At 41.7% G+C, this 57,671-nt stretch carries 45 protein-coding genes and 1 tRNA gene (1 of these 46 cut by a window edge); 20 read left to right on the top strand and 26 right to left on the bottom strand.

Annotation, left to right across the window (positions count from 1 at the left end; genetic code table 11):
- Positions 1-292: 292 nt before the first annotated feature.
- Both V7L31_RS31415 and V7L31_RS31410 read right to left on the bottom strand, forming a co-directional pair.
- On the bottom strand, positions 293-841 hold the full coding sequence (locus V7L31_RS31415; protein ID WP_334699857.1) for a phosphate-starvation-inducible PsiE family protein: 549 nt from the start codon (positions 839-841) through the stop codon (positions 293-295).
- 89 nt (positions 842-930) lie between these two features.
- On the bottom strand, positions 931-1,851 hold the full coding sequence (locus V7L31_RS31410; RefSeq protein WP_334699856.1) for a tetratricopeptide repeat protein: 921 nt from the start codon (positions 1,849-1,851) through the stop codon (positions 931-933).
- A gap of 265 nt (positions 1,852-2,116) precedes the next feature.
- Here V7L31_RS31410 and V7L31_RS31405 point away from each other — a divergent pair, with 265 nt between their 5' ends.
- Positions 2,117-4,165, top strand: coding sequence for an elongation factor G (locus V7L31_RS31405; RefSeq protein ID WP_334699855.1), 2,049 nt, complete (start codon positions 2,117-2,119; stop codon positions 4,163-4,165).
- Positions 4,166-4,270: 105 nt separating this feature from the next.
- Here the strand turns inward: V7L31_RS31405 and V7L31_RS31400 are convergent, their stop codons facing one another.
- The 5 genes from V7L31_RS31400 to V7L31_RS31380 all read right to left on the bottom strand — a co-directional run bounded on the left by V7L31_RS31400 (position 4,271) and on the right by V7L31_RS31380 (position 7,331).
- Positions 4,271-4,696 carry a PIN domain-containing protein gene (locus V7L31_RS31400; RefSeq protein ID WP_334699854.1) on the bottom strand — a complete coding sequence of 142 codons (426 nt, stop codon included), beginning with the start codon at positions 4,694-4,696 and terminating at the stop codon, positions 4,271-4,273.
- Positions 4,686-4,943: a ribbon-helix-helix domain-containing protein gene (locus tag V7L31_RS31395; RefSeq protein ID WP_334699853.1), complete on the bottom strand. Its 258-nt coding sequence runs from the start codon at positions 4,941-4,943 to the stop codon at positions 4,686-4,688. The genes V7L31_RS31400 and V7L31_RS31395 overlap by 11 nt, the downstream gene beginning before the upstream one ends.
- A 93-nt stretch (positions 4,944-5,036) precedes the next feature.
- Entirely contained in the window at positions 5,037-5,600 is a 564-nt protein-coding gene (locus tag V7L31_RS31390; RefSeq protein WP_334699852.1) for a Uma2 family endonuclease, read from the bottom strand.
- A gap of 27 nt (positions 5,601-5,627) precedes the next feature.
- Complete coding sequence (locus V7L31_RS31385) at positions 5,628-6,329, bottom strand: hypothetical protein (protein ID WP_334699851.1); 702 nt, start codon at positions 6,327-6,329, stop codon at positions 5,628-5,630.
- Between the two features lie 330 nt (positions 6,330-6,659).
- A complete protein-coding gene (locus V7L31_RS31380; protein WP_334699850.1) occupies positions 6,660-7,331 on the bottom strand; it encodes a LuxR C-terminal-related transcriptional regulator in 672 nt (223 codons plus the stop codon).
- Positions 7,332-7,431: 100 nt separating this feature from the next.
- Here V7L31_RS31380 and V7L31_RS31375 point away from each other — a divergent pair, with 100 nt between their 5' ends.
- From V7L31_RS31375 to V7L31_RS31360, 4 genes are all read left to right on the top strand, one after another.
- Positions 7,432-8,088, top strand: coding sequence for a DUF3386 domain-containing protein (locus V7L31_RS31375; RefSeq protein ID WP_334699849.1), 657 nt, complete (start codon positions 7,432-7,434; stop codon positions 8,086-8,088).
- Positions 8,089-8,232: 144 nt separating this feature from the next.
- The gene (locus tag V7L31_RS31370) at positions 8,233-8,742 is read left to right on the top strand and encodes a HugZ family pyridoxamine 5'-phosphate oxidase (RefSeq protein ID WP_334699848.1); all 510 of its coding nucleotides are present in this window, start codon (positions 8,233-8,235) and stop codon (positions 8,740-8,742) included.
- A gap of 55 nt (positions 8,743-8,797) precedes the next feature.
- Positions 8,798-9,682 (top strand): alpha/beta fold hydrolase, encoded by an 885-nt coding sequence (locus V7L31_RS31365; RefSeq protein WP_334699847.1) that lies wholly within the window; start codon positions 8,798-8,800, stop codon positions 9,680-9,682.
- Positions 9,683-9,944: 262 nt separating this feature from the next.
- Positions 9,945-12,251: an FAD/NAD(P)-binding protein gene (locus V7L31_RS31360; RefSeq protein ID WP_334699846.1), complete on the top strand. Its 2,307-nt coding sequence runs from the start codon at positions 9,945-9,947 to the stop codon at positions 12,249-12,251.
- Between the two features lie 106 nt (positions 12,252-12,357).
- Here V7L31_RS31360 and V7L31_RS31355 read toward each other — a convergent pair whose 3' ends face one another.
- Positions 12,358-15,108: a zinc-dependent metalloprotease gene (locus V7L31_RS31355; protein ID WP_334699845.1), complete on the bottom strand. Its 2,751-nt coding sequence runs from the start codon at positions 15,106-15,108 to the stop codon at positions 12,358-12,360.
- Positions 15,109-16,038: 930 nt separating this feature from the next.
- Here V7L31_RS31355 and V7L31_RS31350 point away from each other — a divergent pair.
- From V7L31_RS31350 to V7L31_RS31340, 3 genes are all read left to right on the top strand, one after another.
- On the top strand, positions 16,039-16,434 hold the full coding sequence (locus V7L31_RS31350) for a hypothetical protein (RefSeq protein WP_334699844.1): 396 nt from the start codon (positions 16,039-16,041) through the stop codon (positions 16,432-16,434).
- 554 nt (positions 16,435-16,988) lie between these two features.
- Positions 16,989-17,429, top strand: a complete 441-nt coding sequence (locus tag V7L31_RS31345; RefSeq protein WP_334699843.1) for a DUF2127 domain-containing protein — start codon at positions 16,989-16,991, stop codon at positions 17,427-17,429.
- 204 nt (positions 17,430-17,633) lie between these two features.
- On the top strand, positions 17,634-19,037 hold the full coding sequence (locus V7L31_RS31340) for a lysophospholipid acyltransferase family protein (RefSeq protein WP_334699842.1): 1,404 nt from the start codon (positions 17,634-17,636) through the stop codon (positions 19,035-19,037).
- Positions 19,038-19,340: 303 nt separating this feature from the next.
- On the opposite strand, the gene V7L31_RS31335 is transcribed toward V7L31_RS31340, so the two are convergent.
- A complete protein-coding gene (locus V7L31_RS31335) occupies positions 19,341-20,519 on the bottom strand; it encodes a sulfate ABC transporter substrate-binding protein (RefSeq protein WP_334699841.1) in 1,179 nt (392 codons plus the stop codon).
- 463 nt (positions 20,520-20,982) lie between these two features.
- On the opposite strand from V7L31_RS31335, the gene recQ reads away from it, so the two are divergent.
- The gene (gene recQ / locus V7L31_RS31330) at positions 20,983-23,142 is read left to right on the top strand and encodes a DNA helicase RecQ (protein WP_334699840.1); all 2,160 of its coding nucleotides are present in this window, start codon (positions 20,983-20,985) and stop codon (positions 23,140-23,142) included.
- A 318-nt stretch (positions 23,143-23,460) separates the two neighbouring features.
- Here recQ and V7L31_RS31325 read toward each other — a convergent pair whose 3' ends face one another.
- Entirely contained in the window at positions 23,461-23,595 is a 135-nt protein-coding gene (locus tag V7L31_RS31325; protein ID WP_334699839.1) for a hypothetical protein, read from the bottom strand.
- A 707-nt stretch (positions 23,596-24,302) separates the two neighbouring features.
- On the opposite strand from V7L31_RS31325, the gene V7L31_RS31320 reads away from it, so the two are divergent.
- Together V7L31_RS31320 and V7L31_RS31315 are read left to right on the top strand one after the other, a co-directional pair.
- Positions 24,303-25,394 (top strand): serine/threonine-protein kinase, encoded by a 1,092-nt coding sequence (locus V7L31_RS31320; RefSeq protein ID WP_334699838.1) that lies wholly within the window; start codon positions 24,303-24,305, stop codon positions 25,392-25,394.
- Positions 25,395-25,828: 434 nt separating this feature from the next.
- Positions 25,829-27,865 (top strand): serine/threonine-protein kinase, encoded by a 2,037-nt coding sequence (locus tag V7L31_RS31315; protein WP_334699837.1) that lies wholly within the window; start codon positions 25,829-25,831, stop codon positions 27,863-27,865.
- A gap of 209 nt (positions 27,866-28,074) precedes the next feature.
- Here V7L31_RS31315 and V7L31_RS31310 read toward each other — a convergent pair whose 3' ends face one another.
- Complete coding sequence (locus V7L31_RS31310; protein WP_334699836.1) at positions 28,075-29,304, bottom strand: peptidase; 1,230 nt, start codon at positions 29,302-29,304, stop codon at positions 28,075-28,077.
- A 553-nt stretch (positions 29,305-29,857) separates the two neighbouring features.
- On the opposite strand from V7L31_RS31310, the gene V7L31_RS31305 reads away from it, so the two are divergent.
- Together V7L31_RS31305 and V7L31_RS31300 are read left to right on the top strand one after the other, a co-directional pair.
- Positions 29,858-31,915, top strand: a complete 2,058-nt coding sequence (locus V7L31_RS31305) for a serine/threonine-protein kinase (RefSeq protein ID WP_334699835.1) — start codon at positions 29,858-29,860, stop codon at positions 31,913-31,915.
- Between the two features lie 252 nt (positions 31,916-32,167).
- The gene (locus V7L31_RS31300; protein WP_334699834.1) at positions 32,168-32,359 is read left to right on the top strand and encodes a hypothetical protein; all 192 of its coding nucleotides are present in this window, start codon (positions 32,168-32,170) and stop codon (positions 32,357-32,359) included.
- Between the two features lie 233 nt (positions 32,360-32,592).
- Here the strand turns inward: V7L31_RS31300 and V7L31_RS31295 are convergent, their stop codons facing one another.
- The gene (locus V7L31_RS31295; protein ID WP_334699833.1) at positions 32,593-35,292 is read right to left on the bottom strand and encodes a chloride channel protein; all 2,700 of its coding nucleotides are present in this window, start codon (positions 35,290-35,292) and stop codon (positions 32,593-32,595) included.
- A gap of 394 nt (positions 35,293-35,686) precedes the next feature.
- Positions 35,687-36,565, bottom strand: a complete 879-nt coding sequence (locus V7L31_RS31290) for a DUF4231 domain-containing protein (RefSeq protein WP_334699832.1) — start codon at positions 36,563-36,565, stop codon at positions 35,687-35,689.
- A 610-nt stretch (positions 36,566-37,175) separates the two neighbouring features.
- Between V7L31_RS31290 and V7L31_RS31285 the strand changes: the two genes are divergently transcribed.
- Entirely contained in the window at positions 37,176-38,345 is a 1,170-nt protein-coding gene (locus tag V7L31_RS31285; protein WP_179069227.1) for a homocysteine biosynthesis protein, read from the top strand.
- A gap of 103 nt (positions 38,346-38,448) precedes the next feature.
- Here V7L31_RS31285 and V7L31_RS31280 read toward each other — a convergent pair whose 3' ends face one another.
- Complete coding sequence (locus V7L31_RS31280; RefSeq protein WP_334699831.1) at positions 38,449-39,471, bottom strand: hypothetical protein; 1,023 nt, start codon at positions 39,469-39,471, stop codon at positions 38,449-38,451.
- Between the two features lie 379 nt (positions 39,472-39,850).
- Here V7L31_RS31280 and V7L31_RS31275 point away from each other — a divergent pair, with 379 nt between their 5' ends.
- The gene (locus V7L31_RS31275) at positions 39,851-40,744 is read left to right on the top strand and encodes a tetratricopeptide repeat protein (protein ID WP_334699830.1); all 894 of its coding nucleotides are present in this window, start codon (positions 39,851-39,853) and stop codon (positions 40,742-40,744) included.
- A gap of 125 nt (positions 40,745-40,869) precedes the next feature.
- Here the strand turns inward: V7L31_RS31275 and V7L31_RS31270 are convergent, their stop codons facing one another.
- The 3 genes from V7L31_RS31270 to V7L31_RS31260 form a co-directional block, all read right to left on the bottom strand.
- Positions 40,870-41,490: a TMEM165/GDT1 family protein gene (locus tag V7L31_RS31270; RefSeq protein ID WP_334699829.1), complete on the bottom strand. Its 621-nt coding sequence runs from the start codon at positions 41,488-41,490 to the stop codon at positions 40,870-40,872.
- A gap of 299 nt (positions 41,491-41,789) precedes the next feature.
- Positions 41,790-42,242 (bottom strand): DUF29 domain-containing protein, encoded by a 453-nt coding sequence (locus V7L31_RS31265; RefSeq protein ID WP_334699828.1) that lies wholly within the window; start codon positions 42,240-42,242, stop codon positions 41,790-41,792.
- 118 nt (positions 42,243-42,360) lie between these two features.
- Positions 42,361-43,317: a protochlorophyllide reductase gene (locus V7L31_RS31260; protein ID WP_334699827.1), complete on the bottom strand. Its 957-nt coding sequence runs from the start codon at positions 43,315-43,317 to the stop codon at positions 42,361-42,363.
- A 528-nt stretch (positions 43,318-43,845) separates the two neighbouring features.
- Here V7L31_RS31260 and V7L31_RS31255 point away from each other — a divergent pair.
- Positions 43,846-45,252, top strand: a complete 1,407-nt coding sequence (locus V7L31_RS31255) for an AAA-like domain-containing protein (RefSeq protein ID WP_334699826.1) — start codon at positions 43,846-43,848, stop codon at positions 45,250-45,252.
- A 96-nt stretch (positions 45,253-45,348) separates the two neighbouring features.
- Complete coding sequence (locus V7L31_RS31250; RefSeq protein WP_334699825.1) at positions 45,349-46,911, top strand: AAA-like domain-containing protein; 1,563 nt, start codon at positions 45,349-45,351, stop codon at positions 46,909-46,911.
- A gap of 149 nt (positions 46,912-47,060) precedes the next feature.
- Here V7L31_RS31250 and V7L31_RS31245 read toward each other — a convergent pair.
- The 3 genes from V7L31_RS31245 to V7L31_RS31235 all read right to left on the bottom strand — a co-directional run bounded on the left by V7L31_RS31245 (position 47,061) and on the right by V7L31_RS31235 (position 48,811).
- Positions 47,061-47,133, bottom strand: a tRNA-Ala gene (locus tag V7L31_RS31245).
- 65 nt (positions 47,134-47,198) lie between these two features.
- On the bottom strand, positions 47,199-47,927 hold the full coding sequence (locus V7L31_RS31240) for an HAD family hydrolase (protein WP_334699824.1): 729 nt from the start codon (positions 47,925-47,927) through the stop codon (positions 47,199-47,201).
- Positions 47,924-48,811: a class I SAM-dependent methyltransferase gene (locus tag V7L31_RS31235; protein WP_334699823.1), complete on the bottom strand. Its 888-nt coding sequence runs from the start codon at positions 48,809-48,811 to the stop codon at positions 47,924-47,926. The genes V7L31_RS31240 and V7L31_RS31235 overlap by 4 nt, the downstream gene beginning before the upstream one ends.
- Before the next feature lie 314 nt (positions 48,812-49,125).
- Between V7L31_RS31235 and V7L31_RS31230 the strand changes: the two genes are divergently transcribed.
- Both V7L31_RS31230 and V7L31_RS31225 read left to right on the top strand, forming a co-directional pair.
- A complete protein-coding gene (locus V7L31_RS31230; protein WP_334699822.1) occupies positions 49,126-50,307 on the top strand; it encodes an RtcB family protein in 1,182 nt (393 codons plus the stop codon).
- Positions 50,308-50,394: 87 nt separating this feature from the next.
- Positions 50,395-51,279: an ATP-grasp domain-containing protein gene (locus tag V7L31_RS31225; RefSeq protein WP_334699821.1), complete on the top strand. Its 885-nt coding sequence runs from the start codon at positions 50,395-50,397 to the stop codon at positions 51,277-51,279.
- Positions 51,280-51,458: 179 nt separating this feature from the next.
- Here V7L31_RS31225 and V7L31_RS31220 read toward each other — a convergent pair whose 3' ends face one another.
- The 6 genes from V7L31_RS31220 to V7L31_RS31195 form a co-directional block, all read right to left on the bottom strand.
- Positions 51,459-52,124, bottom strand: a complete 666-nt coding sequence (locus V7L31_RS31220; RefSeq protein ID WP_334699820.1) for a heterocyst differentiation related protein — start codon at positions 52,122-52,124, stop codon at positions 51,459-51,461.
- 237 nt (positions 52,125-52,361) lie between these two features.
- Positions 52,362-53,189, bottom strand: a complete 828-nt coding sequence (gene trpA / locus V7L31_RS31215; RefSeq protein ID WP_334699819.1) for a tryptophan synthase subunit alpha — start codon at positions 53,187-53,189, stop codon at positions 52,362-52,364.
- Between the two features lie 92 nt (positions 53,190-53,281).
- Positions 53,282-53,593 carry a DUF3007 family protein gene (locus tag V7L31_RS31210; protein WP_334699818.1) on the bottom strand — a complete coding sequence of 104 codons (312 nt, stop codon included), beginning with the start codon at positions 53,591-53,593 and terminating at the stop codon, positions 53,282-53,284.
- A 24-nt stretch (positions 53,594-53,617) separates the two neighbouring features.
- A complete protein-coding gene (ndhL, locus tag V7L31_RS31205) occupies positions 53,618-53,839 on the bottom strand; it encodes an NAD(P)H-quinone oxidoreductase subunit L (RefSeq protein ID WP_442944521.1) in 222 nt (73 codons plus the stop codon).
- Between the two features lie 1,142 nt (positions 53,840-54,981).
- Positions 54,982-55,377: an agenet domain-containing protein gene (locus V7L31_RS31200; RefSeq protein ID WP_334699817.1), complete on the bottom strand. Its 396-nt coding sequence runs from the start codon at positions 55,375-55,377 to the stop codon at positions 54,982-54,984.
- A gap of 298 nt (positions 55,378-55,675) precedes the next feature.
- Entirely contained in the window at positions 55,676-56,629 is a 954-nt protein-coding gene (locus tag V7L31_RS31195) for a lysylphosphatidylglycerol synthase domain-containing protein (protein WP_334699816.1), read from the bottom strand.
- 156 nt (positions 56,630-56,785) lie between these two features.
- Here V7L31_RS31195 and V7L31_RS31190 point away from each other — a divergent pair, with 156 nt between their 5' ends.
- Positions 56,786-57,671: the 5' portion of an alpha/beta hydrolase gene (locus V7L31_RS31190; protein WP_334699815.1), read on the top strand. It continues 74 nt past the right edge of the window; 886 of the gene's 960 nt are visible here — the first part of the coding sequence; it begins with the start codon at positions 56,786-56,788; its stop codon lies off the right edge, out of view.

Below are 57,671 nucleotides of genomic sequence, written 5' to 3'. Positions count from 1 at the left end.
CTGGGTTACATCTTACCATGTTACATTTGCAGCCATTGCTTGAACCTCTGTTAAAATTTCCAATTAACTTTATACTTACCCTTAAAGAGCGATTCATCTTCCAAAAAGAGTATATTTCAATACGTCGGAAGTACCTTGCAAAAGTAAGTTATACCATTTTAGATTTTCGATCCATCCAAGTTGCTGATATAGCCTTTAGCAAAGGAGTGGAGAGCAGGAAAATACTTTTTCATCATTCCCCAGTAGAAACGCGATTAATCGTGTCTCCCACACTCCCCATTCTCATAGAAGTTTATCCAAGTGGTTGCTTCTCATCACATTGACGTGAATACTGTAATTCCAACTCATTTTGCCGTTCTCTACCTCCTCTATACACAACCGGACAAAACTTAGTGTCATGGCTCATACAATCCATGTGTGGCGTTTTTGCACACACCACGAGTAGTCCACCCAGAACAAACAACAAACCACAAATTGCAAGCGTATTAACCCAATAAATTTCTAGCGCTCCGTGAACTACTACCTCTCGCAATAGAGATACAATTGTTACCTCAACTGCCACTCCTACAGAGATACTATGTTCTTGCAAATAGACCATTAATAGTCGGAATAACTCGACTAAAATCAACACAAATAGTATTTTTGCAGTCACATGTTTATAGTCTAGTGGCTGCGTGAGGGCGATAGCTATCCCCCACAATTGGATTAGCATGACGGCGAACAAACCCAAACACAAAACAATCACAATTAAGTCTTGAAAAGCTTCCATATTGCGAACAATTGATTGCCGATCAAGCCAGCGATCACTAAATAAAAATCGACTTTTCTGGCGCTTTTGCATGTACGTTTCTTTCCAATCTGGACTAGTTCAGACAACACCAGCGAGTCAACCCAATAGTTTTATGTTATGCAATATTAAATTTTTCCGCCTCAGCGAGGTTGGTAATTTAAATTTTGTACTTGTTGCAACAATTGCTCGGCATTTTTCGCCCACTGAGGATTCTTCTGAGCATTGTATAAATCTCTAGCAAATTTCAAGACTTGTACTGCATCGCTATATTGCTTTAACTGCATAAAAACTAACCCTGCACCATAATAAGCATTAGGATAATTAGAGTTAGCTTCTGCTGATTTTCTAAAAGCCTCTAATGCCTCTTGTAATTTATTTTGTTGAAACAAAATTGAGCCGAGATTGTAGTAAGCTTCTGGATACTTTGGATTAATTTTTACTGCCTGATTAAAGGCACTTCTGGCTTGTTCTAGGTTACCTTTTTGGAGATAACACATCCCTATATGGTAAGGAGGTTCTGGTGCATTTTTGCTATATTCTATGGCTTTTTTAAAAGATGCGATCGCTCGCTCACAATCTCGCTGCTGTTCTCGTACCAATCCCAAGTTATAGTGGGCAAATCCGAGTTTGGGATCGAGTTCCAACGCTCGTTGCAAATAATCGCTAGCTAACTTTAAATTATTGCCTTCTAACAACGCACCGCCTAAATTAGCAAAAGCTGGAGCAAATTTTGGATCGGCTTGCGTCGCTCGATAAAAGGCATCGGCAGCGGGTTGCAATTGTCCCGTTTGTCGGTATGCTAGCCCTAAGTTATAGTATGCTGGTGCTAATGTCGGATCTAATTTAGCTGCTTGTTTAAAGGCGGCGATCGCATCTTGTACCTTTCCCGCCTGAATTGCTTGTAAGCCTTGGTTTAACCAGTCTACAGCAGTTTTAGCATTAGATTGTGCCAACTTTGAGGCGACAGGAGGAGATAGAGCAAGAGAGGGGAAGGAAATACTCATAATCAGCATCAAACTTACTAACCCTGCTATGCGATATTTAAAGAATAATAATCTCATTGATTTTCTGACTCGCAACACTTTCAGTTAAATTTACTTCATAAAAAGTTTTTTACAAAAGTTTTTGATTCAGCATAAAAATTTTTGATGCTTAACTTTTCTTAAGCTAAATCTTACGACAGGCTACAATTTTTTTAACTTTCGATTAAAAGGAGCATAATAACAAATTAAAGAAGGGGTAATTTTGACTCCAGAGAACCATTTTTTATCCCTTGATATCTACGGAATAATGCGGTTATAAAAGACTTACCGCAAGGGAGGTTTTATGAACGAAAAAGTAAAATCGGGTTCGCGGAATGTTGCAATTGTCGGGCCTTATTTAAGTGGAAAAACCACTTTACTAGAAAGCTTGTTATTTGTCACAGGGGCAATTTCTCGCAAAGGCAATATTAAGGACAGCAATACAGTAGGAGATAGTGCAGCCGAGTCGCGCGATCGCCAGATGAGTGTAGAAGTCAGCGCCGCTAGCACCGAGTATAACGGCATTCGCTTCACTTTTATTGACTGTCCAGGAAGCGTAGAATTTGCCCAAGAAACATACAATGCTTTAATCGGAGTCGATGCAGCAATTGTAGTTTGCGAACCCATCCGCGAACGAGTCCTCACCCTCGCCCCTCTATTTAAATTCCTGGACGATTGGGAAATTCCCCACCTCGTTTTCGTCAACAAAATGGATCGGGCAAATATTCACGTTTTGGAAACGTTACACGCCCTGAAAGCAGTATCTAGCCGTCCCCTAGTAGCGCATCAATATCCCATCATGAATGGTGAACAACTCACCGGTTTTATTGATATGGTGAGCGAACAGGCATATCAATATCATCCAGGCGCACCTGCTGACCCTATTCCCTTCCCCGCAAGTTTAAAAGAAGAAGAACATACAGCACGGGCAGAAATGCTCGAAGCCTTAGCAAATTTTGACGACCATTTACTCGAAGAACTTTTAGAAGACATCGAACCATCCCAAGAAGAAATCATCAAAGATTTAAAAATGGAATTAGGGGCAGATTTAGTAGTGCCCGTTTTCTTTGGTGTGGCGGAACAAGATTATGGTGTTAGACCTTTATTAGAAGCCTTGTTACGGGAAGCCCCCGAACCAGAAACTACAGCAGAACGCCGCTTAAAAAACTTAAAAGGCGATACAGCTTTAGCGCAGGTATTAAAAACTTTCTACACTCCCCAAGGTGGCAAACTCTCTCTAGTGCGTGTTTGGCGGGGCAAATTAACTGATGGCATTGTTCTCAATGGCATCCGCACTGGTGGAATTTACCGTCTCATGGGGCAACAACAGCAGTTCGTTAATGAAGTTTCTGCTGGTGAAATTGTCGCATTGAGTCGTTTAGAAGGAATTAAGACAGGGGATACAATCTCCACAGAACAGCAATCGGCGATAGAATTACCCAAAGCTGTACAGTTGGAACCTGTCTATGCCCTCGCCATTACCCCAGAAAAGCGCAACGATGAAGTTAAACTCAGCAGTGCTATTACCAAGTTATTAGAAGAAGACTCTTCACTTGCTTGGGAACAACACGGCGACACGCACGAAGTTATCTTGTGGGGTCAAGGCGAGATTCATTTGCAAGTCACCCTAGACAGACTGCGCCGCAAATATAACTTGCCGATGACAACCCACTTACCGCAAGTGCCTTACAAAGAAACCATCCGCAAAACAGTGGCTTCAGTTCATGGACGCTACAAACATCAAAGCGGTGGTCACGGACAGTTTGGTGATGTTTTTCTCGAAATCAAGCCTTTACCACGCGGTACAGGTTTTAACTTTAATGAAACCATTGTCGGCGGTGTGGTTCCTAAACAGTACATTCCTGGCGTAGAAATGGGCGTGCGGGAATTTCTCACACATGGGCCTTTGGGTTTCCCAATAGTAGATTTGTCCGTAACTTTAACAAATGGTTCGTATCACAACGTTGACAGTTCCGAACAAGCCTTTAAACAAGCTGCCCGATTGGCAATGCAAACGGGGATACCTCAAGCAGAACCTACGTTATTAGAACCAATTCTGCGGGTGGAAGTGACAACACCGAGCGAATTTACTTCCAAAGTGCTGCAATTGTTGAGTGGTAGACGGGGGCAAATTTTAGGCTACGAGGGGAGAAACGATTGGCAAGGCTGGGATAATGTCTCAGCATACTTGCCACAAGCAGAGATGCAAAATTTTATTGTAGAGCTGCGATCGCTCACCTTGGGCGTTGGTTTCTTCCACTGGGAATATGACCATTTGCAGGAAGTCCCGGAAAAGCTTGCCGAACGCGTCATTCACAGCAATGGCAATGGTGGTAACGGCAACGGCAAGTAATTTTGGACTGATTTAAAATCAACGCCCTGCACCTTTAAATGCAGGTTTTTGTAAATATCGCCAAGGCTGCGATTCCCAACTCATTTAATAAGTTGGGAATCTTTTTCAATCTATAAAAGGATTTGTAAACCGCACGCCTTCAACCGTTGCACCTGATGCGAAGTCTTCAGTATAAATTTCTTCAATTTGGTTGAGTCGCGCCGTTGCCCAAATTTGCGCGTCCCAAAAACTGAAGTGATGGGTTTCCACACCGCGAATTGCTTCTAAGGAAATGAGTCGTGTAATATCAACAATATGGCAAGCAGCTAAATAGTTACGCATTCGTACCAGTGCTTCAGCAGGAGTTAACAGCAAACGCCGAGTCCGGGTTGTGGCCATAAAAAACTCTCCTAACACCTGGGTACTAATTACTGCCTTTCCAGAACGAATCAATTGGTCAGTAATTGCGATTGCTCGTTCCTGTTTTGCAGTATCTAGTGGGTCGTAAATGTGAACGAGAATATTAGTATCTAGTAAAACCCTACCGTTCATAAAGGTCTTCACGCTGCCAATCCCGACCTCCAAGTTGAGCAGGTCGAGTTTTGATTTGGTCAATAAATTCTCTTTCGGTTTCCCACATTGCAAGATTGCTTTGAGGTGGAGTTATTTTACCAAGATGAAGATCAATAGCTTGGCGAATAATCTCTGCTTCACTTACACCCGCTTGTTGAGCGATCGCCTTTAGTAGATACTCTTGACGTGGTTCAATATAAATCTGCTTACGAATTTTGCTCGACACAATTTAGGTTGTATATAATGTATACATTACATTATACATTATTTATGAGTAGAGAGGTTTATTAGGCTACTCTAAAGATATAATGAACTACAATCACTCCATTAACCAGCTAAATAAACCTTCTACTGTCAGGCTGAAATCTTTAGCAAATTCTGGCACTGGTAACTGTGTTCCTAGTTCTTCGTAAAAAGCGGTTGGTTGATCTGGTAAGTAGACAAACACAGATTGTTCTTTAGGATCAATCAGCCATCCCATCTGAGTTCCATACTTCAGGCAATGCAGAATATTTTTGGTAACTTTAGTTTGACTTTGATCGGGAGACAGAATTTCAATTGTCCAATCTGGGGCAATTGAGAAGACGTTAGCAATCCCACCATTTTCTTTACGGGGAATTCTATCCCACGTAAACACAGAAATGTCAGGCACAATTGAACGTTCGCCAAAAGTACAGCGAAGCTCACAGAATGCTCGTGCAATTTGTTTGGGTTTGACAACCAAGTTAATTGCAGGTGCTAACTCGGTCTGAATGGCGCTGTGTTCTCCTTGCGGCATCGGTTTTTGGATGATCTGCCCATGAATGTATTCACTAGCCGGTTCTGTCTCTGGCAGATCCAGGAATTCACTTAGAGTCAGGGCTTTAGCAGGGATCTGTACCATTTCAGGTTGCTGTCAAAAACTCATTATTCATCGGCACATTTGCAACGTGCGGCGATCGCTAGCAGTGATAGAATTTAACCGATAAAAGTCTTGCAGAGCCAGTGAGTAAGCATAAGAATTTGACTCATCATCATTAATTTTGGGCAGTCTACTGCTTGTAGCTACCTGATTCGATTGATTAGAGTTGGCTTCATTTGACGAAGTATTAACCGTCATTGCCAATTCTCCTGATGGGTTGATTGTACCCTGAAAACAATTAAACTCTGATTGGGGCATATATAAAGCACCCGTTACCTTGTCCTGCTGCTTTTGGAATATGATATAACCTTGACCAAGCTGGTTTGGTTTTGGGGATTGCCCATACAGGTAAATTCCATCTTTTGCAGGAAAATTTGCTTTTGGTAAAACTCCTGCACTTTTTGTAGTACCCTGATCGCCCGGAACCAGCGCTGTAATTGTAGGTACTGTTTTTCCGCTCTGATGGAAAAAACCCTCTCTCTCGCCAGAAGCCGCATGAAGTTGACTTCTTTGCTCTCGAACTTTCCTCAACTGCGACAAAAGAGAGTTTTCAGAGGTTTTGTTAATCTGAGCCGATGACAATCGAGAATCTGTAAATGATATTACTTGAGTCTGCTTGGCTATAAAGCCCAAACCGAGAAGTAAGCCTAAGCCCGCGAGGGAAATTGCCCACTTACGGGGAGATAATAACTGATGAAGGTTGTTAAGCACCCTACTTCTCCTGTTAAAAAACTAACTAAGTTCTCTAGAACTTACTTAAATTGTCACTAAGTCTTAATTGTTAAAGACTTTATTCACGACTTATATTACTATTGTCCAAAAAATAAAACTGTCAAAAACAAAAGTTTTTATTTAAATTAGCTCACCAATCTTATAGCAATCCTATTTGATTTGCAAATACCACAAGGCTTAGATGCCGACTTTTTCAATAAGTCGGCGATCTCTCTGAGTACAAGTCACCGTAAAAGGGTTTCGGAAATATCGAGGGTTTTTGTTGGGTTTCACTACGAATGATTAAATTCCATACTCATTGCCATATATTTATGAAACTTGTATATCTTGTAGCTTTGCCACCATTTCTGCACGTGCCGAAACCTTCAATTTCCGAAACATCCTTTTTAAGGCTTGTTTGACGGAATTTTGCGTAATCCAGAGTTTTTCCCCTATTTCTGCATTCGTTAACCCTTGCGCCACCAAATCGGCAATTTCTAACTCACGCGCTGTTAAAGGATTTACTAAAAGAGAATTGAATATTTTGGGTTTTGTGCGTAGGGTTGCCATTTTTGCTGACAAATGAATACATAAAGCGCTCAAGTCAGCTAAATCGTTGCCATTAAATGCCGGATTTCCCTTGTCACGAGCTAAGTTAAGAGTGCCGACAAGACGACCATCGCAAACAATTGGCCCAGTCATGACGTGTTCGTGATCGGAACGCGAACAAAAATGCTTCCAGTCTCCTGGTGATAATAATAGCTGTTCGTGGGCGGGAGCATGACGCTCAACCACGTAGCGCCCTACTGGATTGCTTTCTAAGCATACAGCCGGAATGCCTGAAAGATTAATCTCAGTGGTTGGCTGCTCATCTAGGAGATAAATACCCCAATTTTGCACGCCAAAATGCTCGCTAATTTTATCCGTGAGAGCGAGTCTTAACTCTTGCTCATTCTGGACATTGGCGATCGCATGAAATACAGCGTGTAGAGAATTAGCCATAAGTGTACCCAGTTGGGGACTATCCAAGCCTCAACAATTACTTCTATGCTAATACCAAGGAAACTAAAACGCTAATTACAGTAGCGACTAGGAGAAGCACATGACAGTTACACAACTCTCTGCTCAGGAACTTTTCCGGGCTGCTTATGAAAACCGCTATACTTGGGACAAGAATTTTCCCGGTTATACCGCAAATATTACCTTTAAGCATGACGAGCAAGTGTTTACAGGCAAAGTTATCATCACTGCCAATCTGAAAGCCGAAGTTTTGGATGTAGATGATGAGTCAGCCCAGAAAGCAATTCATGGCCAAGCTTGGGAGATCGCAATTCACCGCGTCCGCCGCAGCTTTGAAGATACCCACAGCGCCAATACTTTTAGCTATGGTAAAACTGACGAAACTGGTGCAGTTGAGCTTTTAATGGGTGGTAAGGCTGAGGGCGATAAATACAAAGTCCGCAATAATGAAGTCTGCCATGTTCACCGTCTAATCCACGGAACTTTTGTGACGATTGACACCTTTAGCAGTCACGACACTGGAGAAGGCTACCTGTCCCACCGCTATGACTCTGTGTACCATGATCCCAAAACTGGCGAACAAAAGGGCGGAAGAAGCGAATTTATTGATGAGTATGAAAAAGTTGGTGACTATTTCATTCTAAATCGTCGGGAGATTCGTACCGAGACAGCAGGAGAATTTTCTACTCAGGAATTTATCTTTTCTGACATCAAATTGTTGGAACCTGTTGCAGCTTAAGCTGGATTCTCGAATCGAAAAATTAGTGATCGCTCTTTAGTTAAAGGGAGCGATCGCTTTTATTTTTTGGACATTCTCTGGATCGTAGACATTGCTCAATCACGTTAGGATACTTAATTAGGTGTTCCTAGCGGTAATTTACTTATGAGTCAACTTGAAAACATTCAAGCTGAGTACGAAAAGTTTTCTGAAGCTTTTGAAAGTGTCATCATTAGCACCGTGAGCGCACAGGCAATACCCAATGCTAGTTATGCTCCCTTTGTAATGGATGATTCCAAAAATATCTACATTTACGTCAGTGGTCTTTCGATTCATACCAAAAATCTCTATGCCAATCCTCATGTTAGTGTCTTGTTTATCGAGGATGAAGCCAAGAGTAATCTAATTTTTGCCCGTCGTCGTTTGAGTTTTGATTCTACGGCAACTTTGATCGAGCGTGAAACTGATAAGTGGAATCAACTTGTTGAGCAATTTCAAGAGCGGTTTGGTGAAATTATCGAGGTTTTGCGAGGCTTGTCTGACTTTCGGATTTTTCGGCTAACCCCAAGTGAAGGTCGTTTTGTAGTTGGTTTTGGGGGAGCTTATCATATTAGTGGTGATAACCTCCATCAACTTGTGCAAATCACAGGAGATGCCGAGAAAAAGCAAGGATGAATTATTAGTTACCTTGGCTGTATGTAAATAAAACTAAACTAAACTTTTTAATTTTATGCTTCAGTTTCAACCTCCTGGCTTTGGACATAAAATCATCCATACATCCTTGGGGGCAATGGTTTACTATACCCAAACAAATGTACCTTGGGCGATTGCTGACACTGAAGATTTACCCCCACTACTGTTTCTCCATAACTTTGGTGGTGGCGCGTCTGCTTATGAATGGTCTAAAGTTTACCCAGCTTTTGCTTCTAATTACCGCATTTTAGCCCCCGATCTCATCGGTTGGGGAGAATCGGCCCATCCAGTCCGGGATTATAAAATTAGGGATTATCTCAGCACGATCGCAGAGTTTATCATCCAAACTTGTCGCCAGCCTGTGACGGTGATAGCCTCGTCTCTCACAGCCGCTTTTGCGATCCGCCTCGCGATTGTTCAACCCAATTTATTTAAAGCACTGTTTTTAGTTTCCCCCTCTGGATTTGATGATTTTGGAGAGGGTGCTGGACGCAGACTTCCGCTTTCGGTAATCAATACGCCTCTGTTGGACAATTTTATTTATATGCTTGGGGCTGAAAATGAAATTGCAGTCCGCAATTTTTTAGAAAGTTTTCTCTTTGCTAAGTCACAACGACTATCCCCAGAGATTGTACAGGCTTATTTAACTTCTGCACAACAGCCTAATGCCAAATTTGCCGCCTTAGCTTTTTTGCGGGGCGATCTTTACTTTGACTTGAGTTTATATCTTCAACAACTGACAATTCCCACTGTCATTTTTTGGGGAGAGAAAGCACAATTTACTAACATCAAATTAGGGCAACGCTTGGCAAATTTAAATCCCAGGGCAATTCGAGATTTTTCTGCGATCGCAGATGCCGGGATATTACCTCATTTGGAAATTCCAGAAGTTTTTATTGGTCTATTGCAGCGATATCTTTAAGAGTTAGGAACGTGGATTAAATAAGATACAAAGTTTCCTTCATCCTGTCTCCAGCTTCCCTCTCCTTTATAAGTAGAGGGATTGAGGGCGAGGTAAACCAGGGAAATAAATTATATGTTATTTAATTCTTATTCCTTAGGACACATTTTCATGGTCAAGTTAAAATAAACAACCATTGGAATAATACACCAAAAAACCGATAGGTATATAGTATTTAAATTAATTGAGAAAATAGTTACCATACACTCTATTTAGCACTGTGATGCATTCTAATGTCCTGATAGCACATCCTTCAACCACCACGATCGCCCTCGTTGGCGCTGGCTTTAGTGGTTCTCTAGTAGCGGCTCACTTATTAAAAAATGCCAACCGCCCCTTGTTGATTAAACTGATTGAGCGCAGTCACGACATTGGCAAGGGAGTCGCCTACAGCACGGACACCATCAGCCATTTGCTGAATGTATCCGCAGGCAAGATGAGTGCCTTTCCTGACGATCCGAGTCATCTGCTGCGCTGGTTAAACTATAACCGCAGTGAGTTGGCGGCATTTCTGCCCAGCGATCTGAACGCCAGCAGCTTTATTCCCCGTCAGATATTCGGGCTTTATATCCAGTCGATTTTGGAAGAAGCTGAAGCCACGGCATCAAGTAACGTCCGATTGGAGCGCGTTATTGATGAAGTGGTGGCAGTGGAGCCACAAGCCAAAGGTGCGATCGTCTCTCTGAGTAGCAGCCGCACTTTCGTGGCAGACAAAATTGTATTGGCTCTGGGAAATGCACCTTCCGCCCCTCCTGGATCGCAATCCTCTGAGGATAATGACACTCCCTACCTGCGTCATGCTTGGTCAGCCGAGGCCTTGGCAGAGATTGAGCCGGATGCAGCTGTATTGCTAATTGGCACTGGACTGACGATGGTGGATATGGTGGTGTCACTCCACAGTCGCAACCATCGGGGCAAAATTTATGCCGTGTCTCGCCGGGGCTTGTTTCCGCTACCGCATCAATCGACTAAACCCTACCCCGCCTTTTTGACCCCAGATACCGCGCCGAAAACAGTTCGGGGCTTGCTGCGGCGCATTCGCCGTGAGGTGCAGACGGCGACAGTGCAAGGCTACAACTGGCGATCGGTAATTGATTCCCTGCGTCCCATCACTCAACAACTCTGGCAACAACTGCCCCGCGTGGAGCAAAAACGGCTTTTGCGCCATGCTACCCCCTATTGGGATGTGCATCGGCATCGAATTGCCCCCGATATTGGTAAGGTTGTCCAGGCAATGCTGGATTCTGGGCAACTAACTATTACCGCCGGACGGATTCAGGATTATCAAACAACACCTAACGCGGTGGCTGTAACCGTTCGCCAACGCCAAACGCAAGCGAATCAGGTCTTGCAAGTTAGCCGCGTAGTAAATTGCACCGGAGTACAGGCAAATTATCAGCGATCGCCCCAATCCCTAATTGCTAATTTACGCACCCAAGGATTGATCCGCCCCAACGATATCGGCTTGGGTTTGGATACTGCCCCTGATGGTGCTGTATTAGATGCTCAGGGCAAACGTTCAAGCCTATTTTATACCTTAGGCACGCCACGCAAAGGCAATTTGTGGGAAACGATCGCTGTCCCCGAACTGCGCGAACAAGCTCAGGTATTGGCAGCAACGGTGTTGCAGTCGCTACCAGTTCGGGTACGTACCGTTTCGCCCATTTCTCGCGCCACTGAACAAGATGCAGGCGACCTTCGAGCCGCTATACCCCAGTCAACGCTATTGTTTCGCCAATTTTTTGACCCAGAATCCAGCACTTACACTTATCTGATTGCGGACAGTAAGACAAAAGATGCGGTGCTGGTAGATACAGTATTGGAGCAGGTTGACCGCGATTTACAAGTACTGGATGACTTGGGGTTGAGTCTTCGCTACTGTTTGGAAACTCACATCCATGCTGACCATATCACTGGTGCTGGTAAACTGAGACAGCAAACAGGTTGTCAGGTAATAGTGCCCCAAAATGCCACTGCTAAGTCTGCGGATAACTCCCTTGGCGATCGCGAAACCTTAATTGTGGGGGCGGTGCAAATTGAGGCGATCGCAACACCAGGGCACACCGACAGCCATCTAGCTTATTTAGTCAACAATACCCATCTGTTAACGGGGGATGCCTTATTGATTCGCGGCTGTGGACGCACAGACTTTCAATCGGGCGATGCGGGTACTCTGTACGATACAGTTACGCAACAGTTATTTACTCTCCCAGAGGAAACCCAAGTTTATCCCGCCCATGACTACAAAGGGCGAACTGTTTCCACTATTGGCGAAGAAAAACGCCTCAATCCCCGATTTGCCAATCGCACCCGCGATCAATTTATTGCCATTATGAGCCATCTAGGTTTGAGCTATCCCAAAAAGATGAACGAAGCCGTACCCGCCAATGAATACTGTGGCGATTTCATACCGGAAGGAAGTCTAAGCAATGGCACAACTTTGGCGATCGATTTAGATCGTGAAAAAGTAGAACAAACGCTATCAACCAATACTGAAATTTATGAGGACTACTTTGCTATGTATATTTAGTGAGTAATGAGTAATGAGTAATGAGTAATGAGTAATGAGTGATGAGTAATGAGTAATGAGTAATGGAGATGAAGGACAAACAACTCCTGCCCCCTGCTCCCTGTTGCTACTTAGAGAGTAACTGCGAGTTTAATGCTTTAGTGATGCGATCGCCAGAAGCTTCTAAGTGGGCTAAGGTGTAAACATCAGGGCTTTCACCAATTTGTTTGAGTCTGACATCAATGGCTTTTTGCAGTTGGCGCAATTCATGCCAAGCCAATGTCCGCCCATCTTCAGGTGTATTGGTAACACCCAACATCATCTGGAGCAAAATATTTAGATATTCTCGTTGCAATGAACGGCGGATGCTAGAAATTGGCTTTAATTCTCCTGGGGTTAAAACTTCTGTCCAGATGCCTGTTTGCAGAGTGTCTAATAGTTCTGGAATGGAAAGAGCTTGCCCAGGCAGAGTTTTTAATTCTATATCTTGTAACCGATTTAGGCGATCGCTGTCTAATAGCGATCGCAATATCGCACTTTGGAAACTCAGAATGCGATCGTGAATTGGATAATCAAGGCGGTTGTTAGGTACAGGACTACCCCAATGTTCCCAGCGCGACGGTGCTAGTTGATTCAGCAATTGGGGTGAAAAGCTGAAAGCATTCTCAGCGAATACATATTCTTGCAACTTTGTCAACGCCTGACGTTGTTTTAAAAGTGAAACTGGTACAAACGTCCAAGCAACATCATCATTAGTATGAAGACGCTGAAACGATTGTCCACCAATGTATTTAGAAAGTAAAGTAGCGTTCCGAAAATAATATTTAAGTACTCGATTGAATTTCAAACGTAGATTACTATAGCTTTCTTCTTTCGATAGATAACGCTTGTCAAGACGCTGCCACATAAAACGAGCATTATCCATTTGCCACTGCGAATAAACCAGCACATCACTACTCATATCCCAGACATTTGCCAAAGGATTGATATCCCAGATATCCCGATCAGTTGCGTAAGATAATTCTGGTTGAGGTGACGCTAGTACAATTTGATCTAAAAAACTTTTTTCTGATTCTGGAATAATCGCCTCAAGCGCTGCTGATGGGTTTCTTTTATAACCATACTCAATAGCCCATTCGTCATAAGGGCCAACAACTCTGGGGAAATAGTCACCTTGCTGTACTCCCTGCGGTGCTATATTCACAGGCAGATAGTCCATCACCGAACCCACTAAACCTTTAGTGTGAGTGATTTCAGTATTATTTAATTCTTCAGGCGTTAACATGGTGCTGCCATGAAAGTTGTGGCGCAAACCCAGAGTATGCCCGACTTCGTGAGCAATTATCGAACGCAAATATTGATGCACATACTCCTTCATTGTTTCACTACTGGGTGTAGCATTTGGCAAAACTAACAACGCCAGCGCCCCCATAGCTGCCTGATTTGAAGACTCTACACCATAGCAGAACTCAGAGGAAAAAAGAGCAGTGGGAGATGACGCAAAGAATCTATCCACGAGTTTCCTCGCGTTTTCATGTTCTCCTGCATTTTCTTGACATGGGTTTGTTCCTAGTGATGAATTAACTTCCATTAGTGCGTGATATTCTTGCTGAACTAAACGCACCATATTGGCATCCACAATGATATCTGCATCCAATATTTCCCCAGTGAATGGGTTGACGCGCATCGGCCCTCTAGCAAAACCTGCATCTAAAGAATTTAACCAGCGAATAGTGTTGTAATGTACATCAGCTGGTTTCCAATCAGCATCATCTGGCATTTGCTGCACTTCAATGGCATTTTGAAATCCGGCTTTTTCAAATGCTTTGTTCCACATCAAAACGCCTTCACGAATCGCATCGCGGTACTCTAGGGGTACAGCATTTTCAATCCAATATACAATTGGCTTTTTGGGTGGAGATAAAGGGGCGTTAGGATCGGATGGTTCTAGATACCAGCGATTGATATAACGTACAAATGATTCGTGAGGATTCTTATTAGAGAAATTTTGGAAAGCAGTAATAAAATATCCCACTCTGTCATCGGCAAGTCTGGGGATATAACCATTGTTTTCTCTCAGTTGAGAAAAACTGTAGTGTACCTTCAGAGTCAGCGCTCTGCTATCGGGTACGCTAACTAAATTCGATCCTTCTAGTGATGAAAAACCATAAATAGAATCAATCTCTACGTTTTCCGGGAAGCTGTTAACATCACCAAAATATGATTTGCGTGCATCTAAGTGATAATCAGCCTGCAAAGAATATTTCAATAGGGGAGTTAATCCCGGAAAATCCTGCATTAGCAGTTCATTCAGTTCGATCAGAATATTTTCATTCTTTGGATCGATAGTAGCTATTTGGAGTGAATAAAGAACGGAATCGCTAAATGAACGAGCAAGCGATCGCTGTTCTGCTCTACTTTCTGTACGGAATTTAACATTTCGCACAACAAAATGCAATCTATTGTTTACGCGTTGGAAGTAGAAGATAAAATCTGAAAGAGGTAATCCACTATAAATCCCACTTTCTCCAATGCCAGATTCCAATGTTACTATCGCTAGATAGTCTTTATTTAGCTGCTCTGGTTTAAGTTCTAAATAGATTTTGCCTGAATCCTCACTACAATAAAGTGTGAAGAGTCCCTCTAGTTTATCAATCCTATTCACAATGCCATTAAATCGGCAATAATCTTCCTTTTTAATCTCAGTCAGATTATTGTCAGGACTCGCTAAGTTTTCAACTTCTGGGCGTGCATTTATTTGCTCTATATCAGGATGAGAAATATTTGGAAGTTCGTTTGCTTCTGCGTAATCAGTTGATAGCAACAAGCCATACAGTAATACTATACAGATTGCTAATTTCGTTATCCAGTATTTCATCCTTTGGCTTTCCACCTGAAGCAGTTCTCATATTAAGGAAAAATGTCGAGTAGTTTTTCGTCTGTAAGCCCTTCTAATATCTAGGGATTACGATATAAACCTACTCAGTCAGATAAACAACGCCTCTAGTACAGCAGAAATACAGCTACCATCTCAATTAACAGACAAGTCGATCGAGCAACTTGTTAAAGGTAGGCAAAATTCCATCACAGCGTACTAGCTAAAAGTCATGTGACTATTGATTTTTATTAGTAACTCTTTAGAAATTGTCCATAAAGCATCTATGTCTTAAAATAGATAACTTCTACAACTAAAGATATATGTTTTTTTACTTCTACCTGTATTTAAAACCAAATGTAGCATTAAAAATGTATTTGGTGCTACATTTAGCAGTTGAAGGAATCTCAAGCCTGATTTATAAACCAAGAGTAAGACTTCTGAGAAAGCTATTATTAAGCAGATAAATGCTTTTTTCGGATGAATTTTGGAGATTTATGCTAATCTCAACCGTTTTCTTGCATCCTCAATTATTCTCAATGGTCTTTAAAGCCTTATTCCAACAGAAAATCAGCATTTTTGCCTAGTTATCGCCCTTTCACCAGGTTGATGAAAATCGCTTTGATTTGTTAGCCAGGATGGGATAGAGCAATCGAGTCAACCACAAACCGATTTTGAGTTATTGGCTGTAGTTTTGTATAGTAGCAAAAGTAATTACACCAATTTCTCTCCCTTGGGAGATGTCAAAATCAAACAATATATGGAAATGGTTAACATACAGAAACTATATGGTTTGGTTTAGTTAATTTGTTCTCAGATGTTGGCATAGTCTCATCTAATACTTTTCATAACTGAGATATGCCTTTTGTTAGAAGGATAATCACTTTTTTATAGTTAATGTTTATTTGTACTTCAAAAAACAAGATAATTGGCATGACAAATTTGATTTCTCGGATGATTAGTCACATCAGTTCCCTGGTTAAAGGACTTCAGATAAAAAGTTTGTTGGCTGTTGTCCTAGCTGGTTTTGTAATGCTGACAACGAATGTTGGTTATGAGCATAACGACAAAGCCTTAGGTGAAAGAGTTCGCGAACAGGTACAGCAAGATGATTCTCAAAGACCAAAAACAATAGGTGAGTGGAATAAAGAAGCTCGTGAAACGGAAGGTTCTCCTGGAAAACGACTTCAAAAAATTGGTGAAGAATCAGCAGAAGCCTTTAAACAATTCGGATCTGGGTATGTAGAAGGCGCTCAAAAAACTGCTAGTGATGTAGGGGAAAGTGCAGCACAGACAGGCAAAAATATCTCTAACCAAGTTGGACGCTAAATAGCGTTACTACACTCTATTGGTAGCTAGTAGGCTAGGTGTCAACTGAAGGTAAAAGACAGTCTAGAACAAGCTTTTAGACATATATCTCGTTTTCAGCCTCTAGCTGGAAACGAGGTTTGTCATTGCGAGTAAAGTGCAGCAATCCCAAGGGTTGCGATCGCAACTCTTGGAGACGCTATGCGTAGTAAAATCCCCGTAGGGGTACATTCCACTTTATTGCATACCCTACTGGAAGGCTTACGCCAACGCAATGACATATCGTCAGCTATCTAACGAATATGCAAAGATGAGATGCTTCCATCAACTCCTGCTACAATAAGCGTCTAAGTTGGCATCATCCAAAGCTAGCTAATTTATTTTTGACAATACTCAGTCCTGAGTGCTGAGTAAGTAAAAAACTACTCAGCACTTATGTACTTGGTACAAGCCCCGCCCCTTGTAGGCGGAATTGAGAGAAGGTTGATACCTCACCCGCAAGTGGCGTGGTCTTTTAACTCAGCACTCAGCACTTGGAACTCAGCACTCTTCATTTAATATACTTAGGGGGTTGTTTGGAAAAGCGTCCATTGGGGTTAGTGGCAATTGTTCTTTACAAATCATTTGCCGCCTTGCTGCTTATGGTTACTTCGATCGCTTTATTATTGACATTAAAAAATTATCAAACTCTAGAGGCATTTTCAGACGACTATGTTTTAGAAAGTAAATCGATAATTATTGATTGGCTTTTAAGGAAAGTTATTAACTTAGATCCTAGAACTCTGGCATTTAGTGGTATTGGAACAGGAATCTATGCTATTGTTACGGCTATTGAAGCCGTTGGTTTATGGTACGAAAAGCGTTGGGCACACGTCTTGGTATTGGTGCTTGTCGGTATCAGTATTCCACCAGAGATTTATGAATTGATTCGGGGAATATCTCTGATAAAAGTAGTCGTTTTTGTGTTGAATTTAGCTGTATTTGGCTATTTACTCCGAAATTTTCCTAAACATTAAAACTAATTTTTTATGTTAACAAAAATGAACGAGGCTGAAACCCTCTTGAGTTGAGTAATGAGTAATGGAGAAATAACTCCTGCCCCCTGCCTTATCCTAACGACCTTATGGGGATTGCAATGTTTAACGACAAGAGGCTACGGGTTTACGCAAAACCTAGACCCCACGTTGTACAATCGCTAAAAATACAATCGGGAGAGCGACTTGCCTAGATCGATTCAGTCTACTCAACCACCACTAAAATTTATTCCCCAACGGTTGAACCCGCTGGTACTCCAGATTGTTAGGTGGTTATTGCCGATCGCACTACGGTTTCGTACTCGCCCTTGGCTACCGGCTGGGATTGTCAAAATTGAAGCTAAGAATGTTGAGGTATTAGCTGAACTTTATCAACAATTCCAGGCTGGAAAAATTCGCCTTTTGTTAGCATTTCGCCACCCAGAGGTAGAAGATCCCCTCTGTATGCTGTATTTGCTTTCTCGGATTGTGCCAAAAGTTGCTCGTCAAAAAGGGATTACACTACCATCCTTAGTTCACAGCTATTTTCTTTACGATCGCGGTATGACAGTTTGGGCGGGAAAATGGCTAGGTTGGCTGTTTTCTCGGCTGGGAGGTGTGCCGGTTCGTCGCGGTAGGCGACTAGATCGGCAAGCGATCCAAAATGCACGGGAATTGTTTGCTAATGGCGAACTACCGATCGCAGTAGCACCAGAAGGCGGTACTAATGGTCATAGTGGTATTGTTAGCCCCTTGGAACCTGGTGTTGCTCAAATGGGGTTCTGGTGTGTAGAAGATTTACAAAAAGCTAATCGGACTGAGACTGCGATCGTTGTGCCGATCGCTATCCAATATAGTTACGTTGAGCCACCCTGGTCTAAAATAGATTGGCTATTGAATAAGTTGGAAGCTGATAGCGGCTTGAAAGTTTTGGAAATTGATTCGGGTAATCGCGAAGATATTTACTATCAACGCCTCTGTAGGTTGGCTGAATATCTGATTACCGAGATGGAAGAATTTTATCGTCGCTTCTATCATCAAGACATCCCCAAAACTATCTCAATTGATGATGCTAATACTAATCAGGTATTAATTGCCCGACTCCATCATTTACTAGATAAGGCTTTACAAGTTACCGAGCAATATTTTGAAGTTCAAGGACAGGGTAATTTTATTGACCGTTGTCGCCGCTTAGAAGAGGCTGGCTGGAGTTACATTTACCGAGAAGATTTGCCAGATATTAATGCTTTAGCACCCTTCAAACGCGGTTTAGCAGACTGGATTGCCGAGGAAGCAGACTTGCGAATGCGACACATGCGGATAGTGGAAAGTTTTGTTGCAGTCACAGCTACTTATATTCAAGAAAAACCAACGGCGGAACGGTTTGCAGAAACAGCTTTGCTTGTATTCGATATGCTTTCTAGAATTCAAGATACAACACTTCCAGGACGACCTCGGTTAGGTCTGCGACAGGCACAAATCACTGTGGGGGAGCCAATTTCAGTTACAGAACGCTCTCGAAATTGTCAGGGCGATCGCCTAGCAGTTAAAGAAGCTGTGAGCGATTTGACAAAAGATTTGCAAATAGCTTTAGAGAAGATGATAAGTTGAAGAATTCAGAACTCAGAATTCAGAATCAAGATGCTCGTGAATGAACAAGGCAAAAGTAAAAAGTAAAAAGGTAAAAGAAAGAAAAAGTTATAGGTTGTGTGGAGGCTTTGCGTAACCCAACATCCTGATAATATATGTTGGGTTGCACTCCGCTCCACCCAACCAACGTCTAATGCACTTTTTACAAATTATCCAATATTGTGGGGTGGGCGTCTCGCCCGCCCTATAGACTGGGCGGGCAAGATGCCCACCCCACAAGAGTTAATTGGATATTTTTTTATTTGGAAGTCCCTAACGGAAATTCTAAGACTTTTTCGCTCGAATTTTGTCAAAGATTGCACCTTCATCAAAGAATTTCTTTTGAATCTCGTCCCATCCTCCTAAATCTTGAGCTTTGAAAACAGTTTTAATTTTGGGAAATTTGCTTTCCACTTCTTTGCTAACAGTCAAGTCAACGGGACGAAATCCTAATTTGGTAAACTCTCGTTGCGACTCTGGGGTATAAAGAAATTTGATAAATGCTTCTGCAATTGCTCTAGTACCATGTTTATCGACATTTTTATCTACAACAGCAACAGGATTGTCGATGGAGATATTAACATCAGGCACAACATACGAGATTTTTTGGCCATTTTTTGCTAACAAAATCATCTCGTTTTCGTAATTGAGCAGCACATCACCTTTATTATCATTGAAGAATAGTTCAGTGGCATTTCTAGCCGTTTTAGGTAATAAAGGTGCATTATTATAGACTTTAGAGGTAAAGTCTATAGCTTGGTTTTCATTTCCGCCGGTTTTTGTCACAGAACCCCAGAGACTAAGGAAATTCCAGCGAGCGCCGCCAGAGGTTCTAGGATCGGGTGTAACTACATTTACGCCATTGCGGGCCAAATCTGTCCAAGTTTTGATATTTTTGGGATTACCTTCACGAATAGCGATCGCATCTAAAGATTTGGTAACAATTGCATCATTAGGCGCTTTTTTTTCCCACCCTGGTTGAATAAAACCTGCTTGAACAAGTTTATTAATATCAAGGGCAAGTGATAGGTGTACCACATCAGCTTCTTTACCATCAATCACGGCAAGAGTTTGAGAACCTGACCCATCATAACTTTGATTGAAAGTGACATTTTGATTATGTTCTTTCTTCCACTGTTCGATAAATTTGGGAATTATCTGCTGATATGCTGCATTAGTAACTGAGTAAGAAACAAAGTTTAAAGTTACATCACTTTGGGAGGTTGCACCAGCATTACCAGCAGGATTATTGGCATTAGGTGGAGAGCAGGCAGCCATCACGATACTCAAGCTAACTCCGACGAAGAATAGGGACGCAACACCCCACGAAGAATACTTATACAACCAATTTCCTATTAGTTGTACGCGCCATTGTCTGACAGCGTGTAAAGCTTTCACAATATAAGTCTGAACTAATTCAGTCAAATATCTCCTTAATTTAGGATTACGTTGCCCCTGGTTCATCAAATTTTTCCCTTGAATCTGCGATAACTTGAGCTAGATGCTGTAGTTAAGGGGCATTATAAAACAATGGTTAAGGATAAATAACTTTTTATTAACCTAAATTTAAACAAGTTATCAAACAGAATTCAGGAGTCAGAATTCAGAATGAATTATGACCGAAAAAGCGGATAGCGCAGCGTAAAGCCTGCGGCATGGCAACTCTTAGAGACGCTGCGCGTAGCTTGCTTCCCTGTAGAGGTACGCTTAGAACGAGTATTTTCGAGTCGCGTCTTGATTCTGAATTCTGCATTCTTCTTCAATTAATAAGGGAAGTGGGACGCTGTGAAAAGTCTGAAAAGTCTGCTTGATGCCAAAAAGTATAGTAGAGAAAGGCAAGTCTGACTAAAGCTAACGATGATGTGAGTTAAAATCCTGATATCTTTAATAACTACCCACGCAGAACGCCCCCGAAAAAGCGATCGCTATGCTTCAGTACCCCAATCTCGAACAAGCGCTAAAATATCACTTCGGTTACGACAGATTCCGCCCCGGACAACGGCAAATTATCGAAGATGCGCTGCAAAATCGAGATTTATTGATTGTTATGCCTACGGGCGGGGGAAAATCTCTGTGCTTTCAGTTACCTGCATTGATCAAAAAAGGTTTAACGGTGGTGGTGTCGCCATTAATCGCTTTGATGCAAGACCAAGTGGAAGGATTACGGAATAATAACATTGCTGCCACATTTTTAAATAGTAGTCTGAATCCTTATAAAGTGCGATCGCGGGAAGAAGCCATCCTCAGCGGCAAAGTGAGATTACTTTACGTCGCCCCAGAACGTCTGTTGAGTGAAAGATTTCTCCCATTTCTCGATTTAGTCAAGGAAAAAATTGGCATTGCGGCCTTTGCCATTGACGAAGCCCACTGCGTCTCTGAGTGGGGACACGACTTCCGCCCAGAATACCGGCAGATGAAATCTCTGCGGAAACGTTATCCTGATGTTCCTACCCTTGCCCTCACCGCCACAGCAACCGATCGCGTCCGTGCTGATATTATCCAACAACTAGGGCTAAAGCAACCCAGTATCCACATTGCTAGCTTTAACCGTCAAAATCTTTACTATGAAGTTCGTTCTAAAAGCAAGTCTGCTTATGCTGAATTATTAGAACTAGTTCGAGAAACTGATGGTTCAGCAATTATTTATTGTCTAACGCGAAAAAAAGTTGATGAACTTACCTTTAAATTACAAAATGATAAGATTGCCGCCTTGTCTTATCATGCCGGATTAACTGATGAAGAACGCAGCAGCAATCAAACTCGATTTATTCGAGATGATGTGCGTGTCATGGTGGCAACAATTGCCTTTGGGATGGGCATTAATAAACCAGATGTCAGGCTAGTAATTCACTTTGATTTACCCCGTAATTTGGAAAGTTATTATCAAGAATCAGGGCGGGCGGGAAGAGATAGCGAACCATCACGTTGTACACTTTTTTTCAGTTTTAGTGATATTAAAACTATTGAATGGAGTATTGACCAAAAAACCGATCCTCAAGAGCAGTTGATTGCTAAACAACAGTTGCGTCAAGTAATTGACTATGCTCAAGGTACTGTCTGCCGCCGAACAATTCAGCTAGGTTATTTTGGAGAACGTTTTCCAGGAAATTGCGGTAACTGCGATAATTGCCGTTATCCCAAACCAATGCAAGATTGGACAATTGAAGCCATGAAGTTTTTATCTTGTGTGGCGCGTTGTAAAGAAAGATTTGGGATGCTGTACATTATTGATGTGTTGCGAGGGGCAAAAAGCCAGAAAATCGTCCAAAATGAACACGATCAGCTTTCTACCTACGGTATTGGCAAAGATAAAAGTGTGGATGAATGGCGAATGCTGGGGCGATCGCTTTTACATCAAGGATTGCTAGAACAGACTAGCGATGGTTACTCAGTTTTGAAGCTTAACCCTCTGAGTTGGGAAGTAATGCGGCGACAGCGTACAGTTTCCCTTGCTGTTCCGGTAGCACAGAAGATTAATTGGGAAGAAGGCAGTGAAAAAGCTGTTGAAGCGGAGATATTAATGCAGAGGTTGCGATCGCTCCGTAAACAACTTGCCGATGAACAAGCCGTTCCACCCTACGTTGTCTTTCAGGATTCTACCCTGAAATTAATGGCACAGCAACAGCCTACAACAATAACCGAATTTGGTAAACTTTCGGGAGTTGGCAGTCACAAACTTTCGCAATATGGCGATAAATTTCTCACAGAAATTCGCGCCTACCGCCAAGAAAAAGGTTTGCTAGATCCACCACAGGTTAATTTTACACCCTCTATTAGCTTACCTTCCGACACAGAAATATTCACATTCCAATTGCATAAACAAGGTTTGAGTGTTGATGAAATTGCCACAAAACGCAACATTCGCCCTACAACAATTATTCGTCATTTGGCAGATTTAATTGAAAAAAATCAGCCGGTAGATTTAAATCAGTTAGTATCTCTGGAACATCAACAAAAAATTTGGCAAGTTTTAGAAGTGCTTGGCGATATCTCTTTAACGCCAATTCGAGAACAACTAGGTGAAAGCTATAGTTTTGATGAAATTCGCTTAGTACGCAGTAAGTGGCGGCGTGAAAATCGCAAGTGATTGTATTTTTCTCTATTACCTAATTTTATCCAACAGAATTCAGGAGCAAATATACCAGGCGATTAGAAATCGTGGCTACATAAACTAAGTCCGCCTACGCGGACTCAAAGAATTTGAAATCCACGAAGGTGGGTTTTGTTTGTATAGACGCGGTTTCTAACCACCCGTTTACCGTTCGCAAGAGAAAAAAAATTCTTGTATCCCAAGGGTTGTTGAAACCCCGACGCCACTTGCTTTATGCAGGGTTTCCCGTCCACCGCAGTGGCTCCCCGATGTTAAGCGGCTTAGTTTCCCCACTCCCTACTCCCCTTCACAGTTTTAATCTTGTGAAGCAGATGGCAATGGTTCAGTGTATTGATTTTTGCCATGTAGAATTACAGATAGCAGCTTAGGCAGTGCTAGGCAGGCAACAGTATTTAACAGCGTCAGGAATATACCATCTATCAAACTCATATATTAACCTTCTCCGTTTGAAAATTTGTGTTGACTATATTCTTAGTTTGAAGCAAAATCAGTAAAATTGCTTAAAAACGGCATTTTAGATTTCTTTTAGAAAATATAAGCTAAATGAATATACAGCAGAATTCAGAATTTAGAAGCGGAGCCGGAGACGTTTCCGTTAGCTCCAGTCATAATGAGCTATGCCCTGCTACGCTAACAGAAGCAAAACAGTCTTTATACCTGGTTTTAAGACTTAGTTCATGTCCCCCACTAACTTGAAATCTGCTGTATTTTTATAAGTATGAAATATTAGTAAATATACTTTACCCAAGAATAGATTTAAAGACAGCCACACAAAAATACCTCGAAGTACCCTGAATTAAAGGTTTGTATTACACTTTACGGTATCCTACAAGTATGTTCTAAGATTTTTATATTACTTATACCAATTCTGTATGAAGATGCACAATGCACATAATAACCCCCTGTAGTCTCCCCAAGGCATCGGGGGTGAATTATATGCAGCTTCACAAAGAAATGGTGTTAACATAGTTTGATTTATCATTGCCGACTTACTTAGTTCTACAAAAATTTATTTTTACTTTTTAAATTTTTAATAGAAGACTAATGAGGATTTGGCAAAGACCCAGTAATTTTACTGTTGCCAATAAAAAATTGTCGTAGAATTAGAGACATTTCAGAGCAGATATTTTATACTAATGAATCGCTTTTCTCAGAAAATAACGAATTCTCAACAGATTATTTCACAGCAAACTCAGCTTGGTCAGATGTGTGGTTCTAAACGGTTATTTCGCGATCGCTATGAAATACTACAAATTTTGGGTAGAGGTGGTTTTGGCGTCACTTTTTTAGCCAAAAATGCCGTATTACCTGGGAATCCCCTGTGTGTCATTAAACAACTTTGTCCGAAAGTGACTAGCCCCCAGAGTTGGCAAAGGGCATGTATGCGCTTTGAAAAAGAAGCAAGAACTTTGGGTCAACTCGGTAGTCATTCGCAAATTCCCATGCTATTAGACTACTTTCAGGCGAATGGGGAGTTTTTTTTAATTCAAGAATACGTGCCGGGTTTGACTTTAGCGCGAGAAGTGCGGCAAACTGGGCCCAAAAGTGAAGCCTCAGTTAAGCAATTTCTACAGGAATTATTACCTGTATTACAGTATCTTCATAAACATCATGTGATTCATCGGGATATTAAGCCCCAGAATTTATTGCGGTGTGAGTATGATAGGCGGGTGGTGCTGATTGATTTTGGGGCGGTGAAAGAGCAATTAGCTGATGCTTGTGAAAACTCAATTAATCACGCAAATACCAACTTTATCGGGACTAGGGGATTTGCACCACCTGAACAGTTTTCTCTGCGTCCAGTTTATGCCAGTGATATTTATGCACTGGGTATAACTTGTATTTATATGTTGACTGCAAAAAGCCCTTTAGAACTGGATTACGACCATAACACTGGTGAAATATCTTGGCAAAAACACGTAAATATCAGTAACAGTTTCGCCCAGATTTTAGGAAAGATGGTGAAAATTACCTTAGAGGATCGATTTAAGACTGCTGATGAAGTGATTAAAGCTTTAGGTAATGATAGCTATTCACTTACTTTGGCGAACTGTTTAACTACCCAAAAATTGAATAATAGAAGTATTACACAACACGAAATTACCAAATACGAAATTACAAAACACGAAATTACACAATACGAAAATTATGATGTATATATGCCACCTGTAGCCAGAACTGCTAATGCTATTAGGAAATTGAGAGCTAGGCTTAAGGAAACAAGGTAGCACAACTAGAAGCATTTTTGATCTAAAGTATCAAATGAATAACTAATCATCTGCGATTTAAAGTAGCCAAAACAAATTTAGTAATTATTTTAACTATACTTGATGTTCAGTGATGATTAATTAATCAGGGTTTATCCTCAATACTTAGTTTGTTATTGCTTATCAATATACAAGCAAATTTACTAGGTTTAATATTTCAGAAAATTATTTATATTCAAATTATTATATAATCGATAGAATAATTAATCTTATGGCTCTCGTAGTTTTCCACAGAAGAGGAAGACTGACTACTATTTACAAACGCTAACTATATAAGTAATTCCCCAATCCCCAGAACAGGGGTTTCTACCACCAGTAACCGAGAGTCAATTTTATTAAGGGAAAGTTCGGGGCAAACTTAGCCTAAGTTGTCATGCAGTCGCGCCTGTCAGATCATGATCTGCTGCTTAAATCCCGATTGCTCAAATCCCCTGAATTCCAATGGAAAGAAGTTTTGCCAAAGTTGTAGCACCCCGCTGGTGTCACTTTTAAGAAATCGTTTCCGTGTGATCCGAGTCCTTTCAGATGAGGGGGGATTTGGCAGAACCTATCTATCAGAAGATGTAGATAAACTCAATGAACGTTGTGTTATCAAGCAGTTAGCTCCAAAATTCCAAGGAACTTGGTCGCAAAAAAAGGCGATGGAGTTGTTTGCGGAAGAAGCCCAGCGTCTACAAGACCTTGGGGAACATCCCCAAATTCCAACTTTAATAGCTTACTTTGAGCAAGATGGCTGCCTATACTTGGTGCAGCAGTTTATCAATGGGGAGAATTTGTTAAAGGAGTTGCAACAGCGCAAGTCCTATAACGCTAGGGAAATTCAATCTATTTTGCTAGATTTATTGCCCATTCTAAAATTTATCCACGATCGCAAAGTCATTCATCGAGACATCAAGCCAGAAAATATTATCCGCCATAAAAGCGATGGGCGATTAAGCCTGATTGATTTTGGTTCCTCAAAGCAATTCACCGCCAAAGTTCAGCAGAAATCTGGTACATCCATTGGTTCACATGGTTATTCTCCCCTAGAACAGATTCGAGATGGTAAAGCTTTCCCCGCCAGCGATTTGTTTGGTGTGGGGGCTACCTGCTTTCATCTGTTAACGGGAAATTCGCCCTTTCAGTTGTGGATGGAATCTGGGTACGCCTGGGTGAGTAATTGGCGGGCATATTTACGGAGTCCATTAAATCCTGAGTTGGATTTTGTCATCGACAAGCTTTTGAAAAAAGATATTCATGAACGTTACCAGTCAGCCGATGAAGTCCTTAGAGACTTGACGCCAAAACAACTCCTCGCCTTACCACCAGCAGGTAAATCATCTGGGAAAATACCACCAACTAGGGCACCATCTTTACCAAAAAGTTATCCCTTACTGAGAATTTTAATCTTGGTAAGTGCTTTGATTATGTTGTTTGGCTTTGGAGAATCTTGGTATAAACATTTTCGCCAGATTCAGACCACTTTGGTTTCTAGGTTGATTCACCATAATAATTCTGGCAAAGATGAAGCGCTTTTAGGTCAACCACTAAAGATTACTTTCGATAAAGTTTCCCTAATTAACACCCTCCAAGCACACGAAAACTCAGTTTTATCTGTCGCCATCAGTCCAGATGGTAAAACCATTGCCAGCAGTGGCGACAATAGCACAATCAAACTTTGGAATCTCACAACTGGAAAACAAATCTCTTCACTCAACGGGCATTTTCAGCGGGTGAATGTCGTGGTAATTAGCCCAGATGGCAAACTTCTGGTTAGTGCCAGTGATGACAACACCATTAAAATCTGGAATCTGACAACACAAAAACAAATTCGCACTCTTATGGGGCATTCTGATTCAGTTCATGCCCTAGCCATCAGTGCTGATAGCGAGACTTTAGTTACTGGTAGTGATGACAACACGATCAAAATCTGGGATTTGGCAACAGGAGAGGAAATTCGGACACTAGCAGGGCATACATTCTGGGTGCGTTCAGTAGCTATCAGTCCCAACAGCGTGATTTTGGCTAGTGGCAGTTTTGACAAGACGATCAAAATCTGGAATTTAACAAAGGGATACCCAATCCGCACGCTAGAAGGAAATTCTCAAACAGTAACAACTGTAGCTATTAGCCCAGATGGTAAAACTTTAGCTAGTGGTGGACGCGATCGCACCATCAAACTTTGGGATCTACATACTGGTAGAGAAATTCGCACACTGGCGGGACATACCAACACAGTCACATCCGTAGCCTTCAGCGCCGATGGTAAAATTTTAGCTAGTGGTAGCCGCGATCGCACCATCAAACTGTGGAATCCAGCCACAGGAGAAGAAATTCTCACATTGACAGGGCACACCAATACCGTGACATCTGTTACCTTCAGTCCTGATGAAAAAACCCTTGTCAGTGGTAGTGAAGACAACACTATTAAGATTTGGCGGTTGTCTCAGTAAGTGCTGACTGGTGGATGACAGAGAATTATTGAACAAGTTTACTTTTTGTCTCTTTTTGTTCAAATTCAAAAGGATAACTTTGTGGCATCAGCTATAAAAATCAGTTTTAACTGATTACGTCTAAAGGAGTTGGTAAAACACGCCGATTTTTGTATTCATTGGGTTCGCCATCTATAGCGATCGCGTTGCGAGAACAATGGATATCGAGCTTAAAATATAGTCAATCTGTATCTACCGCGTTCCTGTGGATTCTTGGAAGTAACAACTATATAATAAGTGTCATCTTCAGGCAGCCTCGCTCGGTCGATTAAAGCACTGTACACACCACCTTTGTCTTTGTCTCTATCGATCGCGATCGCCTGTCCTTGAGAATTTAGCAAAGCTATATAAGGCGAAAACTCTTCATCAACACTATCTACACGAATACTTACAAGCTGATTTTTTTTGCCTTGAAAATTAGAAACATTGTAAGCGCCGCCATTTTGTTTCAGGGTTGAGCTTTTGGCAGTTAATTGATCTGATTCATCTAAAGTATAGCTAGCTCTGTCATTCCTCAAAGCCAAACTATAGCGACCTATCTCTCCGGGAGCTTGGCTAGTAACTGCAATCTTGTAAATACCATTTTTCGGCAGCCGTGCAAAAATAAATGCATCATCGCCACCACTGCTTTTATCCAAAGCACCTTTTTTGACGACGATATTGTTATCAGGATCGTGCAGAAACAACAAGGGTTTTAAACTCAAGTTATTTGATCTGCGTGTATCATTACTGCCAACAAGCCTAATTTGGATTAATTGATTTTCTCTGCCTTCAAACTCGTAGAAATGAAAATATCTACCTTCCGATTTAAAGTCACCCTTACTCAGAATGCCCAATGCAACATCTACAAAGTTAATCTCTTTATAAGTAGGTGTTGCAGAAGAAAGTGCTGAATTATCGAGATTTTGGTTCCCTGTAGCTACATTAGAACTTGGCTTGCGAACTCTTCCAGAGCTACCATTAGAACGATTGGCATTTGAGTTAGCAGTTCTACCTCCAGACGCTCTAGATGCACCACTATTGGAACGATTAGAGTTTGAGTTAGAAGCCCTGCGTCCAGACGATCTAGAATTAGAGCTATCATTTGAAACGCTAGAAGTTGGCTGAGAATCTTCTGTGTTAGATGATGCACGACCAGTCTGCTGTATTGGTGAATCAATAGATATCTTCCGTCTTGGAGATACTGAGGCTTGAGAAGCAGGAATTTGCTCAATTCCTTTTTTTACTGCTTCTGGTTGTCTCTCATCAGGTGACTTGGCAATTATAAAGCCTTGAAAATTTTGAGGTTTTCCCAAAGCATTTATAGGCAGTACATTACTTGTAATTAACAAACTACTACTTACGCAACAAATTAAAAGCTGACTTAATTTACGGTGATAGTTTTTGGTTTCTGATAGCATAGTTACACTCCTAGTTTTGTATGGATAGGATAAATTTGATTTATTATTGGTTGATTTTTATGTAGTAGATAATTAGTTCTTATTTAGTTATTTAGACATAAGTGATAAATTAGCGTATACATTTAACATTTGGCCAAAGCAATTGCCTGTAATCTCATTGAAATCATATATAGTGTATACCTCAAATATTTGCAATCATTAGCTCAGAGAAATTATATTCTCAATTTATATTACTAGAGTAAAATCCAATCTCGTAAGTATATACTGAACTACAAACTTAAAATACTGCTTTTTGGATTATTGCCCAGATATTTTTGTAAGATTCACTGAATGGCAAACTGTAGATGTAATGCTCAGGCAGAGCTTACGCCAATTAATTCGTCAACAAACATCCCTCAAGTAAAAATTCTTCCAAATTATCTAAATTGTTCAATACCTGATGAGGTAAGGAAATTGGGGATTTGTATGGTATCTCAGTGATATTTACTAACAAGAGAGATTATACTGCATGACTTAAGATGAATATATACCCCAATTGAAATGGATTCCCAGTATGCTCTGTTGTGTGAATCCCGATTGCCAAAACCCCCGAAATTCTGATAAAAACAACTACTGCCACAGTTGTAGAGCGGAATTGATACCCCTACTGGGAGGTCGCTATCGTCCCATTCAGGTATTGTCAGATGAGGGTGGATTTGGTAGAACCTATCTGGCAGAAGATGTACACAAACTTAATGAATGCTGTGTTGTGAAGCAATTCGCACCAAAACTTCAGGGAACTGGGCCACTAACAAAGGCTACTCAGCTATTTAAACAAGAAGCAAGCCGACTACAAGAACTCGCAGAACATCCGCAAATTCCAACTTTATTGGCTTATTTTGAGCAAAATCATTATCTGTTTTTGGTACAGCAGTTTATCGATGGGCAAAATTTGCTTAAGGAATATGAGACGCGGGGAAGCTATAGCGAAATAGAGACTCACGAATTTTTGCTAGATTTATTACCTGTGCTGAAGTTTATCCATGTGCGGGGAGTGATTCACCGAGATATCAAACCACAGAATATTATTCGCCGTCGAAGTGATGGGCGATTAGTGCTAATTGATTTTGGAGCCTCTAAGCAGCTGACGGCAACAGTGCAGACTAAAATGGGTACTGTTATTGGCTCACACGGTTACACTGCACTGGAACAGATGCAAGATGGAAAAGCTTACCCAGCCAGTGATTTATTCAGTTTGGGGGCGACTTGTTTTCATTTACTCACTGGGGTTCGCCCATCTCAATTGTGGATAAAACAAGGTTATGGTTGGGTTTCATCTTGGCGACAATATTTGAACAGTCCAGGTAAGGATGGGATTTCTGTGTCTATAGAGTTGGGTGAAGTTTTGGATAAGCTGTTGCAACAAGACATCCAAAAGCGTTACCAATCGGCTGATGAAGTCATCACTGACTTGACAACTCGGCTACCACTATCGTCATCAGTACCCCCAACTATAATTACACCAACATTTACACCTACCCCAGTCAACAAGGAGCCAGTTTCATCAAAATCAAATAACAATCTGAAAAGTCAACTGCTGTTAGGTTATGGCATTTTGGTGTTGGGATTAGGGGGAATTTGGTATTTTCAGACTCGCCCCCATACAATGAGCGAATTTTCTCCGTCGATTTCTTCGCCGATTCCGTCTCCAAAAAGCGTCTCGGAAACTTCTTTTCTACCCAAATCTCTCAAGGGGCATTCCAGCGATGTGAATTCCGTAGCTTTCAGTCCTGATGGCACAACCCTTGGCAGTGCTAGTGATGATAAGACAATCAAGCTATGGAATATAGCAAGTGGAGAAGCAATCCGCACTCTAGAAGGACATACCAACTGGATTTGGGCTGTCGCCTTTAGTCCTGATAGCAAGACTCTTGCCAGTGGTAGTGCGGACAAAACCATCAAGCTGTGGAATGTGAAGACAGGAAAGTTAATCCGTACCTTACAGGGACATAGCGATGGAGTTACTTCGGTAGCTTTCAGCCCTGATGGCAAAACTCTTGCCAGTGGTAGTGCTAGTAAGGATATGAAAATCAAACTGTGGAATCTGGAAACAGGAAAGTTAATCCGCACTTTGGAGGGACATACTAATGGTGTTCAATCTGTCGCCTTCAGTCCTGATGGTAAAACCCTTGCTAGCGGTAGTTGGGACAAGACAATTAAATTGTGGAATCTGAAAACAGGAAAGTTAATCCGCACTTTGGATGGAAATGCAGAGTCGATTCTTTCTGTGGCTTTTGCTCCTGATGGTATTACCCTTGCCAGTGGCAGTAGTGACAAGACAATCAAACTTTGGAATCTGAAAACAGGAAAGTTAATTCATACCTTAAAGGGACATAAGGATAAGGTTAATTCTGTCGCCTTTTTGCCAAGTACAAATCCAAATGGTGTTACCCTTGTCAGCGGGAGTAGTGACAAGACAATCAAACTTTGGAATCCAGTTATAGGAAAAGAAATCCGCACTTTAGAGACGGGTTCTGGATATATTTATGCTGTTGCCATCAGCCCAGATGGACAAACTATTGCTGGTGGTGGCAGTGGTGAGAATATTCTCAAGATTTGGGAGATGAATTAAATGTAGCCATAACTAGGTCGGCGTAAATAATTATCGTTGGGATAACGCAGGGGGCAGGGAGCAGGGAGCAGGGGAAAAAGGAGTTTGAGCCTTGTTTACTTTTCTTTACATAGTTTAGTTTTATCGTGCCGACTTACATAGAAACTGTGAATTAATAGCAGTTCAATCTGAGGTCTTAGTAAAATGGCGGATGAATCAAAATTCATTTTCCAGGTTTTCTATATAAATTAAATTAAATTTAATTTTTTTAAAATGGAAGATTCAGTATTTATTATATTTCTTGCCTTTGGGTTTATTTGGATATTAATGGGCATTGTCGGTTGGATTGCATTTTTAAAATCTGAGGGTGAGGAAATTAAGTTTGGGAAGTGGGGACTGATTGTTGCTATCCCAATCCTAATACCAATAATTGTTTCCCTAATTATTGGAATATTTTATTATTAAAAATAACCGGACTTGAACTATTAACCCAAAAACATTGGTTTGGCGTTGCTTTCCCGCCCTGAAATAAATTTCGGGCTAATAGTTCAAGTCCGTTGAAACGGACTGAAATCAGAGTAATTAGGAATGATGATTAGACCCCCTATTAATTCACCAACAGTCTCATTCTATTCACCGAAAACTTTTCAAATATCCTCTTAAAACTCCTAGTAGATGTTCAATTAGGTTTAGATTTTTTAAGTATTAATTGCACCCCTAACTAAAATCACTGTACTTTCTACACCAGAGGCGATCGCTTCGGGAATATTACCTTGAATCGCCTGCTGCAACAATCCCTCGCGTGAAGCTCCCAACACTACAACGTCGTAACCTTCGGTTTGCACTAGGTTAATCACACCTTCTGCAACTGAATTAGCTTGGACTGGGAGAGCAACTACACTGCTGGACAATTTGCGGCGACGCATCAAATGGCGAATGGCTTGTTCTGAAATTGACATATCTGGCTTGAGTTCAGATGGTTTAAACACCTGTGTCAGGCGAATTTGTGGTTGATTTCCCAATGTAATTAAAGCCGGTAGCAATTTAATCGCCAGTTGGGAATTGGGGCCTCCAGCCATTGGAACTAGCCAGCTGTTGAAGAGGGGATTGGGGACTGGGGATTGGGGACTGGGGACTGGGGACTGGGGATTGGGGACTGGGGATTGGGGACTGGGGATTGGGGATTTGGGGGTTTCGCCTAATTTTACTAACACGACTTCGCAGGTGGCTTGGCGAATGATGGTGTCAACAACGTTGCCAAAAATCCGACCAGGGGTAGATGTGTTACCTTTCCATCCCATTAGAATTAGGTCGATGTGTTGTTCGTTGATTGTCTCTAAAATTGCTTGGGCAACATCGTGGGTAACTCGAATCTGCGTATGTAGGGGAATTTGCCATTTTTTTGCTAAGACTTCTGCTTGTCGTAGCAAGCGGCGACTTTTTGCGGTTCTTACCTGTGTTTCTGACGGAGAACTGTGGCGGGGTATCAGCATCACTTGCACGCAATCTATTTCATAATGGCGATCGCGGGCAATAGCTGCTGCCATTTGTAATAAAATACCCGCAGTTTCGGGATTAGCTACGGGCACTAATAATCTACCTCTGCCAGTGCTGGGCGATCGCGTTTGGTAAACTATGTATGAAGGAACTGGTCGCAGTCTGGGAGTCGCATCTGCACCATTAAGATGGTCTGCTTCCGCTCTAATAATATCTCCACGGGTAATAATACCAACAAGCTTCCGTCCGTTTACCACTGGCAAGCGACTGATTTGATAGCGATCGAGTAAATACAGTACATTGCTTAGGGTGTGAATCGGTGTGACTGTCACCGGAGTGGTGGTCATAATTTCTCCTAAGGGAGTATCGCTGGCTAAGTTGCGATCGCGAATATTGAGTAAATCTGATTGCGTCACAATCCCTACAAGCTTGCTCTCCTCTACCACTGGAAAGCCACGATGATGAGAACGGGCGAATGCTTGGATTACTTCATCTAAAGGCATCTCTGTATCCAGAGTTTCTACCTGTTGCTGCATGACATCTTTGGCTGTCAAATTTGTCATTATCCCCCCCGCCGGTGCTGCTTTTTGGATAATGATGCCATTCCACGCCAAAAGTTTGTCGTATAGCGAGCCTGGTGCTAACTTTTCAGCAACTAGATACGACGTTACAGAGCCAATCATTAAGGGCAGTACTAAGTTGAAATCTGTAGTCATTTCAAACACAATGACTATTCCCGTCATTGGTACTCTGGCCACCGCAGTAAAAAAAGCGCCCATTCCCGCCAATGCGTATGTAATTGGTAATCCAGTCGCTATCCCGAAAGGAAGCAGCAGAGCGTGTTCTCCCATACCTACCAAGTAGCCAAGAGCAGCCCCAAGGGTCAAAGCTGGAGCAAATAATCCTCCTGGGACACCAGAGCCATAAGCTACGAGAGTTAAGATAAACTGGGAGACAAAGGCGATCGCAGCTATTGACCAGCTAGCCTCACCTGTAATTAAAATTTCCCGCAGTCCTGTATTATCTCGAAACGCTACTGGTAGTAATGCCACAATTACCCCAGACACTAATCCAGCTAAAGCCACACGAGCAGGTAATCCAAAACGTAGAGAACGGCGGTAAACAGTTAAGCTGGCAATAATCCCGCGATTGAATAACGCTCCCATCAACCCAGCCACAATCCCCAACACCAAATAGAAGGGAATATCTTGAACAAAAAAATCTGTCTTGGAAGCAGTTAATGCTAGATTGAGATCCAGACTGCGACCACCCAATACCCGCGAGACGACGGCACCGATAAAAGAAGCCAGAATCGCAGTACCCAAGGTAAATTCAGAAAAATCCTGTAACAATTCTTCTACTACAAATAATACACCTGCGATCGGTGCATTGAAGGCAGCCGCTAACCCGGCTCCTGCACCAGCAGCAATCAACTGGCGGCGGTGGTCTGGTGAAGTCGGAAACCACCGACTCAGTTGAGCTGCTAAAGCTGCGCTAAGTTGAACTGTTGGCCCTTCCCGCCCTAAAGCTAGCCCAGAACCTAACGCCAGAATACCACCCACTAGCTTGACCACGGCAACCCGCAAATCTAGAGCAATTGGTATACGCGCTAACACTGCTTTCACTTGAGGAATGCCGCTCCCAGAAGTTTCTGGTGCTACGCGCTCAACCAGCCATCCAGCGAGAAATCCACAAGCAAGTCCGATACCTGGTAGCACCAACCAAGCTGGTAGCAATAGCGATGTCTGCACTCGCCAAGCACCTAGCAATCCTACCCCCGATTTGAGTAATACTGCTCCAAGAGCAGAAACCAAACCAATCAGACAAGCTTCAAAAATTGCTAAACGACGCCGTGGTTGTAGCAGTTGCCGAAAGCGCTGGAAGATAGGTAAATACCACATGATATCAATTTTTTCAAGAAGAAGTCAGAATTCAGTTAGGTATTCTGTACGAGTGGCGGTGCTTCGCAGTCTCTTCTCTAGGAGAGTCTCTGCCAGCGAGTCCACAGGCTTCTAAAGTATAGGTTAAAACCGTACAACTCTTAGAAACGCGATCGCGTAGCTTTTTTCCCCGTAGGGGTACATCCCGCTATGCTAATCGCCGTCTCTACCAATACTGATTATTGTAGAGACGGCGATTTATCGCGTCTGATTATAGAGTATTCTAATTATTTATGAACAACAAAATCCCCAACCTTTTCAGAATTGGGGAATTTTGCGACGCTGCTAAATCTAAAATCCAAAATTAATTGACTAATTAATAACCACAATTAGCTAATAGCTAATCAGTTATTCTCTATTTCGTTGCCTCTGCTCCTACTTTATTTGATTCATTAGATGAAGCTGATTCTGTCTTCTCTGATTGCGTCTCGCTCGTTTGTTGCAATTGGTTGAGATGGATATTGTTAACTTGAACAATAAAGTATTCTAATGCTTGACTTGCCTTTTGTTGCTGTTGGCTTTCATCAGATACATCATAGCAACGATAAGGCTGAGTCACGCCCAATATAAATTTCTCTTGTTCAGCTTCTAGCAATTCAACGGCTGTATTCGCAGCAAGTGAGTTTTTCTGAAAAGGAAAAGACGTAACTATACTAGCGACTATAGAAGCAACTGCTGGGCAAAGTACAGGGAGCCACTTGAGCCAAGCTTGTCCTGCTTCTAATTTGTCTACCAGAACTAAAATTGGTGTGACTCCTGATAAAATCACTGTCGCAATTTGTAAACTATAATAAAGGTTCCTTGATAGACTCCTAATTTTTTTATAATCGTCAATCAAGTCTTGGCTGTATTGTAAAGCCTTCCCTCTTGTCAGAGTCAGCGTATCCTTATCCCAAGAATTAGGATTGGTCAACAGATAACTATAAAGTTCAGCTTTTTTGGTGAGTTCAGACTTATAAGCAGCCTGTTTATAGTTCTGAAACACTTGTTTGTTGATGAGCAATAAGAAAAACAAAAAAGTTAGAGATACCGCTCCAGAGATTACAACTGTTTTATCGTCGGAAAGAAAAATAATCACGAGTCCAGCAGAGAAAAAAGCTGCAAGTAATAAATATTCTATTACTTTCAAGTTAAACAACTTTTTTTCATCTGATGGTGAAGGTAAGTTTTCAATCCTATTGGAAATCTTACTTTGGTTTCTTTGTTCAAAATTAGTTAATTCAGAAGTAGTCATTGCCTCTTACTCAATTCGTTATGGGGTAAAATGTAGCAATAAAATGAATAGCAACAAGTAGAATCGCTTTGAGGAGCTAGAAGTCAGGATAATTTGACAGAGCAGCTTCACTATAAATAGTTAGCCTTCTAACTTTGGCAACATCCCTTTTATTCCCGCTCTTAAGTAGTTTCTCCCTTCTCAAAATCTTCTATAATGTGCTATCTTTCAAGATTTTGCGATTGATTAGATGGTTTAGAATGCTTTACCAAAGCCAGAAATATTTCTTTTGGTTTACGTAAATCATTTAAGTCCAATAAGTCTAATCAATCTTAACCATACATACATTTGATTGATAATGCAAGGCTTTTTAGGTAGTAATTTTACTTAGGCAAAAGATATTTTTAACACAAGTATTGTGCTTGCCCCAAAAAAATATATGATTTGGACTTTGCAATAGTTGAATTATTTTTTAGGGATTTTAACCTCATCTAGAGTGTTAATCTTTCGCGCAGAGATTGGCGACAACTATTTCAAGATGAAACAATACAAGAGTCTCCATAATCTGCGCTCACAATGAGCAATGAAAATTTCTTTTCCCCATTCACCAGGAAGCACTAGCACTGATAAGATGCGAACAATTGCAGAAATTAACGAGAAAATCAGCCGCCAACGTGCAGTAGTGTTGACAACTGAAGAGTTAAAAGCACGAGTTGTAGAAATCGGTGTTACTAAAGCTGCTAAAGAAGTTGATGTAATTACCACTGGCACTTTTGAGCCGATGGAATCAAGTGGTGCAATTATTAATCTGGGACACACTGATCCCCCAATCAAAATTCGCCGCTGCTGGTTGGATGGCGTGCCAGCATACTCTGGTTTTGGGGCAGTAGATTTATATTTGGGTGCGAGTTGTGCGATGGAAGCGATGGACGGTGAAGAAGTCCGAGAACGTGGCGGCGGTCATGTAATCGAAGATTTGATCGCTGGTAAACCTATACACGTAAAAGCCCAAGGACAAGTCACAGATTGTTACCCCAGAGCAAATTTTGAAACTACAATTACCAGTGAAACGATTAATCAGTTTTATTTATTCAATCCGCGCAATCTTTATCAAAATTTTATTGTTGGTGTAAATGGTGGCGATCGCCCTCTCTTCACCTATCTCGGCCCATTACAACCACGTCTTGGGAATGCTGTTTATTCTAACCCTGGTGCTATTTCTCCTTTACTCAACGACCCCGATTTGCAACTCGTTGGTATAGGTACTCGAATTTTTTTAGGCGGTGGTATTGGCTATGTCGCTTGGGAAGGCACTCAGCATTTCCCCTTACAAAAGCGTTTACCTAATCGTACACCGATTGGGCCTTCTGCCACTTTAGCTTTAATTGGTGATGCCAAGCAAATGGATGCTCATTGGGTGCGGGGGTGTTACTTCAAAAGTTACGGCCCCTCATTGATGTTAGGTGTTGGTGTACCACTGCCTGTATTAAATGAACAAGTAGTTGAACACTGTGCTGTGCAAGATCAAGATTTAGTCGCGCCAATAGTGGATTTTTCTATTCCCCGGCGTGTCCGTCCCACTTTTGGTTTGGTGAGTTACGCCCAACTCAAATCTGGGCGAATCACCATAGAGGGCAAAGCTATACGCTCTGCCCCCTTAGCGAGTTTATTTTTTTCTAGGCAAGTTGCCCTAGAGTTGAAAAAGTGGATCGAAGCAGGTACGTTTACCCTTACAGAACCAGTTTCTCCAATTCCAATGGAGCGATCTTTTCTACCCCAAGACCGGCGGACGGATTTTTGAGGCTGGGGAGTGGGGAAGAAGCAAGGGAGCAGGGAGCAAGGGAGAAAAGTTTCCCTCTGCCCCCTGCACCCCGCCCCTCTACCTCTTTCCAATGCCCCATTCCCTACTCTTGAGTCGGTTTCGGTCGCTTGATCGGTTTAGGAGTGGGTGTTTTTGGTATAGGCTTTGACACCACAGAGGGGTCGCTGCTTACGCCTGTTTTCTTGATGGGACGAGGGGTTTCGCCACTGCGTCTAGGGGGGAATGGTTTTCTTCCACCAAAACCACCACCACTACCAGCACGAGGACCACCTTTGAATGGTGGTTTGCGTTTTTTGGGCAAATCAGCGATCGCCTCAGCTTTTTCTACGATCAAAACGTCAGCTTCTCGCTTGGCTTGGAAGTCCCAGAATTTTCCTACTGCTTTAGTGGTCAGCACACCCCTCAATTTCAACTTAAAATATTTGGGTTTATCAGTTGATTTGCGTGGAGCCTGCCTAATTTTGACTACCAAACTTTTAGCATCAAAAGACTGGTATACTACTTCACCACGAACAGAAAAACCACCATCTGCAACTTCTGATGAGGGTATTACGGCTGTGTTTAGTTCAGAATTTTCGGATAAGCCATCATCGGGTGTCTGTAACTCTTGCAATTCCAAATCTAACTCGTCCTCATCTGTTGAGTTTTTAGCCAGATTTTCTGGCTCCCAAACTCCGACGATTTGGATATGCAAGGTATCATTTTCTTGCCTTGTACGTGGATATACTACCCACAGGTGTTCTTTTTCTAAGTCTAGGTGATTCTTGACTAAGCTCATAATCCGGCCTAGGAGGACGGCATTGAGTTCTACACCATCTGCGGTCAGCAGAGTACCTTGAGTAAATTGTTCGCTGCTAGCATGATAGCGACCTCGGACTAATCCGATCGCTCGATACTGCATCGGTTCACTGGGAGGCGGAATCGGTTGCTGTCGATTGATCGAGTTCCCGTTTGAGTCAGTCTCGCTGGGTTTGACAGGCAAATTTTCAGGTTTAGAAGAGTGGGCTGCTATGTGAACATTAGCGGCTGCCTCTATTTTAGTTGGGCCCTGGTTAGAGGCAGAAGAATTGGAAGATTCAGGCAACGGCATCAGGTCGGAATTCATAAAAACTCCTTGCGGCGGAGACACATCCCATTGTGGGATTTTACAAAGGCAGCTGGAAAGAGCATTTGTGCGACTGATTGAAAGTATATTGGCTTTTCACAAAGTCACACCAGGGTACTCTAGACAATCCTAAAGGCGCTAAATTTAGTGTATAAACACTAAATGTCTAATTTAGCGGCTTTACACTAGTTTCGGAAGCATATCATAGGTACAATTCTGACGGCTCCTCCTAAAGTCATCACTTACTTTAGCAGTGTAGATAGTTAATTGTTATAAAATTCACAGGCAATTGGCAGTATTCCGCAAAGTTTTGGAAATTTTTAACTTTACGATTTGTGTAAATGCTCATGTCATCAAAATTTAGGAGAAAGACAAAACTGTGTCTCAAACACGCAATCGCTGGATAGTTCAAGTCATCTTGGCGCTGGCAATTCTTGCTTTTGTGGGTGTTTCGGTGATTCCCATAATTGGAGCATTTAATAATACGCCACCCTCAAGTCAAAATACTGCTAGCACCAAAGGCAGTTTGTCCTCCGCTGACCAAAAATCAAAACTGGAAGACGAAGCACGGGGTTATGAACAGGTTTTGCAAAGGGAACCAGAAAATCAGACTGCGCTTAAGGGCCTATTACAGGCGCGGCTGCAACTATTAAGTCAAAAAGAAAAAAGTGAGGTAAAACCTGCTGATATCCAAGTAGTCATTGAACCACTAGAAAAGCTGGCCAAGCTAAATCCCGAACAGTCTGAGTATTCAGTGCTACTAGCTCAAGCCAAACAGCAAATTGGCGATCGCGAAGGAGCCGCTCAAGCTTATCGCTCGATTTTGTCTACAAAGCCAGGTGATTTGAAGGCTTTGCAAGGAATGGTGGCTCTGTTAATGAGCCAACAACGCCCCGAAGCGGCCATTGGTTTGTTACAAGAAACTCTTTCTAATGCAGCCCAGGCAAATACAATCCAGCCTGGAAGTGTAGATACGGTAGCCGTGCAGGTGCTATTAGGTTCTGTTCATGCTTCTCAAAAACGGTACACTCAAGCTAGCTCTGTTTATGACCAAGCAATTAAGAAAGATCCCAAGGATTTTCGCCCCGTTGTGGCAAAAGCCATGCTTTTGAAACAACAGGGCAAAGACGCAGAGGCAAAACCTTTGTTTGATAGTGCCGCAGCTTTAGCACCTGCTCAGTACAGAGACGAAATTAAAAAGGCAGCAACGCTTCCTTCTATTCCTAAATCTGCTCCATCTTCCGCGCCTTCATTGGAAAGTAAGCCTAAATGATGGGGATTAGGGGCTGGGGACTGGGGACTGGGGAAGGTGGGGTCCCCTCTGGGGATAAGGGGTAATGGGGATTGGGCATTGATTATTAATTCTCCCCCTGCCTCCCCTGCCTCCCTTGCCTCCCCTCACGCTCCCTCAATGGCGGCAACAACACCAAAGACTAAAAACAGGAATCCGCCAATAAAGGTGAGTTGACGCTCAGAAATGCGTCCGGCAATCATTTTGCCACCGATAATAGCGATCGCAGCACAAATGGCATGTCCTAAAATTGCACCTATTGTCACTCCAACAGGATTATTGCCTGCGGCTAGGGCAATGGTGGCAATTTGGGTGCGATCGCCCCACTCTGCCATAAATGTCAACACAAAGGCTTCTATGATAATTGCCAAAGATGTCTTATGCTTTGGTAGCTGCAAATCTGCTTGTTTCACTGCTGCTTCGGCTTCTTCTACAACCTCTGTATCAGAAGCAACTGAGGACATCTTACTAGCGTCGTATAGCAGCTTGATCCCAAAGGCAATAAATAAAGCTATTTCGGCGTAATGAATATAAGCTTTTGGCAACAAAGATACCACTTGTCCAAATATCACTGAAAGGATTGTCATCGCGGCTAAAGCAGATGTCACACCTATAAATACCAGCCGCCGTGGGTGGTGCATTGCCAAAATTACAGCAATAAAAAATGTTTTATCGCCTAATTCTGAAACTGTAATTAGTAATAAAGCTTCGGTAAAAGCTGTTAACACTCTCTCAAGCTCCTGAAGAATCGTTTACCGATGTGAAGCTTGATGAGAGCCGAAAGACCTCACCAAGTTTACACTTTTCGGTGTGAACTTAGTGAAGGTCTCGCTATCAAATATTTATTATTTGCCACCTGAACCAGGCTCATCGCCAGTATGTTGATTCAGATGTACTGGCTTTTTTAGCCAGCAGCTACTCCCCTTCTATGCGCTCAACATTATACATACTTTTCCATGTATAAGTCAAGAAAGTAGAGAATATAGAGGTAGTAGAGCGAAACGGCACATACAGACCGATTCAGGGCTTACTGAGGTAAAAACTCATCATCTGTGACTTCTGCTAGCTGGTATGGACAGTTCAGGGGAAAGGATTCCATTGACAAGCCCGTTTCAGCTTTTGCTTGCTTAACCGCTTGTGCATAACACTCCGCAAAAACTATCTCAAGATAGGATTTGAGACTTGGTGAATCATCTAGAGCTTCTTTGACACGTCTACGATGTTCAATTATGCTTCCTTCCCAGCTACCGCTTCTTTTGTCAGGCTGAAACTGCCATTTGAGTAAATGCACCAGAATTACAATCAGATTACTCTTGAGACTCCGGCGCTCACTCCTTCCCATATCAGCAATTTCTTCAATTAGGTTCTCCCACTCAACGTTTGCGTAATCCTGATTTTGCAATTTTTCTACAGTCGTTTCTAGCCATTGCAAGTAATCAGTCTCATATAGGGTTTGGGAATGCGCCTTTAGGGAAGACATGGCAGTTTCTATAAGAAATGTTTAGATAACTTTTCGCATCTTTTTACAATTAACATCGGTGCGTTAACACAGTGTAACGTGCCCTACGGGCTAAAGTAATTGCCAATTGTCTAATTAATCAAAGTCCGACTAACTTAGCGCTGAGTTGCCATAGGCGATCGCCTTTGTCATCATCACGGGCTTGAGGAGAAACCTTTTGTACAAAAGACTTACCATCTTTCTTCTGGCGATTTCCCCAACTCCAATAAACACCCGATTGATTATACTCAGGATCGGCAACCACGGCAGCAACCCGTTCCCCCGCCAACTCCTGAGACACATATCCCCCAGTGATGTACTTCTGGAATAATGGGAAGATTTTCTGAAACAGGGGATAATGGTTTCTAAATAGCGGTGTTTCGGCAACACATCCCGGATAAAGAGAATTGAAGACGATACCAGTTGACTCGTGATAGCGATCGTGCAGTTCCCGCATAGTCAGTACGTTACAAACCTTGCTGTCTTTGTAAGCTTTGACTGGCTCAAATTTCTTGCCATCAATCATTGCGATCGGCTCTTTAAACCCTTCTGCAAAGCCCTGCAAATCGCCCAAGTCAGGACGTGGTGGAATTTTTCCACCCAGTTCGTCTGGATTATGGGTGACGGTTCCTAAAATTACGAGCCTTGGCTCTAAAGATGACTTCTTCAGATCCTCTAGCATCAAGTTGCACAATAGGAAATGACCCAGATGATTGGTAGTGACAGTTAACTCGTAGCCTTCTGGACTGCGTAACGGCTCCTTGATTAAGGGCATATAAATTGCGGCGTTACACACCAAAGCGTCTAGAGACTTTCCAGTTGCTCGGAAGTTCTTCACAAATTGTCGAACACTTTCCAAGGAGCCAAGGTCAATATGTATGCTGGTATAACTGTTGTAGGGGATATCCACAGCTTGGGCTGCTTTTTGTGCCTTCGCTAAATCCCGACATGCGAGTACTACATACCATCCCTTGTCAGCAAGAGCTTTTGCAGCATATAAACCCACCCCCGAAGAGGCACCCGTAATTACAACCGTTGGCTTCTGATGTTGTTCCATTTTGTTCGCACTCCATTGACTCTTTCTAGGATCTCACACCAGTGAACCATCATTATCACCAGCTTTTCAAAGTTGTATTCGGCTGAACTCACCTCTTACTCCAAGTAGCAAAGACTAGTCTTTAAGATAAAAATATATAATTATACAAAGAATATTCAAAAATATATAAATAGAATCATCATTGTGATGTATTGATACAGTTTTCAACTCTATCAATGCAATCTGGGATTTTTGCGTGTTTAAGTATTTTTTCAGATGTATTCAGATGTATATTATTAAATAGTCTAAGAGGATGTTTGAAAAGTTTAATTTATTATTAATCGGGCGACTGAAAGTCGCAGCTACACAAACCAAACCTACCTCTGTGGGTTAAAAAGTCTTGATTTTCTCTTAGTCCACGTTCGCGTAGCGTTCCGCAGGAAAGGTGGACTAAGCTTTGTGTAGTAGCGAATTCTATTGCCTAATACTTTTCAAACATCCTCTAAAAAGTATAAGTAAATTTCCTAGCTGCTTAACAATTTATACGCTGTGGATAAGCTTCTACAATCTGTAAAAAAAATTCTGCAAGACAAGCCTCTCGATTCAATTCAGTGGTTTGTGCTATATCAATCATGGTTGGGCAAAACTTACGGTGAAATGGCAGAGGTATCAGGCTACGGCAACAATTACATCAAGGAAGTTGGCTCTGAGTTATGGCAAGACCTTTCCATTGCACTTGGAAAAAGAGTAACGAAAAAAAATCTGCATTTAGCCTTGAACAATCACCTGCAAGATGGTATTGGTAATCAAGAAAATCAGATTCAACCAAAGTTCAGCGAAGAATCTAGCTTAGAAATGGTTTCTCCAGACTTTTTTTCAGCAAGCAAGATAGAATTTCCTAGCGGCCCGGTTGCCCTGGGTTCTCCTCTTTACATTAATCGCCCTTCCCTGGAAGAACTTGTCTGTAATGAGATTTTACATCCTGGTTGCTTAATCCGCATCAAAGCACCTAGAAAAATGGGAAAAAGTTCTCTGCTGAATCGGATGATTGCTTACGCTAAAGAGCGAGATTATCAAATTGTTTATTTAGACTTTCAAGAAGCTGACCAAGACGTTTTTGCTTCCCTGGATAAATTTTTGCGTTGGTTTTGTGTAAATGTCAGCAGGCAGTTAAATCTCCTTCCCTCTCTTGATGATTTTTGGGATATAGAAATGGGTAGCAAAGTAAGCTGCAAAATCTATTTTGAAGCATATCTGTTGCAATACATTCACGATAGTCCTGTAGTTTTGGCTTTAAATGAAGTCCATCGAGTTTTTGAACATCCCAATATTGCTCAAGACTTTCTGCCAATGCTGCGATTTTGGCATGAACAAGCAAAGCAAGATGATACTTGGCAAAAACTGCGAATGGTCGTGGTTCACACTACAGAAATTTATATTCCACTGAAGCTCAACCAATCGCCTTTCAATGTAGGACTAACAATTACACTGCCACCATTTACCCTCAAGCAAGTACAGAATTTAGCATTACGTTACGGGCTTGATTATGCAAAAGAGTCAGAAGGGGTAAAAAATCTTGTATCCCTACAAACAATGGTAGGAGGACATCCCTATCTGGTGAGCCTTGCGTTTTATCATCTCTGTCAGAGAAAAATGACGCTGGAGGTGTTATTAGAAAATGCATCTACACAAGTAGGAATTTACGGCCAGCATTTACGAGAACTGTTGACACTACTGCAAAGAGAACCAGAATTAATGTCAGCTATGCAAAAAGTAATTGCAACAGATGAAAAAGTAGAGTTAGACGCGATCGCAGCTTATAAACTAGAAAGTATGGGTTTGGTTCAATTAAACGGCAATCAAGCTAGCGCTATGTGTGAGTTATATCGGCTTTATTTTAGCCAACAGTTGGAAAAGCAAAATGAAGTTAATGCTTCTAGGAGATTTTTAAGCTAGTTTTCAGGGTTGTTAGTAAAGACTTGCTTACTATCAATAATTATATAAATTTTCTCAGATGTCCCAATAGATATAAAACGAATTTAAAATCAATAAATGAATAATTATCGATATCAAGTTGGTGGTACGCTTACCAGTGATGCTCCTAGCTATGTCGAGCGCAGAGCAGATATAGAGCTTTATGAAGCATTGAAACAGGGTGAATTTTGCTACATTCTCAGCTGTAGGCAAATGGGTAAATCTTCACTCATGGTAAAAACAAAGCACCGCTTGCAACAAGAGGGATTTAGATGTGCCACCGTTGATATGACTAATATTGGTTGTGAAAATATAACTCCAGAACAATGGTATAAGGGAGTTGTTGGTGACATCTGGTTAAGTTTTAAGCTATTAGGAAAAGTCAATTTAAAAACCTGGTGGCAAGAACAAAATGATATTTCTTTGCTTCAGAAACTTAGTCGCTTTATTGCAGAAAATCTCTTAGCTCAGTTTCCTAACGAAAGATTATTTATTTTTATTGATGAAATTGATAGTATTCTTAGCCTTGATTTTTCTGTCGATGACTTTTTTAACTTGATTCGGTTTTGTTATAATCAAAGAGCAATTGATCCAGAGTATCATCGGATTACATTTGCAATTTTTGGGGTTGCGACACCTTCAGACTTAATTCTAAATAGAAATCATACCACTCCATTTAATCTTGGTAAAACCATCCAAGTAAATGGTTTCAGTTTTGAAGAAGCTCAACCACTATCTTTGGGGCTGGATATAAAAGACAATCATCCCCAGAAAGTTTTGAAAGAAGTATTAGCATGGACAGGGGGGCAACCATTTCTTACTCAAAAACTGTGTCGGTTACTGGTAAATTTATCTCAAGATGATATAGGTAGAAAGCTGAAAATTCCCCCTGGCACAGAAGAATTTTGGATCGAAAATGTGGTGCGATCGTACATGATCGAGAAATGGGAATCACAAGACGAACCGGAGCATTTGCGGACAATTCGCGATCGCATTCTCAGAAACGAACAAATTGCCGCCAGATTGCTAGGAATTTATCAGCAAATTCTCCAAGGAGCAAAAGTAGCAGCCGACGATAGTCGAGAACAGGTAGAATTGTTGCTCTCTGGTTTGGTGGTTAAAAAGCAAGGTTTTCTCCAAATCAAAAACCGCATTTATCAAGAAGTTTTCAATTTAGAATGGGTTGGAAAAAAATTAGCTTATTTGCGTCCTTACTATGAAGCCTTCAATGCTTGGGTAGCCTCAAAGGAAAAGGATAAATCTCGCCTGTTGCGCGGACAAGCCTTGATTGATGCCCAAACTTGGGCAAATGGGAAAAGCTTGAGCAATTTAGATTATCGATTTCTAGCTGCTAGTGAAGAATTAGATCGGCGAGAAGTGCAGCAGGCATTAGAAGCTGAACGTGCCCAAGAAATCGAAGCACGACTTGCAGAACAACAAAAAAGACTGGCTCAACAAAAGAGAGCTGCTACAATCGTGACACTTTTGCTGGCGGGTATGACAATTAAATTGGTGATTTCTATATTGTGGGGAGTTTCACTTTTAAGAAAGATTGATGCTTTAGAATCACAGTTAAAATGTACCCAAGTGGAGCATGAGGGCAAAGTAATAACTGCAAATTCTCGGTTAGATGGGTGCTGATTATGCAGGTAGAGGTGTGTAGATTGCTAATTTGGGCATCGCACAGTATCAGTAAAATTTCAGTGCTGTATATTTTGGGCGATCGCGGCGCTAGTTTCACTCATTGACATTAATTCTTTAAAATGGACAACAATTATTTAATGTACAAATGGAGAATAACGGATTCGAACCGATGGCCTCTGCGGTGCGATCGCAGCACTCTACCAACTGAGCTAATTCCCCTTAATTAGTGCTAAGTCCAGAGTAATATCACTCATTAACTCAAGACATTATCACCATAGATTATTCTAGCATTCAGTTGCCGATGGCTGAGGCTGTTTTTGAGAATAAACCTTTTGCACCCGTTCGAGTTCCAAATCACTAAGATAATCAACAGTCCAGTTACAGCAGCGCTGGAGCATGTGAAATGGGTAAGTATTTGCGACACCAACAACCTGCATTTGCGATCGCTTCGCTGCTGCAATACCTGCTGGAGTATCTTCAATTGCCAAACACTCGTGTGGTTGAAGATTCAAGTCAGGATATTCTTTGTTCAGGTGTTTCACTGCCAGTAGATAGCCATCGGGTTCTGGTTTACTGGTGGTGATGTCATCACCTGCAACAATAATTTTAAAATATTCAGCCAGTTTCGCCCGATTGAGTACTAATTCGATTTCTTTGCGAATAGCACCACTGACTAATCCTAGTTTTAGATTCCGCGATCGCACCTGAAATATTAAGTCTGCGACACCTGGATATAAAGGCAGTTTCTCGATTTTCTCTAGTTCCACCGTATAAGCTTCGGCTTTGCGGTATAACAACTGATTTAAATAGTTTTCGTTGGCTACTCTACCACGATTAGCAAGTAATTGCTGAAAACAAGCGCGATCGCTGCGTCCTAAAGAAGCTTGACGCTCACTCACCTTTTGGGGTTGGAGATTTTCTTCAATGAGAATCTCATCGATCAGTTGTAGATGGATTGGCTCATCGTTAATGATGACACCATTAAAATCAAAGAGAACTGCCTTTAAACTCATGCCATTATGCCAAATGCTGGAGAACCAAGTCCCTCCAAATCATTATTATCTACTGATGTGGGAGTATACCGACGGACAATTTCGGTTGCTATTGGTTTAACGCCGCTAGTTACCTGATTTATCCACCATACATCCTGCGATCGCACTGCTTCAAATCCGGCTGTACCCATATTCGCTTCTGTACTACTAGCAGCATACTCACGAATATATGGCTCCTCAAAAATATCATTGAGCCATTCTAACTGACGCAGAGTCTTCTGATTACCATCAAGAATTAATACTTGTCCTCCAGTTACCAGTAACCGGAAGCTTTCCCTCAGAATTGCTAAAGACACCGCATCTGGTGTCTCATGGAATAGCAAAGAAGCCGTTACTAAATCAAATGTTGCATCCCTCAAGCCAGTTTTTTCAGCATTTCCGTGTCGCCAGACTATATCTAAACCAGCATTTCGTGCCTTATCTTCTGCCCTGACTAGCATATAGGGTGATAAGTCCAAACCAATAACTTCCGCTTCCGGGAAAGCCTGTTTTAACATCAAGGTAGTGGAACCTGTGCCGCAACCTAAATCGAGTATGCGTCGTGGTTTTACCTTAACAGCATCAACTAAAGCCTGACGGACAATACTTTCATTCGGCGGAAGAACGTATTGGGTAATCGGATCGTAAGTAACTGCGGCATCAGAATTGAGATATCCGTTAGTAACACCGTGAAAGTTTTGACTGCTGTAGTACGACGGAATTATTACATCATCTCGTCGATAGCGATCGCTCTCTTTCTCCCAATCAATACTATCAGCGTAACGCCGTAAACCGTCTTCATCAATCAAAAGACGCACTACAGGGGATAAAAACCGTTCCCAGATTGTATCTTGACGCACTGTCATATTGTGTCAGAACTTTAAGGGGCTATGGAAGCAAAGTGATTTTCTTTACAAATTTTAATACATCTAGAAAATATCTGCTTTCTTTGGTGCGATCGCCTTGACGTTTGCAACCCATATCGCTACATTTGTGTTACAATTATACTACTTTGTCAGAATAGTTCTTCATCTGCGCGAAAATTGAGACAGCTAAATCAAAGACAATACAACATTTAAATTGCTACAACTAACTAATGGGTTATAAGTCATACCGATAATTATCAGTGTCATATAGCCAATCCCAAACCTAAAATATAAAATTCAAAATAGAAACAATTATGCCCTACGAAAAATTAGAAATTACCACACCAGCACCAGTCTTATCTTGGGCAAATCACTCTTTAGGGCCAGAAGAAACCAAGATGGCCAAGAATGTAGCATCATTACCATTTGTATTTAAGCACGTAGCATTAATGCCAGATGTTCACTTAGGAAAAGGTGCTTTAGTGGGTTCTGTAATTGCAACCAAAGAAGCAATTATACCGGCTGCTGTCGGTGTGGATATTGGTTGTGGTATGAGCGCGATCAAAACAGCATTTACCGCCGAACAACTAGAAGGTAAACTAAAGAAAATCCGCTTGGATATTGAAGCAGCAATTCCGACTGGATTCAACGAAAATAAAGATGTTGAAAAATCTGTCACCAATTGGCAACATTGGGATGATTTTAAAGACTTGCATCGCGGTGTACAAGACCTACAAAGTAAAGCAATGAAACAGATGGGTTCTCTAGGTGGAGGAAATCACTTCATTGAAGTGTGCCTCGATACAGAGAATCAAGTTTGGCTGATGCTGCATTCTGGTTCGCGTAACATTGGCAATAAACTCGCTCAGTGTCATATTCACACAGCCAGGGAATTAGCAAAAATGGCAGGTAATAAATTGCCTGACCCAGATTTGGCTCACTTTGTCGCTGGTACACCAGAATTTCAAGCATATTGGCACGATTTGCAATGGTCACAAAACTATGCGCGTGTCAACCGCGATGTGATGATGGCGCGTTTTAAGCACATAGTTGAGAAACATCTCGCAGGTGGAAAGGCAACTAAACCTTTATTGCAGGTTAATTGTCATCACAATTACGCCGAAAAAGAAGTGCATTTTGACGAGGATGTATATGTTACTCGTAAAGGTGCAGTCCGTGCCCAAACTGAAGATTATGGGATTATTCCTGGTTCGATGGGGGCAAAGTCTTTCATCGTCAAAGGTAAAGGTAATGCCCACAGCTTTTGTTCTTGTTCTCATGGTGCAGGGCGTTTGATGTCTAGAAATAAGGCAAAAAATGTCTACACACTTGATGATTTGATCGAGCAAACAAATGGCGTAGAATGCCGCAAAGATGAGGGTGTCTTAGATGAAATTCCTGGTGCTTATAAGCCTATAGAACAGGTTATGGAAAATCAAGCGGATTTGGTCGAGATTGTAGCGACTCTCAAGCAAGTTCTTTGTGTGAAGGGATAAGCTTCTTGGGTGGGCAATGCCCACCTTTTTTATTTTTTTAAACGCAAAGGGACGCAGAAGTAAGCGCAGAGGTACGCTGAAGAATAAATGATTGTTTTAAGTGAATCGACTGAACAAATAGAGCCATCTGCCAGCGCTAGTGAAAATAAATTAATGACTGAAGCTGCCCAACTATTAGGGTGTAAAGTCTACCATATTCCACGAGATTTTGAACGATGTGGTACAGCAGAAAATGCTCTATGGCACATTCCTAATTATCCTAAAGCAACTGCTGGTATCTGGATAGGATATATTCCTGAGTTTGAACGTTACAAAACCATATATCATGCAGCTTTAGATAAAGGGATAAAATTACTCAATACTCCTTTAGAACACCAGACAGCACTAGAATTTGACTTGTTTTACCCTCACTTAAAAGGATTGACACCCGATAGCCTGGTAATTACTTCAACAACCGAATGTATTGAGGCTGGTGAATTATTGGGATTTCCTCTGTTTGTCAAAGGCGTAGTTCAATCTAGAAAAATGCAGGGATGGGAGTCTTGTGTAGCGAATAATCACGAGGAATTAGTCAAACTGACAGAATGGTTATTAAAACTTAAATACGCTTCACGAGGTAGAGTTATTGTTAGGAAATTAGTAAAGTTGTGGCATAAACGCCTAGCGCCAAACGGCTTTCCAATGGGGAGAGAATTTAGATGCTTTATTTATAATCAGCAGATTCTAAAATATGGATATTATTGGGATGGGCAAGATGACTTGAGTAAGTTATCAAAACCAGAAGAAACGCAAGTATTAAAATTGGCAATCCTAGCCTCTGAACGCCTTGGTGTTCCTTATATAGCAATTGATATCGGGCAAGTAGAAAGTGGAGAATGGATAGTGATAGAAACAGCCGATGCACAATTTGCTAGCCTGAGTCACATTCCTGCACTTGAGCTATGGAATAAGTTAAAAGATATACACTATTGACGGTTTATAGCGTTTCCCGACCTATGAATTTTTCTCACCGACTTACTTAGATGTAAGGGAATCCCTAAAAGGAAGGCTGCTGCCTCTTGAATTTGCGGTAGCAGCCCAATAAACAAAGTTTCCAGGGGGAACCTGGAAACGAGATTAGAAATCGATGTTTATCTGTGGTTTTATTTTCCCTATCCGTGCATTTCGTCGTATTCGTGGGCTTCAACTCGTCTTGCTTCCATCCGAGAAGCAGGCAGAAACTCAGCGCGACGGACTGGAACTAAGGGCGGTGTAGCTCCTTGGTAAGGGTGAATCACTTGGACAGTACGGGCTGAACGCTGCCGTGGTGAGAATAAAGCCAATACGCCAGCGACTACAACACCACCACCAATAGTGAGAGCTGCGCCTCCCACAGCCCAAAGCATAGGTGAAGACCACCAAGTAGTTTGCGGCTGGAGTGCTGTTGTTTTTGGTTGATTATTCTGTTGGGCTAATTGCCACTGCTGCTGAGTATTAAAATTTTGGACTTGAGCCTGTAACTGTTGAATTTGCAAGTCCTTCTTTTCATTGTCGTTTTTAAAACGCTCCAGCTGCATCTGCGTGTTCAGCTTCTCCATCTCTAGGCGCTGGTCAGTGCTGGTAGCAGTTGGTGGCTGAACCTGATTAGGATACATTGGTTGCCCATAAGGCGCGTAAGGATACATTTGTGGCTGCATTCCTTGGGGCGCTACTACACCTGGCATTTGCGAAGCAACAGCGAAGTTAGGTTGTAGGGGGGTATTTGTTCCTTTGAGCAATACGAGAGCCGCCAGCCCAGCTACGGCGACCCCGCCGATAAACGCCATACTCTCACTCATCGCCTTTGCTCCTCGATTGCGACGTAACTATATTCATTTCTGACTGACTCACTCTCACACTCATAAATTATGCCTACTTGATTTCACATAATACTCAAACTATAAGCTACTGTATCAGCTAGTTTTTTTTACACCATGATATCTGATGTTAATATTCAAGACCATAATGGTCAAATTGTCTACTAAACAAGGATTGAAAAACTATACTATTATACTTTTTTAATCTACTTTCCCCGTCTAATCAAGAGGAGTATTTGTGCTGGTGTTGGTTGTTTTGATGGCTGCCTTGAGACTTTGGGAAAATTGGGCGATCGCATTTAATCCCTGTTCTGGTGTACCTTCGGCTAGCCGTTTTACAAAAGCGCTACCTACAATGACTGCATCTGCGCCCCATTCCTTTACCTGAAGGGCTTGTGCAGTTTCGGAAATCCCAAAGCCGACACCGATGGGTTTATCAGTAACACTACGAATTTGCTTGAGTAAATCGGACACGCGGTTTTCAAGTTGCGATCGCACCCCTGTAACCCCGGTGACGCTGACTAAATAAATAAATCCAAGGGACGAATGAGCGATCGCTTGTATTCGTTCAGGAGAACTGGTGGGAGCTACCAACAAAACTACATCAATTCCCATCTTACTTGCTGGTTGGAGCAAGCCTGCTGCTTCTTCCAAGGGCAAATCCGGTACTACCAATCCTGCAACCCCAGCCGCAGCAATTTGCTGAAGAAATTTGTCAATTCCCCGGTGTAAAATTGGATTGTAGTAGGTAAATAATACAATAGGCGATCGCAGTTTGGGAGTAACCTCTTGCAACATTTCCAGCACTTGCTCCAATTTCGTACCCCTTTGCAAGGCGCGGGTAGAAGAAGCTTGAATTACTGGCCCATCTGCCAGAGGATCGGAATAGGGTATACCCAGTTCAATAATGTCGGCTCCATTTTGATCTAGAACCTGCAACGCTTTTGCCGTTGTTTCTAAATCTGGGTCGCCAGCAGTAATAAACGGAATCAGAGCGCACTCACCATTGTGCCCAAGGGTTTCAAAGCAATCAGAAATCGCAGTCATTAGTCAAGAGTCATTAGTCATTGGTCATTAGTCATTGGTCGTTGGTAATTCGTAACTAACAAAGGACAAACGACAACTGACTAATGATAACTTTACACCTGAGATTGCTCTTCTTGTTCTATTTCAGCTTGAATTCGTGCTAGTTCTTCGGGAGTAAGCTCGTCTAGGCGCTTTTGCAGGAAGTCTTGCTCATACTGTTCCCGCTGTTGATGGTAGGTCATTTTTTGTCCCACCGCACGGAAAAAATAGGTGGCTAACCAGCCAACTAACCCACTGACTAGTAAGACTTGGCTCCATATACCAGCTTTCTGATTATCCAAACCGACTAGCTGTAATCCTACATAAGCCAAGCCGCCGACAATAAAAACACCCAAGCCAATTCCAATAGCGTCAATCCGTCGCATGAGAGTTATGACCTACCAATCTCGTTAAACTTGAACTTGTCGCCGTTGGGGTCGGAAATTTACAAACGGCGATAGAACCAACAAACCCGGAAAGAAGAAAAACACCAAAAAGTACATTAAGACACGCTCTATGGAGCTAGCGACATACCAACGCTGCTTCAGGTACAGCAAAACAGCAATCGGGATTACCAGAAGGTAAGCTCCAGCCAAAATTAGATACAGTAGGGCGACAATCATAACTTTCAAGTCTTTAGCATCTGTTTTCCATCATAGGCTGAAGAGACAGACAAGAGAGAAGTATAGTCATAATGCTTTTAACAAGTCGCGCTGGAATTGGGGAAGGTGGGGCCCCCTCTGGGGATTGGGGACTTAAAAATGCTTTGGCGGGCTAGAGTACTTTTACAGTAGGGAATTTAACAGATATCATCACAAAAGCTAATATCGTGCTATTATCGAAAACACACTAGCAAACAAGTGCTTTGGTTACACAAGATCGAAAACTAATCCAGATTGATTACGAAAAAACAAAACTTCCAAATTTGGGAAGCGATCGCACAATCTAGAAAAAATATTTTCAATCTAGTTGGACAAAAGACACAATTGATGGTGGAATAGATGAGGGGGTATTTGCTACCTCTACAAAATAACTAGTTACACTAGTTGCCAAACACCTGCGGGGGTGTGGCGGAATGGTAGACGCTACGGACTTAAATAAATTGAGCCTTGAAGGAGAAATCCCTCAAGTGGAAGCTCTCAAACTCAGGGAAACCTAAATCTGGTGACAGACATGGCAATCCTGAGCCAAGCCGAAAAAAGTCCTGAGTCATGAGTGTTGAGTAAGTCTAAAACTCCTAACTCCTAACTCCTAACTATTCGGAAGGTGCAGAGACCCGACGGGAGCTACCCTAACGTTAAGTCGAGGGTAAAGGGAGAGTCCAATTCTCAAAATCTGAGCAAGCTATTGTCATCAGGTAGCAGTGAAAACTGCGGGAGAATGAAAATCCGTTGACCGTAAAAGGTCGTGTGGGTTCAAGTCCCTCCACCCCCACTAAAAACCTAAAATACTGAAAAGCTTCAAATGATACTGGCTCCATAAGTTTGCCAAAGTATACGAGATTTCACTTATGATTCTCAGTTTAACAGAGCTAGGGCGAATGGAATGAGACTGTTAACGAATTAATAGGGAGTCTAACCCATCATTCCTCTGATTTCAGTCCGTTGAAACGGACTTGAACTATTAGCCCGAAATTTATTTCAGGGCGGGAAAGCAACGCCAAACCAATCTTTTAGAGGTGAGTAGCTGCGGTTTCTAACCACTCTTTTAAATTTAAAGGGACGACTCCAACAGGTGAAATCGTCCCTTTAAACTTATAAAAGTGAAATATTCTCTATCTGCTTACTCTAGAAGGTTCAACCCACTCATCCCAAGAGCTATCGTAGCCATCATAAGTAATTTTATAATGATCGTTACTAACTTCTAAAACCTGTCCTGGATACCATTTACCCTTCCACAAAATTCTCACTGCATCTCCAGCTTTAAATGATGTCCGAAAGCGTTCAGCATCAACCCATTCATTCCAAGAACTGCTGTAACCATCATAGGTAATATAGCACTTTTCATTATCATTATTAACCTTAAGTACCGTTGCCGGATACCATGCTTGCTTCCAAAGAACCTCAGCCTTTTGTCCTACAGAACAGGGTGAGGCAGCAAAAGCGCTAGGAATTAATGTCCCTACCCAAGTTGCCATAAAGATAGCGCCAAACAATACTTTGTTTTTCATGATTATTTATCTCCTCAAACAGTAAAACCAAATTTTGATAGTGATTTATGGAAATCTACTTCAAAATTTGCAATTAAGCTGTTACTATTTTTATGGAGTTAAATTAGCGATCGCCTCAGCAAAAATTAGGAATTTATGCTGCCATATATGAAGTTAGTGCCGCAGGATTCCGCATTGAAAATAAATAGTAGTTACAGATTTTACTTAGTTGCTCTAAATTAAAATAGAAAGGCTCAGATGCCCGACTTATTGAAGAAGTCGGGCATCTTGCTCTTCGTAGTCATACTGAAACTCAACTTTACAATTTATTGATATTTTTTAAACTATTGGCTCTAAATCTAATTTCATATATTCCCAGCAAACCCGCTGCCAGCAGCAAAGGTAAAAAGTAGTATACTCCCCGATAAGCTAATAATGAACCCAAAACTGCCGCCGCCGAAATTTTATCAGAGATAAACAGCAAAATCACAGTTTCAAATACACCCAAACCACCAGGAATATTACTAACAACACCTGCAAACATTCCTAGCAAATAAATTCCTAAAAATTCTAGATAAGACAAAGGTGTATTGCTAGGAAGTATGGCGTAAAGAACCAACGCAGCCAGAATCCAATCAAAGCTAGAAATTGCAATTTGAGCTAGGGATATTGGTAAAGAAGGAAAGCGAAAATCTTGCTGACGAATGGTTAATGTTTGTTTAATTAAAATACTTCCCAACAAGTAAATAGCAATCAACAGCAAAAAAATTACACCGATGGGACGTACTGTTGCAAAAGGCAAATGCAGTTGTGTGGGAATTGTCAAAGGGTTGATCACAAATATTAACCCAGCCAGGGCAAACATCCCCAACCAAAAGGTAAAATTAGCGAAAGCAATTACTTGAGCGATCGCAACTGCTGACACACCCCAACTTGAGTAAAATCGATAACGGATAGCACTGCCAGTCAGCAAAGCAAAACCGATGGTATTACTAAATGCAGAGCTAATAAAGCTAGTGAAAGCTATCTTATTCCAACTTAAAGAACGATTAATATAGTTAAAACCTAAGATATCGTACCCAATCATCACTACATAGCCCAAAGCAGTCAGCCAAATTGCCCAACTTAAGCGACTTTTGGGAATAGCAGCTAGAGAGTTGAGGATATCACGATAATTATACTGACGTAATTCGCTAGCGATCGCCCACAAAGAAAGTACCAGCAACAACAAGCCAAACAGAGAACTGAAATTGAGTCGCAATTTTTTAAGCATCGTGAAGAAACTTATCCTAACTCTTGACTTTATAATTTACAACCAGTCGTAAAGTTTCCATCCTGTTGACACAGTATTGACATATCACTTGCATAAGCTTTTGAAGGCAAGCACCGACTATCCAATAATGCCTTGTTTGGCCAACACCTTTCAAAGATGAACTACAAACAATCTAAAATTCTCTTGCTATTTTCAGTATTAACCCTAGTTGGCTGTAATTTCTCCCAAAGTGTAGTCGCAAAACCACTGCAACCGCAAAATTTACAAACAGCGCCTCCCATTATTCCAACCCAAACTACTCTCCTAACCTACAAAATTGAAACCTACAATAGTAAAGCAATGGGTGGAAGTCGCACTTATGGCGTTTCTTTACCTCCTGGCTATGAAAAAAACCCAAAAAAAAGCTATCCTGTAATCTTTCTTCTCCACGGTGGACATGGAAGCCCCAATGATTGGTTTAATCAAAATAAGGGACAAGCTCTCAAAACTGTGGAACAACTTTATACTACAGGTAAGTTGCCACCCAGCATCATCATTACACCAGATGGAAACGACAAACGCGGCTCCAGCCCCTACTGGGACTCCCAATATATCGATGGCCCTAACGGTAAAGTCTCCACAGCCGTGGGGAATGAGTTAGTAAAAGTTGTGCAAAGCCGTTATCGTACACTAACTAACCCAGATTTTTGGGCAATAGGTGGTTTATCTTCTGGTGGTTGGGGTGCAATCAATGTCGGATTACACAACGTAGATCATTTCTCAATTTTATTTAGTCATAGTGGTTATTTTCATGATAAAAGTGGCCCAGCAAATAGCCCAATATCTTATATTAAAAACATTCCTCTAAAAGCTCAAAAAAGATTGAAAATCTACCTAGATTCTGGCACATCAGACAGTGAAGAAATTGACGAAGCCGAACAATTTAATAAAGTGCTAAATAAACTCAAAATTCAAAACTTATTTCGTCAGTTTCCTGGCAGTCATACTTGGCAATACTGGCGGGAACATTTAGCCGATTCATTGACATTTGTTGGCGAGCAAT

This window comes from Nostoc sp., assembly GCF_036916655.1.
Taxonomy (GTDB): Bacteria; Cyanobacteriota; Cyanobacteriia; order Cyanobacteriales; family Nostocaceae; genus Nostoc.
The sequence above is the reverse complement of the archived record's forward strand: the minus strand, read 5'-3'. Positions and strand labels throughout refer to the sequence as shown.

Excerpts from the sequence above, each read along its gene's own strand:
- V7L31_RS31315 (WP_334699837.1), top strand. The coding sequence starts at position 25,829 with ATGATCTGCTGCTTAAATCCCGATTGCTCAAATCCCCTGAATTCCAAT.
- V7L31_RS31230 (WP_334699822.1), top strand. The coding sequence starts at position 49,126 with ATGCCCTACGAAAAATTAGAAATTACCACACCAGCACCAGTCTTATCT.
- V7L31_RS31320 (WP_334699838.1), top strand. The coding sequence starts at position 24,303 with ATGAATCGCTTTTCTCAGAAAATAACGAATTCTCAACAGATTATTTCA.
- V7L31_RS31285 (WP_179069227.1), top strand. The coding sequence starts at position 37,176 with ATGCGAACAATTGCAGAAATTAACGAGAAAATCAGCCGCCAACGTGCA.
- trpA (WP_334699819.1), bottom strand. The coding sequence starts at position 53,189 with ATGACTGCGATTTCTGATTGCTTTGAAACCCTTGGGCACAATGGTGAG.
- V7L31_RS31410 (WP_334699856.1), bottom strand. The coding sequence starts at position 1,851 with ATGAGATTATTATTCTTTAAATATCGCATAGCAGGGTTAGTAAGTTTG.
- V7L31_RS31310 (WP_334699836.1), bottom strand. The coding sequence starts at position 29,304 with ATGCTATCAGAAACCAAAAACTATCACCGTAAATTAAGTCAGCTTTTA.
- V7L31_RS31355 (WP_334699845.1), bottom strand. The coding sequence starts at position 15,108 with ATGAAATACTGGATAACGAAATTAGCAATCTGTATAGTATTACTGTAT.
- V7L31_RS31195 (WP_334699816.1), bottom strand. The coding sequence starts at position 56,629 with ATGCTTAAAAAATTGCGACTCAATTTCAGTTCTCTGTTTGGCTTGTTG.
- V7L31_RS31370 (WP_334699848.1), top strand. The coding sequence starts at position 8,233 with ATGAGTCAACTTGAAAACATTCAAGCTGAGTACGAAAAGTTTTCTGAA.
- V7L31_RS31415 (WP_334699857.1), bottom strand. The coding sequence starts at position 841 with ATGCAAAAGCGCCAGAAAAGTCGATTTTTATTTAGTGATCGCTGGCTT.
- V7L31_RS31225 (WP_334699821.1), top strand. The coding sequence starts at position 50,395 with ATGATTGTTTTAAGTGAATCGACTGAACAAATAGAGCCATCTGCCAGC.
- V7L31_RS31260 (WP_334699827.1), bottom strand. The coding sequence starts at position 43,317 with ATGGAACAACATCAGAAGCCAACGGTTGTAATTACGGGTGCCTCTTCG.
- V7L31_RS31240 (WP_334699824.1), bottom strand. The coding sequence starts at position 47,927 with ATGAGTTTAAAGGCAGTTCTCTTTGATTTTAATGGTGTCATCATTAAC.
- V7L31_RS31325 (WP_334699839.1), bottom strand. The coding sequence starts at position 23,595 with ATGAGTTTGATAGATGGTATATTCCTGACGCTGTTAAATACTGTTGCC.
- V7L31_RS31235 (WP_334699823.1), bottom strand. The coding sequence starts at position 48,811 with ATGACAGTGCGTCAAGATACAATCTGGGAACGGTTTTTATCCCCTGTA.
- V7L31_RS31265 (WP_334699828.1), bottom strand. The coding sequence starts at position 42,242 with ATGTCTTCCCTAAAGGCGCATTCCCAAACCCTATATGAGACTGATTAC.
- V7L31_RS31305 (WP_334699835.1), top strand. The coding sequence starts at position 29,858 with ATGCTCTGTTGTGTGAATCCCGATTGCCAAAACCCCCGAAATTCTGAT.
- V7L31_RS31280 (WP_334699831.1), bottom strand. The coding sequence starts at position 39,471 with ATGAATTCCGACCTGATGCCGTTGCCTGAATCTTCCAATTCTTCTGCC.
- recQ (WP_334699840.1), top strand. The coding sequence starts at position 20,983 with ATGCTTCAGTACCCCAATCTCGAACAAGCGCTAAAATATCACTTCGGT.
- V7L31_RS31405 (WP_334699855.1), top strand. The coding sequence starts at position 2,117 with ATGAACGAAAAAGTAAAATCGGGTTCGCGGAATGTTGCAATTGTCGGG.
- V7L31_RS31210 (WP_334699818.1), bottom strand. The coding sequence starts at position 53,593 with ATGCGACGGATTGACGCTATTGGAATTGGCTTGGGTGTTTTTATTGTC.
- V7L31_RS31360 (WP_334699846.1), top strand. The coding sequence starts at position 9,945 with ATGCATTCTAATGTCCTGATAGCACATCCTTCAACCACCACGATCGCC.
- V7L31_RS31335 (WP_334699841.1), bottom strand. The coding sequence starts at position 20,519 with ATGAACCAGGGGCAACGTAATCCTAAATTAAGGAGATATTTGACTGAA.
- V7L31_RS31350 (WP_334699844.1), top strand. The coding sequence starts at position 16,039 with ATGACAAATTTGATTTCTCGGATGATTAGTCACATCAGTTCCCTGGTT.
- V7L31_RS31290 (WP_334699832.1), bottom strand. The coding sequence starts at position 36,565 with ATGACTACTTCTGAATTAACTAATTTTGAACAAAGAAACCAAAGTAAG.
- V7L31_RS31295 (WP_334699833.1), bottom strand. The coding sequence starts at position 35,292 with ATGTGGTATTTACCTATCTTCCAGCGCTTTCGGCAACTGCTACAACCA.
- V7L31_RS31220 (WP_334699820.1), bottom strand. The coding sequence starts at position 52,124 with ATGAGTGAGAGTATGGCGTTTATCGGCGGGGTCGCCGTAGCTGGGCTG.
- V7L31_RS31250 (WP_334699825.1), top strand. The coding sequence starts at position 45,349 with ATGAATAATTATCGATATCAAGTTGGTGGTACGCTTACCAGTGATGCT.
- V7L31_RS31365 (WP_334699847.1), top strand. The coding sequence starts at position 8,798 with ATGCTTCAGTTTCAACCTCCTGGCTTTGGACATAAAATCATCCATACA.
- V7L31_RS31375 (WP_334699849.1), top strand. The coding sequence starts at position 7,432 with ATGACAGTTACACAACTCTCTGCTCAGGAACTTTTCCGGGCTGCTTAT.
- V7L31_RS31390 (WP_334699852.1), bottom strand. The coding sequence starts at position 5,600 with ATGGTACAGATCCCTGCTAAAGCCCTGACTCTAAGTGAATTCCTGGAT.
- V7L31_RS31380 (WP_334699850.1), bottom strand. The coding sequence starts at position 7,331 with ATGGCTAATTCTCTACACGCTGTATTTCATGCGATCGCCAATGTCCAG.
- V7L31_RS31300 (WP_334699834.1), top strand. The coding sequence starts at position 32,168 with ATGGAAGATTCAGTATTTATTATATTTCTTGCCTTTGGGTTTATTTGG.
- V7L31_RS31200 (WP_334699817.1), bottom strand. The coding sequence starts at position 55,377 with ATGAAAAACAAAGTATTGTTTGGCGCTATCTTTATGGCAACTTGGGTA.
- V7L31_RS31400 (WP_334699854.1), bottom strand. The coding sequence starts at position 4,696 with ATGAACGGTAGGGTTTTACTAGATACTAATATTCTCGTTCACATTTAC.